General features: G+C 60.6%; 52 protein-coding genes (2 of these 52 only partly in view). 28 read left to right on the top strand and 24 right to left on the bottom strand.

Features of this window, described 5'->3' with window-relative positions:
- Window positions 1-452, bottom strand: partial view of a GlxA family transcriptional regulator gene (locus ACO6TG_RS09695; RefSeq protein ID WP_422377989.1) — the 5' end (the start) only. It extends 517 nt beyond the left edge of the window; only the first 452 of its 969 coding nucleotides appear in the window; it begins with the start codon at window positions 450-452; the stop codon falls past the left edge of the window.
- Window positions 453-583: 131 nt separating this feature from the next.
- On the opposite strand from ACO6TG_RS09695, the gene ACO6TG_RS09700 reads away from it, so the two are divergent.
- Entirely contained in the window at window positions 584-916 is a 333-nt protein-coding gene (locus ACO6TG_RS09700) for a DUF3817 domain-containing protein (RefSeq protein WP_422377990.1), read from the top strand.
- The gene (locus tag ACO6TG_RS09705; RefSeq protein ID WP_422378861.1) at window positions 916-1341 is read left to right on the top strand and encodes a CopD family protein; all 426 of its coding nucleotides are present in this window, start codon (window positions 916-918) and stop codon (window positions 1339-1341) included. The genes ACO6TG_RS09700 and ACO6TG_RS09705 overlap by 1 nt, the downstream gene beginning before the upstream one ends.
- A gap of 20 nt (window positions 1342-1361) precedes the next feature.
- On the opposite strand, the gene ACO6TG_RS09710 is transcribed toward ACO6TG_RS09705, so the two are convergent.
- Both ACO6TG_RS09710 and ACO6TG_RS09715 read right to left on the bottom strand, forming a co-directional pair.
- Complete coding sequence (locus tag ACO6TG_RS09710; protein WP_422377991.1) at window positions 1362-2663, bottom strand: ATP-binding protein; 1302 nt, start codon at window positions 2661-2663, stop codon at window positions 1362-1364.
- Window positions 2656-3336 (bottom strand): response regulator, encoded by a 681-nt coding sequence (locus tag ACO6TG_RS09715; protein WP_422377992.1) that lies wholly within the window; start codon window positions 3334-3336, stop codon window positions 2656-2658. The genes ACO6TG_RS09710 and ACO6TG_RS09715 overlap by 8 nt, the downstream gene beginning before the upstream one ends.
- A gap of 232 nt (window positions 3337-3568) precedes the next feature.
- Between ACO6TG_RS09715 and ACO6TG_RS09720 the strand changes: the two genes are divergently transcribed.
- Together ACO6TG_RS09720 and ACO6TG_RS09725 are read left to right on the top strand one after the other, a co-directional pair.
- On the top strand, window positions 3569-3904 hold the full coding sequence (locus ACO6TG_RS09720) for a hypothetical protein (protein ID WP_422377993.1): 336 nt from the start codon (window positions 3569-3571) through the stop codon (window positions 3902-3904).
- Between the two features lie 30 nt (window positions 3905-3934).
- Window positions 3935-4561 (top strand): hypothetical protein, encoded by a 627-nt coding sequence (locus tag ACO6TG_RS09725; protein ID WP_422377994.1) that lies wholly within the window; start codon window positions 3935-3937, stop codon window positions 4559-4561.
- A 159-nt stretch (window positions 4562-4720) separates the two neighbouring features.
- On the opposite strand, the gene ACO6TG_RS09730 is transcribed toward ACO6TG_RS09725, so the two are convergent.
- The 5 genes from ACO6TG_RS09730 to ACO6TG_RS09750 all read right to left on the bottom strand — a co-directional run bounded on the left by ACO6TG_RS09730 (window position 4721) and on the right by ACO6TG_RS09750 (window position 9152).
- A complete protein-coding gene (locus ACO6TG_RS09730; protein WP_422377995.1) occupies window positions 4721-5638 on the bottom strand; it encodes a helix-turn-helix transcriptional regulator in 918 nt (305 codons plus the stop codon).
- A complete protein-coding gene (locus tag ACO6TG_RS09735) occupies window positions 5639-6208 on the bottom strand; it encodes a class I SAM-dependent methyltransferase (RefSeq protein ID WP_422377996.1) in 570 nt (189 codons plus the stop codon). It lies immediately after the preceding gene.
- Window positions 6205-8313, bottom strand: a complete 2109-nt coding sequence (locus ACO6TG_RS09740; protein WP_422377997.1) for a molybdopterin cofactor-binding domain-containing protein — start codon at window positions 8311-8313, stop codon at window positions 6205-6207. The genes ACO6TG_RS09735 and ACO6TG_RS09740 overlap by 4 nt, the downstream gene beginning before the upstream one ends.
- On the bottom strand, window positions 8310-8765 hold the full coding sequence (locus tag ACO6TG_RS09745; RefSeq protein WP_422377998.1) for a (2Fe-2S)-binding protein: 456 nt from the start codon (window positions 8763-8765) through the stop codon (window positions 8310-8312). The genes ACO6TG_RS09740 and ACO6TG_RS09745 overlap by 4 nt, the downstream gene beginning before the upstream one ends.
- A 129-nt stretch (window positions 8766-8894) precedes the next feature.
- Window positions 8895-9152, bottom strand: a complete 258-nt coding sequence (locus tag ACO6TG_RS09750; protein WP_422377999.1) for a hypothetical protein — start codon at window positions 9150-9152, stop codon at window positions 8895-8897.
- Between the two features lie 555 nt (window positions 9153-9707).
- Between ACO6TG_RS09750 and ACO6TG_RS09755 the strand changes: the two genes are divergently transcribed.
- Entirely contained in the window at window positions 9708-10715 is a 1008-nt protein-coding gene (locus tag ACO6TG_RS09755) for a hypothetical protein (RefSeq protein ID WP_422378000.1), read from the top strand.
- 94 nt (window positions 10716-10809) lie between these two features.
- On the opposite strand, the gene ACO6TG_RS09760 is transcribed toward ACO6TG_RS09755, so the two are convergent.
- Together ACO6TG_RS09760 and ACO6TG_RS09765 are read right to left on the bottom strand one after the other, a co-directional pair.
- Window positions 10810-11511 carry a GntR family transcriptional regulator gene (locus tag ACO6TG_RS09760; RefSeq protein WP_422378001.1) on the bottom strand — a complete coding sequence of 234 codons (702 nt, stop codon included), beginning with the start codon at window positions 11509-11511 and terminating at the stop codon, window positions 10810-10812.
- Between the two features lie 16 nt (window positions 11512-11527).
- Window positions 11528-12910, bottom strand: a complete 1383-nt coding sequence (locus tag ACO6TG_RS09765) for a formimidoylglutamate deiminase (RefSeq protein WP_422378002.1) — start codon at window positions 12908-12910, stop codon at window positions 11528-11530.
- A 74-nt stretch (window positions 12911-12984) separates the two neighbouring features.
- Between ACO6TG_RS09765 and hutI the strand changes: the two genes are divergently transcribed.
- From hutI to ACO6TG_RS09800, 7 genes are all read left to right on the top strand, one after another.
- On the top strand, window positions 12985-14196 hold the full coding sequence (gene hutI, locus ACO6TG_RS09770) for an imidazolonepropionase (protein ID WP_422378003.1): 1212 nt from the start codon (window positions 12985-12987) through the stop codon (window positions 14194-14196).
- Window positions 14193-15749, top strand: coding sequence for a histidine ammonia-lyase (gene hutH, locus ACO6TG_RS09775; protein ID WP_422378004.1), 1557 nt, complete (start codon window positions 14193-14195; stop codon window positions 15747-15749). Before hutI ends, hutH begins: the two co-directional genes overlap by 4 nt.
- Window positions 15736-16536, top strand: a complete 801-nt coding sequence (hutG, locus tag ACO6TG_RS09780; RefSeq protein WP_422378005.1) for an N-formylglutamate deformylase — start codon at window positions 15736-15738, stop codon at window positions 16534-16536. Before hutH ends, hutG begins: the two co-directional genes overlap by 14 nt.
- A gap of 24 nt (window positions 16537-16560) precedes the next feature.
- Complete coding sequence (gene hutU, locus ACO6TG_RS09785) at window positions 16561-18243, top strand: urocanate hydratase (RefSeq protein WP_422378006.1); 1683 nt, start codon at window positions 16561-16563, stop codon at window positions 18241-18243.
- A gap of 143 nt (window positions 18244-18386) precedes the next feature.
- Complete coding sequence (locus ACO6TG_RS09790) at window positions 18387-19484, top strand: TRAP transporter substrate-binding protein (RefSeq protein WP_422378862.1); 1098 nt, start codon at window positions 18387-18389, stop codon at window positions 19482-19484.
- A gap of 535 nt (window positions 19485-20019) precedes the next feature.
- Complete coding sequence (locus ACO6TG_RS09795) at window positions 20020-20523, top strand: TRAP transporter small permease subunit (protein WP_422378007.1); 504 nt, start codon at window positions 20020-20022, stop codon at window positions 20521-20523.
- Complete coding sequence (locus ACO6TG_RS09800) at window positions 20520-22070, top strand: TRAP transporter large permease (RefSeq protein ID WP_422378008.1); 1551 nt, start codon at window positions 20520-20522, stop codon at window positions 22068-22070. The genes ACO6TG_RS09795 and ACO6TG_RS09800 overlap by 4 nt, the downstream gene beginning before the upstream one ends.
- Here the strand turns inward: ACO6TG_RS09800 and ACO6TG_RS09805 are convergent.
- From ACO6TG_RS09805 to ACO6TG_RS09835, 7 genes are all read right to left on the bottom strand, one after another.
- Complete coding sequence (locus tag ACO6TG_RS09805) at window positions 22064-23308, bottom strand: glycoside hydrolase family 3 N-terminal domain-containing protein (protein ID WP_422378009.1); 1245 nt, start codon at window positions 23306-23308, stop codon at window positions 22064-22066. The genes ACO6TG_RS09800 and ACO6TG_RS09805 overlap by 7 nt on opposite strands.
- 105 nt (window positions 23309-23413) lie before the next feature.
- Window positions 23414-24697 (bottom strand): aspartate aminotransferase family protein, encoded by a 1284-nt coding sequence (locus ACO6TG_RS09810; RefSeq protein WP_422378010.1) that lies wholly within the window; start codon window positions 24695-24697, stop codon window positions 23414-23416.
- 13 nt (window positions 24698-24710) lie between these two features.
- Window positions 24711-25835: a mandelate racemase/muconate lactonizing enzyme family protein gene (locus tag ACO6TG_RS09815; protein WP_422378011.1), complete on the bottom strand. Its 1125-nt coding sequence runs from the start codon at window positions 25833-25835 to the stop codon at window positions 24711-24713.
- Window positions 25832-26947, bottom strand: coding sequence for a mandelate racemase/muconate lactonizing enzyme family protein (locus tag ACO6TG_RS09820; protein ID WP_422378012.1), 1116 nt, complete (start codon window positions 26945-26947; stop codon window positions 25832-25834). The genes ACO6TG_RS09815 and ACO6TG_RS09820 overlap by 4 nt, the downstream gene beginning before the upstream one ends.
- A complete protein-coding gene (locus ACO6TG_RS09825) occupies window positions 26944-28056 on the bottom strand; it encodes a mandelate racemase/muconate lactonizing enzyme family protein (protein ID WP_422378013.1) in 1113 nt (370 codons plus the stop codon). Before ACO6TG_RS09825 ends, ACO6TG_RS09820 begins: the two co-directional genes overlap by 4 nt.
- Window positions 28053-29150 (bottom strand): alcohol dehydrogenase family protein, encoded by a 1098-nt coding sequence (locus ACO6TG_RS09830; RefSeq protein ID WP_422378014.1) that lies wholly within the window; start codon window positions 29148-29150, stop codon window positions 28053-28055. The genes ACO6TG_RS09825 and ACO6TG_RS09830 overlap by 4 nt, the downstream gene beginning before the upstream one ends.
- Window positions 29147-31627, bottom strand: a complete 2481-nt coding sequence (locus ACO6TG_RS09835; protein ID WP_422378015.1) for an FAD-dependent oxidoreductase — start codon at window positions 31625-31627, stop codon at window positions 29147-29149. The genes ACO6TG_RS09830 and ACO6TG_RS09835 overlap by 4 nt, the downstream gene beginning before the upstream one ends.
- A 77-nt stretch (window positions 31628-31704) precedes the next feature.
- Here ACO6TG_RS09835 and ACO6TG_RS09840 point away from each other — a divergent pair, with 77 nt between their 5' ends.
- The 10 genes from ACO6TG_RS09840 (at window position 31705) to ACO6TG_RS09885 (ending at window position 41519) form a co-directional block, all read left to right on the top strand.
- Complete coding sequence (locus ACO6TG_RS09840) at window positions 31705-32613, top strand: MurR/RpiR family transcriptional regulator (RefSeq protein ID WP_094074755.1); 909 nt, start codon at window positions 31705-31707, stop codon at window positions 32611-32613.
- Window positions 32610-33692, top strand: a complete 1083-nt coding sequence (locus ACO6TG_RS09845; protein ID WP_422378016.1) for an aromatic ring-hydroxylating oxygenase subunit alpha — start codon at window positions 32610-32612, stop codon at window positions 33690-33692. Before ACO6TG_RS09840 ends, ACO6TG_RS09845 begins: the two co-directional genes overlap by 4 nt.
- Complete coding sequence (locus ACO6TG_RS09850; protein ID WP_422378017.1) at window positions 33692-34570, top strand: hypothetical protein; 879 nt, start codon at window positions 33692-33694, stop codon at window positions 34568-34570. The genes ACO6TG_RS09845 and ACO6TG_RS09850 overlap by 1 nt, the downstream gene beginning before the upstream one ends.
- A complete protein-coding gene (locus tag ACO6TG_RS09855) occupies window positions 34563-35306 on the top strand; it encodes a hypothetical protein (RefSeq protein ID WP_422378018.1) in 744 nt (247 codons plus the stop codon). Before ACO6TG_RS09850 ends, ACO6TG_RS09855 begins: the two co-directional genes overlap by 8 nt.
- Entirely contained in the window at window positions 35303-36754 is a 1452-nt protein-coding gene (locus tag ACO6TG_RS09860; protein WP_422378019.1) for an aldehyde dehydrogenase family protein, read from the top strand. Before ACO6TG_RS09855 ends, ACO6TG_RS09860 begins: the two co-directional genes overlap by 4 nt.
- A gap of 3 nt (window positions 36755-36757) precedes the next feature.
- Entirely contained in the window at window positions 36758-37132 is a 375-nt protein-coding gene (locus ACO6TG_RS09865; RefSeq protein WP_422378020.1) for a carboxymuconolactone decarboxylase family protein, read from the top strand.
- Window positions 37133-37300: 168 nt separating this feature from the next.
- Complete coding sequence (locus ACO6TG_RS09870) at window positions 37301-38902, top strand: BCCT family transporter (RefSeq protein WP_094072238.1); 1602 nt, start codon at window positions 37301-37303, stop codon at window positions 38900-38902.
- Between the two features lie 265 nt (window positions 38903-39167).
- On the top strand, window positions 39168-39875 hold the full coding sequence (locus tag ACO6TG_RS09875) for an ABC transporter permease (protein ID WP_422378021.1): 708 nt from the start codon (window positions 39168-39170) through the stop codon (window positions 39873-39875).
- Window positions 39868-40686 carry an ATP-binding cassette domain-containing protein gene (locus tag ACO6TG_RS09880; RefSeq protein ID WP_422378022.1) on the top strand — a complete coding sequence of 273 codons (819 nt, stop codon included), beginning with the start codon at window positions 39868-39870 and terminating at the stop codon, window positions 40684-40686. The genes ACO6TG_RS09875 and ACO6TG_RS09880 overlap by 8 nt, the downstream gene beginning before the upstream one ends.
- On the top strand, window positions 40683-41519 hold the full coding sequence (locus ACO6TG_RS09885) for a substrate-binding domain-containing protein (protein WP_422378023.1): 837 nt from the start codon (window positions 40683-40685) through the stop codon (window positions 41517-41519). Before ACO6TG_RS09880 ends, ACO6TG_RS09885 begins: the two co-directional genes overlap by 4 nt.
- 101 nt (window positions 41520-41620) lie before the next feature.
- Here ACO6TG_RS09885 and ACO6TG_RS09890 read toward each other — a convergent pair whose 3' ends face one another.
- Window positions 41621-43474, bottom strand: a complete 1854-nt coding sequence (locus tag ACO6TG_RS09890; protein WP_422378024.1) for a dihydroxy-acid dehydratase — start codon at window positions 43472-43474, stop codon at window positions 41621-41623.
- A gap of 247 nt (window positions 43475-43721) precedes the next feature.
- On the opposite strand from ACO6TG_RS09890, the gene ACO6TG_RS09895 reads away from it, so the two are divergent.
- A complete protein-coding gene (locus ACO6TG_RS09895) occupies window positions 43722-45392 on the top strand; it encodes an alpha/beta hydrolase (RefSeq protein ID WP_422378025.1) in 1671 nt (556 codons plus the stop codon).
- Between the two features lie 9 nt (window positions 45393-45401).
- Here the strand turns inward: ACO6TG_RS09895 and ACO6TG_RS09900 are convergent, their stop codons facing one another.
- Window positions 45402-45779 carry a DUF4345 domain-containing protein gene (locus ACO6TG_RS09900; protein WP_422378026.1) on the bottom strand — a complete coding sequence of 126 codons (378 nt, stop codon included), beginning with the start codon at window positions 45777-45779 and terminating at the stop codon, window positions 45402-45404.
- A gap of 263 nt (window positions 45780-46042) precedes the next feature.
- Window positions 46043-47431 carry a DUF3179 domain-containing (seleno)protein gene (locus ACO6TG_RS09905; protein WP_422378027.1) on the bottom strand — a complete coding sequence of 463 codons (1389 nt, stop codon included), beginning with the start codon at window positions 47429-47431 and terminating at the stop codon, window positions 46043-46045.
- Window positions 47432-47714: 283 nt separating this feature from the next.
- Between ACO6TG_RS09905 and ACO6TG_RS09910 the strand changes: the two genes are divergently transcribed.
- Window positions 47715-48098, top strand: coding sequence for a hypothetical protein (locus ACO6TG_RS09910; protein WP_422378028.1), 384 nt, complete (start codon window positions 47715-47717; stop codon window positions 48096-48098).
- Between the two features lie 12 nt (window positions 48099-48110).
- Here ACO6TG_RS09910 and ACO6TG_RS09915 read toward each other — a convergent pair whose 3' ends face one another.
- From ACO6TG_RS09915 to ACO6TG_RS09930, 4 genes are all read right to left on the bottom strand, one after another.
- Window positions 48111-49505, bottom strand: a complete 1395-nt coding sequence (locus ACO6TG_RS09915) for an adenylate/guanylate cyclase domain-containing protein (protein WP_422378029.1) — start codon at window positions 49503-49505, stop codon at window positions 48111-48113.
- 258 nt (window positions 49506-49763) lie between these two features.
- The gene (locus tag ACO6TG_RS09920; RefSeq protein ID WP_422378030.1) at window positions 49764-50162 is read right to left on the bottom strand and encodes a nuclear transport factor 2 family protein; all 399 of its coding nucleotides are present in this window, start codon (window positions 50160-50162) and stop codon (window positions 49764-49766) included.
- Between the two features lie 73 nt (window positions 50163-50235).
- Window positions 50236-50547 (bottom strand): DMT family transporter, encoded by a 312-nt coding sequence (locus ACO6TG_RS09925; RefSeq protein WP_422378031.1) that lies wholly within the window; start codon window positions 50545-50547, stop codon window positions 50236-50238.
- A 212-nt stretch (window positions 50548-50759) separates the two neighbouring features.
- Window positions 50760-51491 carry a substrate-binding periplasmic protein gene (locus ACO6TG_RS09930; RefSeq protein ID WP_422378032.1) on the bottom strand — a complete coding sequence of 244 codons (732 nt, stop codon included), beginning with the start codon at window positions 51489-51491 and terminating at the stop codon, window positions 50760-50762.
- Window positions 51492-51919: 428 nt separating this feature from the next.
- On the opposite strand from ACO6TG_RS09930, the gene ACO6TG_RS09935 reads away from it, so the two are divergent.
- From ACO6TG_RS09935 to ACO6TG_RS09950, 4 genes are all read left to right on the top strand, one after another.
- On the top strand, window positions 51920-52339 hold the full coding sequence (locus tag ACO6TG_RS09935) for a MarR family winged helix-turn-helix transcriptional regulator (protein ID WP_422378033.1): 420 nt from the start codon (window positions 51920-51922) through the stop codon (window positions 52337-52339).
- A 191-nt stretch (window positions 52340-52530) separates the two neighbouring features.
- Window positions 52531-54432, top strand: coding sequence for an MBL fold metallo-hydrolase (locus tag ACO6TG_RS09940; RefSeq protein WP_422378034.1), 1902 nt, complete (start codon window positions 52531-52533; stop codon window positions 54430-54432).
- A gap of 70 nt (window positions 54433-54502) precedes the next feature.
- Window positions 54503-55414, top strand: coding sequence for a DMT family transporter (locus ACO6TG_RS09945; RefSeq protein ID WP_422378035.1), 912 nt, complete (start codon window positions 54503-54505; stop codon window positions 55412-55414).
- A gap of 307 nt (window positions 55415-55721) precedes the next feature.
- Window positions 55722-56761 carry the 5' portion of a GNAT family N-acetyltransferase gene (locus ACO6TG_RS09950; RefSeq protein ID WP_422378036.1) on the top strand. Its footprint extends 19 nt past the window's final position, so the window shows 1040 of its 1059 coding nt (coding positions 1-1040); the start codon lies at window positions 55722-55724; its stop codon lies beyond the right edge, outside the window.

Below are 56761 nucleotides of genomic sequence, written 5' to 3' on the forward strand. Positions count from 1 at the left end.
ATCTGGTCCTCATCGACAAAGAGGACGTCGGGATCAACGTCGATAGTCGGGTACCGGGCTGCAAATGCATCCGCGGCAAGCCAATGGGTTGTTGCTCTGCGGTTTTCCAGCAGCCCGGCCTGGGCCAGGACAAAGGCGCCGGAACAAATGGACGCGATCAGGATCCCGCTATCACGTGCACGTCGCAAGGCCCTCAGGACATCTGGGGGAACGGGCCGGTCAATATCTTCAATCCCGGGCACAATAATCGTGTCTGCCTGTTCGAGCATGGCCAGGCCCTGCTCTACATGAAGGTCGAACAGTCTGGATCTCACCCGCCGCGCAACCCCGCACACCTGGACAACATAGGGGCAGGCTCCGTCTGCAAGACGTGCGTGCGAGAACACGTCACAGGGAATGGCAAGATCGGAGGGCACAAAGCCATGCAATGCAAGGACACCAATCTTATGCACTGAACCCTCCCGAATTAGCTGCCACACCCTCAGCTGCAGCTTGGCACGATCTTACCGTTATTTGTCAAAACTGCCACGGCGCAACGCTCAAGGCAACGCTAACCTGTCCGGCAAACGAGGAGCCGGATTTCATGTCAAAAATGAACAGGTCTGATCATTCCAGGAGCTTGCGGCGTTTGCGCCTCGCAGTTGCCTTGGAAGGCGCCACTCTCATCACGCTGGTGTTGATCGCCTCGCCCTTGAAGCGTTTCGCCGATCTCCCCGTGGCGACACAGATCATGGGACCGGTGCACGGCCTGGCGTTTTTGATCTTTCTCTATGTTCTCGTTGAAGCCGTTACTGCCCGGACAATCGATCGACGGGCCGGACTGCGGCTCTTCATCGGCGCCCTGGTGCCGTTCGGCGGCGTCATCAATGAACGATGGCTGGCGCGCAGGACGCCGGGCAAGGGGGCAACGGCGTGATGTATCTGTGGCTCAAGTCGGCCCATGTCGCCTGTGTTCTGGTCTTTGTCGGAGGCATCGTGTCCCTGTTGCTGGCGAGTGCCGCACTTGGATCCCGCAAAGAGGACGAAACAGATCCGGCAGGGTCTCTCCGGGCTGCCGTCAGATGGTGGGACAGGCGGGTGACCTTGCCGGCAATGATCGGTGCCTGGGGTTTTGGCAGCTGGCTCGCGTTCGCAGGCGGGTGGTTCTCAAGCGGCTGGCTGATGGCAAAACTGGTGTTTGTCGTTCTTCTGTCGGGTCTCCACGGCGTCCTCGCCGGACGCCTGCGCCGGGTTGACCTGGACGCCCTCCCCGCCTCCGCGAAGCCATCGCCCCCTTTGACCGCAGTCGCGCTGTTCAGCGTGCTCGGCATCGTCTGCCTGGCCATCGTAAAGCCCGGTTAGTGCCCAGTGGCTTGCCGGCTTCAGGCTGTTGATCCGGACAGGCGGTCCGCCGGCAGATGGAGCGAGGCACTGAGGCCGATCGGCAGCTTGGCAAACTCGAGCGTGCCGCCATGTGCCTGGGCGGCCTGCTCGACAATGGCAAGACCCAGGCCCGTCCCGTCGTCGCTTCGGGCCGAATTGCCCCGTGCAAACGGACGCGTCAGGGCTCTGGCTTCCTCCTGATCCAGGCCTGGTCCGCAATCGCGCACATCGAGGACGAGATTTTCGTCAACGTAACGCGCTGAGATTAGATATGGAGGGGCACCGTAGCGCATGGCATTGGTCAGAAGATTGCCAAGCCCACGGATCAAAGCACCCTGGCGCACGGAAACAACATGATCTTCGGGAACGCTGACATCGACCTTGTCCGCCAGGTCCACTGAGTTGACCGCGCTCATCAACAGCGCGCTCAGGCGTATGGTCCTCGGTTCCTCCGCTTCGAAACCACGCGCATATTCCAGAAACTGCACCAGCATGGTTTCGATCCGGTCGACCTGACGCTTTGCGCTGTCGATCAGCTCGGTATCGGAATCATGCAGCATGTCGAGTGACAGACGGAGCTTGGTCAGAGGCGTCCTCAGATCGTGACTAACGCCGGCAAGCATCACGGCACGATCGACTTCCGTCAGCCTTAAGCGTTCGGCCATCTGGTTAAACGCCTCTGCGACGGCGGCAAATTCCCGAACACCCACTTTTGGCAGAGGCGTGTGGCCCTTTGGATCATCGAACCGGCGGACATGTTCTTCAAGCGACTTGAGGGGGCGGGTCACCCGGCGCTGCAGAGTAATGCCGGCAAGGAGCGCGGCCGCGAAGGCCAATGCCGCCACAAAAACCAGATTTTGCAAGGGATTCGTGTCCGGAGCCGTTTCCACGGAAAGCCAAAGCGGGCGTTGCGCCACGTTGATCCGGACCCACAGCCGCCCATCCGATCCCGCTGCCACGGAGGCGCCATCAGGAAGCTTGTAGCGAGCCTCCAGCGCCTGCTTGAAATACCGCGACAGGAACGGCCTTGGTTGCTCCCGGATGTCCGGCGGCAGCGTGGACGCCAAGATGTTCAGATCGACGTTGTTGCTCAGGCGGTCGATCAGCTGGCCGCGCTGGCTTTCATCCAGAACTCCGAAACTCAGGTTGATCGCTCTGAGTGTATGCGCGGCAACGTCGGCTGCCTGGTTGATCTGGGGCCGGACAATGAACACCGAGACGGTGATGAAGCTGATCATCAGCGCAGCGAAAATCGCGATCACCAATACCGCAATGGTTTGCTTCAGGAATGTATCAAGCATCGTCTTTGACCAGCACGTAGCCGACGCCCCAGACCGTCTTGATCAGCTGCGGGTCCTCGGCAGTGTCGCCAATCGCCTTTCGCAGCCGCGCAACCTGTACGTCTATGGCCCGGTCGGTCACGTCCGCATCGCGGCCGAGGGCACGTTCGATCAGCTGAACGCGGCTCAGCGGCCGTCCCAGGCTGCGCGCGAGCGCTGCCAGAAGCGCAAATTCACGGCTGGATAGCCTGAGCACTGTTCCATCGCGCGCAACGGTCATCGTTGAAAAATTGATCTCGAGCGGCCCGGTCGAAAGGACCTCGTCGACAAGCGGAACAACCCCGCCGGATTGCGTACGCCGCAGAACCGCCGACAGCCGTGCCACCAGTTCGCGCGGTTCGAACGGTTTGGGCAGGTAATCATCGGCGCCGGTTTCAAGTCCGACGATACGATCGATCGGGTCACCGCGGGCCGTCAACATGACAATCGGCGTCGTGTCGCCGGCGGCCCGAAGCCGGCGGCAGACGGCAAGTCCGTCTTCGCCGGGCATCATCAGATCCAGGACGACGGCATCGGCAGGGCTTCGGGCGAGTTCACGGTCGAGCGCCGCGCCGTTCTCGACCGCCCGTGTCTCAAAGCCATGCTCTGAAAGAAAACGGCGCAAAAGCGCACGCAGTTCCGGGTCGTCATCCACGACGATTATTCGGTTCGGTTTTTGAATCATGGCCACAGGATACTTGCCGGATGCCGGTTCCGAGGAGTCTCTAATTGCACCGAGTTGTTACAAACCATGACAGACGGAAAATCTTGAAACAGATCGTCGTATCTCCCGCTCGATCCGCAACACCCATGAAATATGCATCGCGGAAAAGCCTCTCATGAAGGGCAGAAACCAGTCTGCCGGGACCATCAAGGAATTCCATATCATGACCGAGAAGCCTCTCACCGCCCTCTCTCTGCACCGCAGCCTCAAGGCCCTGACATTCGGCCTGGTTCTGGCGTCTGCGCCCGTCGCCCTGTCTCAAAGTGCGCAGGCGTCCAGCAAGCAGGCGGCAGCCAATTTTGTCACAGCCGACGCCAATGGAGACGGGGCCCTGACCCAGGCCGAATTCAAGTCTTTCATCAATCTCAACGCAGCCCATGGCATCGGCAAGGCGCAAACAGTAAAGGACCGCGGTCTCTACGATCGGGCGTTTGCGAGGCTCGACCTGAATCGCGACGGCAGGATTTCCTCGGCGGAATTGCAAAGCGCGGGTCGCTAACGCCTGGAAAGGCTCAAACAGGAAATGCATATGAAAAGAACGGCATGCCTTCTGGCTCTTCCGCTTGTGGCCCTTCTTGGTTTTTTTGCCTGGCACCTGCCAATGCGCGGTCCATTGACGGATCCTGAAATCGACGCCTTCCTTGCGGGCCAGACGGCAGGTGGAGGACTTGGCTGGACCGACACAGCAGCCTTTGAAGCCTTTCTTCGCGAGGATGACGGACATCCCTTTGTCATGATCAATCTCATGGAGTTGCGTGGCGCCGCCATTTATCCCGAGGGTCTTGCTTCAAAAGCTGCAACCGGGGCCGATGCGGCGGCGGCCTATGGCCAGGCCGTCTTGCCGCTTCTCCTGAAAAGGGGAAGCTATCCTCTGGCCCGCGCGGAGCGCTCCCAAACAATTATCAATTCCCTGGGGCAGAGCGCGGGCGCGTTTGAATCCCTTGTTATGGTCAGGTACCGCAGCCGCAGAGACCTGATTGATATGCTCGCCAGCGACGCCTTTCGCACAGCAAGTGTTCACAAATGGGCGTCGCTTAAAAACACGCTGGTTGCCCCCGCACACGAAATGTCATCCTTCCAGCTCATCGGCTATTTGCCCCTTATTCTTCTGTGCATCGCTGCACTTGCCGGTCTGGGCTTGTTCCGAAGGAGATAGCATTTGGCCGAACTCATCTGATCCAGGCGCTCTCCGATACCCCTCAGCAACAACTTGCCTGCAGCACAGAAACCGTCACATCCTCGATTTCGAGGAAGCTGTTTCTGACCGGGCACCAGCTGCAGCTCGATTAGACGGCACGCGGCTCAGCAGCAGTATTCATCGACCGAACCGCTTTCTGTAATCTTGCGGCGGGATGCCCACATGCTCGTTGAAGCTGCGCGAGAAATGGGCCTGGTCGGCAAAGCCTGTCAGAAAGCCGATGGCGCCAAGGCCGGGACCATCGGCATTACAGAGAAAGGCCGCTGCCGCCTCGAGCCGGACCTCCATAATCAGGCGCGAGACACTCAACCCCCTTTCGTTCAGACGGCGCTGCAAACTGCGTTTAGAGGTTCCGATCGTGTCGGCAAGCGATTGAACGGACCAGCGTCTCACCAGGTCCTGTGAAACAATGGTCTTGAGCGTTTCTGCGACATCGGCGCCCCCCGAACTTGGCACGGGCAGGTCCCGGATCTGCTGCCGGGACTGAAGCAGGTGCACCTTTCCCGACCAGTCGAGCGTGTCGAAAACCCGCCATCTGGAGGCCTCCCGCAAGACCTGCCCCTTATCGGTTTCAAGGCGTAACGCCTGATCGCCGGCAATCTCTGCCAGCACGGTGACAACAGCGATCACCAGGAGACTTTCGACCAACACGGGCGGGGAAGCCGCGTTTTTACTGACATGGTGCAAGCGGAAGCCGGTTTCCCCAAATGGTTCCGCGCGCAACCGGTTGCTGGCGTGGCTGAAGCTTTCAACACGGCGCCAGCGTTCCAGAAAGTCCTCCAGTCCCGCCGCCTTTGTCAGGGCGACGGCCACCGGTTCGGGCGGCATATCATGCACGGCGTCAGCGAGCCGCATGATGGTGAGAAGACCATGTTGTTCGGCCACCTGGTTCAACGCCGACCGTTTCGCCCCGCGAGCCACGCGCGCGCCGCGCACTGCGTCAACGGGAGAGATCAGTCCCTGCTTTTCCATCCCCGTCGCAATCAGGCGCATCATCACCGCCGATGCAAAATCCTCCTCCTGTTTCAAGGGCACTTAAGGTGGTCCTTTCCTGCGCAACGTGTAGACGGTCGCCGGGGGCATATTGAGTGGCACAAAACTCTGCCGGTCGGAGCGCAATCCTAGGCGCTGTTTGATCCTGAACGGAAGGGGACATTTCGGGCCATATGTAAACAGACGAAATTCTCCCCCCTCCCCGAGCAGGTTGAAACTGCCATGCATGATGCGAAAGACCTGCGCCAGCGGCATCGACAAGAGGGGAAGGCCGCATATCACGGTCTCAACGCTTCCGGAGGTAAAGGGCACGAGAGTGCGCACGCGCGCTGCATCGCCATGGGCAAGCGCGATTTCCGGATGCCGCTTCGCCAGCAGGTCGGCAAAACCGGCACCGGCTTCGACGGCCGCTAGTCGGCAGGCGGGCACGCCGCAGGCCAGGATCCTGTCGGTAAAGGACCCGGTGCCCGGGCCCAGTTCAACGACCGGCCCGCTGTCATGGCTCAAGCCGTTGGTGATCGCCCTGGCGAGATCCGCACCCGACGGGGCAATCGCCCCCACGCGTTTCGGATTACGCAACCATTCGGCCGCGAAATGGGTGGCCTTGGTCATGACGGCTCCACTGATGCCGCAGAGGCGGATTCTGCGGCGAAGGTTTCAGGCACAAGCGGAAACCGGACCGGACGGAGGCCGGTCGCCGCCCGTACGGCATTGGCGATCGCGCCCGGCCCGGACACCATGACCGTTTCTCCGGCGCCGGTCGGTGGCGCATCCGTGTGAAGAAGGCGAACAGAGACCTCCGGCATATCGGATATTCGTGGGATCGGCGCCTCTAAGAAGGTTTCGGCTGTGACCCGCCCTTCTTCCACAGGCAGGGCATCAAAGAGCACCATGCCAAGGCTCCAGACGAGGTTGCCCTCGCATTGCGCCTTGACCTGATCCGGATTGATGACAAGGCCGCAGTCATGGCTGCACCAGAGACGGGCCACACGCACGGCCCCGTCCGGCAAGACCTCGACCTCGGCAACCGTCGCCGCATAGGAAACCCCCTTGTAGATGCCGCAGGCCACACCGCGCCCGACACGCCTGTCCCCGCGCGCAAAGGACTGGTCGCTCCTGTCCCATTGCGACTGCGCGCCGACATCCCGGAGCACTCCTGCCAGCCGGGGATCATCAATATGTTCCAGGCGGAAGGCCAGAGGATCGGCGCTCGCCCTGCGGGCGGCTTCATCGATCGCACTTTCCGTTGCAAGCCCGTTGGTGCCTGCGCCCAGACCGCGCCAGGGCCCCGTGTGCACCGGCAGGCGCACCGCCTGATAGGCCGCGCGTGCCCGGCCCAGTTGGTAGGGGACGGCCATGCCCCGTTCGACCCCGCCGTCTCCGACGATGAGGTCCGTGCCGCGCTGCATCCAGGCGGGCAGCGCCGCCGAGGTAAACATGATGTGCGAAGACACCTGATTATGCGACCAGTCGGTGACCCGCTCCCCGGCCAGTCGCACCTGCACCCGGTGAGACGATGGCGGGCGATGGAAGCCGAGGGCAAATTCCTGGGCGCGCGTCCATTGCACCTTGACCGGTTTCTTTGCCGCAAGGGCCAGGGCGGCGGCTTCCGCCTCAACGGTGCAAAGGACCTTGCCGCCGAAAGCACCGCCGACACGGCAGGATTGGACCCGAACCTGTGAGGCCTTCAGCGAAAAGGCATGGGCGAGATAATCACGCACGTAGAAGACGTCCTGATTGCCCGCCCAAAGGGTCAGCGCTTCGCCGTCCCACGCGGCAATGGCGGCGCGAGGTTCAATCGCTGCGTGGGCTGCAAGCGGGATCTCGATGCGCAGATCAACATCGAAGGCGCCGGGTTCAGGCTCTCCCGCCATTGCCAGATGGGGCAGGTCTTTTTTTGCAAGATGTTGGTCGACATCAAGCGCCGCTTGAATGTCAGTCCGGTCATGCGGACCGTCGATTTCCCAGTCCACGTCAAGCGCCTCGGCAATCAGATCAAGCGCTCCGGGCCGGCTTGCCAGAATGCCGAGGCCCTGCGACTGGCCGAGGGGCGGGCCTGCATCTTCGACAATCCGGACAAATCCGGGAACGTCTTCAGCGGCACCGCGGTTCCAGCGAAGCGGCCGGGAGGCGATTTCCAAGGAGGCAGGCGCCCGCAGGACGCGGCCGTAAAGCTGATCGGGCCGGGACATGTCGGCGGCATAAAGCGGCCTGCCGGTGACGATGGCGCGTCCCTGCTCCATTTCCGATCGGGCGCCGATCAGACCCACGATCTGAGCGAAACGAAGCTGATCTCTCGGCCGCGCTTCAACGGCAACTTCTCCAACCCGCCGGCCGTCTTTGATGGCGTCCCGCAAGGCGGCACAGGCCTGGGCCAGCGGTTCGCTGAAGAGCTGCACCGACTCGCTGCCGACAGTGGGCTTCAGGCCGGGACGGGCCGTGTCATGCAGCTCCAGCACGACATCCTCCCAGGACGCGTCCAGTTCCGTGCAGGCAATCTGCTTCATCGCCGTGGCAATATTCTGGCCCATCTCGATCCGGGGAAGCACAAGCCTGTAGAGCCCGTCGTGATAGGAAATCCAGCCTGCGGCATCCTCAAGATCCGGATTCGGCCGTTTGGGGATGACCGGCACCTGAGAATAAAGGGCCCCGCCGCCGCCGATCAGCGCCACAAGCCCTGCAGCGCTCGCTTTCAGGAAGGTTCGACGGTTCATCATGCGCGCACCGCCGCGCTTTCAATCGCCGCGCGGATGCGGGCATAGGTGCCACAACGGCAGAGATTGCCCTCCATCGCCGTATCGATCTCCTCCGGGGACGGCGCCGGGGTCTGCTCCAGCAAGGCCACCGCCGACATGATCTGACCGGCCTGGCAATACCCGCATTGCGGCACCGCCTGGTCGAGCCAGGCCTCCTGCACGGGATGCAGCCGGTCACCGTCCGAGAGGCCCTCAATGGTACGCACTTCCGCGCCTTCAAGTGCGCTAATCGGCGTCACGCAGGATCGCACGGCGTCCCCGTCCACGATGACGGTGCAGGCGCCACAAAGACCGACGCCACACCCGAATTTCGCACCGGCCAGCCCGAAATGTTCGCGCAGCAAAAAAAGCAGCGTGTCGTCGGTCCAGGATGGTGGAATCTCGACCTTCCGGCCATTGAGAATGATGTTCATTGATCGCTCCAGCTACAGATAGCACCGTGTAAATTGGGTCCATCGGGGAGCAATTCTTGAACAATCGCGCCAAACGTCGTTTCAGGGAAGGTTCTGTTGTGCCGCTTGCCAGGACGATGAATGCGGTTCTCAGATCTCCGTCCGCATACGGTAGCCGGGGGCGAAGATCAGGCGCACATGGGTGATTGGCATGTCGCCGGACCAGGTGATGCGCTCCATGGCGAAGAGCGCTGTGTCTTTGATGGTGTCGAGTTTTTTGGAAATAGTCTTGTCAGCTTTGTCGATATCTAGGGCATTTCCAGTTTGTCTTTCGACCTGCTTGCCATGATCGGCTTCGTCGTCATGAGCTAAAGCCGGTCGTCTTCGGCACGCTGCTCTGCATTCCATGGAGAACAACCCGCACCGCGCAATACCCACCGCAACGACAACAGCAGGCCCCTGGTCGACGGCTCGCTCTCGCTCACCCTCATTGACTTCATCCAGTCCATCATCTTCAGACGTGTGCTGAAGGTGCGGACGAAATCATGAAGAAGGACGAGAAAGGCACGGTCATCGTCTGGTCGCTGCGTCGATTCTTGCAACCACGGAGTGCCCATGTCGGGTGGAGCGGGCGATTTTTGAAGGAGAGGCATATCACTGGTTTTGCTTGAAGAGCTCGATATCCGCCGGTTCAGCGATGCATCTCACTTTGCGCCTTCAAGCCGGAAGTTCTCAAAACCATGGCAAATTTCCTCTAAAGGACTTCACCTGCTTCAGGAATTTCCTCTGACACTCGGAGAAATTCACCTCTTTTCCTCGTAAGGCTTCAGCTTCGCTCCAGATGTTGTCAGTAACGCGAAAAACGTACTCTTCAGAACCGCTAACGTCAGACCAGGACTCTATTGACGACATACGGCCAGCCAGTATTCTCGCCATGATTGAAATTGATTTAGGGGCAGGTTCATGATTTTTAAAAAAGCTATCTATTTCTCGCTACTTCTTTCCCTTGCAGGCTGTACAAGCGTCAAAAACAGTTATGACCTACTTTCTTTCCGCCAAGATCCTAATAGTGGTATAACAAATCAGCAACTTGGCTTGAATTTCATTTACGAGAAAAACAGATACTCAGATAGCAATATCGATATTTTTAAGAAAATTGGAGAAACAATTCCAGGAATACAAACTTATCAACAAGATTGCACAAATATTCCACCATCTTCTCGACGAGAATCTTTTGCAGGAGCTTTCGCTGGAGCGACTATTACTGCCGCCATAGGCTTTGTTGCAAACGAAGCCTACGACTACGTCAAGAATTCGATATCTACTTATGCGGAAGATCTGGCAAAAAAATCGGTCGCAGAAAAAATTATCAAGGTTCCTTTCCATGGTTTTGAGGGAAGGGGGAAGAAAAAAAAGAGGAAAGTAGAAGATTGGCAAAAAGTAAACTGCGTCGCACTAACTCGCTACAATGCCAAAACAAACGAAATTGGAATGTTTATTCTCCTGGAAAAGCAAACACTAACTGAAAGTTATATCTTCACACCAAGATTGGTTTACTTAAAAAATTCTCCAGCCATTACGGAAATAGGCACCAAAGAAAAGCCTGCACAAATAAAAATTGACGTCGGCTTTGCTTTGCACGCCATTCTTTATGACAAGAAAACGAGTAGGTATAATAACATCGAGATATCTTCCCTCTCAATTCCATTGGGCAAGATGAAATTTGGCGAAACTAAAACTGTTACTTGCAAGACCAAACATGCAGGTCCGTACTGCAAAGAGGCATCAGGTCTGATCCCAGACATTCCGAAAAATGCCAAAACGATCGAAGTTGCATTTAAAGTTGTAGAAACCGGCTCTGCCACGAACGCCAAGACGCTTGCTGAATCAACCAACAAAGCATTGGATGGCATAGTGAAACCAGGACTCGATCAACTTGTTGGCCAGATCTCTTCAAAGCTAGGACAATAAACATATTCAATTGGACGGCTTCGTCGTGCTGCAACGCTATTCGCAATGGTGTCGCGGCCTTCGGGCCCGGCAGAGGTCTGCCCTTCGGCCCTTTCTAGATCTCCGTCCGCATCCGGTAGCCCGGCGCGAAGATCAGGCGCACATGGGTGATTGGCATGTCGCCGGACCAGGTGATGCGCTCCATGGCGAAGAGCGCCGTGCCCTTGGCGGTGTCCAGCTTCGCGGCCAGCGTCTTGTCGGCGCTCATGGCGAAGAAGGAAATATCGCCGTGGCTGTAAGGGGCATTGTGGACCAGCCACTCGTTGGCGCTGACGGTTTCAAACTGTCTTTCGCGTGCCGCCGGCGCGGCGGCGAGGTTGATATAACGCTCTTCAAAGGCATAGGGCCGGTCGTCGGCGAAGTGCAGCGTTTTCAGAAACAGGACGTCCTCGCCGAGCGACACCTGGAACGCCCCATGCAATACGGGCGGTAGAGGCCGCAGGTCCCGTTCCAGAAGGCTGTGACGATAGCTGCGCCCGAGCGCTTCGACTTCCTCGCGCAGGATCGGAATGGTGAGCGTTGCCTTTTGCGGCGGGTTGAGCGCAACCCGTGTGCCCGCCCGGCGCTTGCGTACCACCAGCCCGCTGTCCGCAAGATCCCGAAGGGCGCGGTTAACCGTGGTTCGGGCGCAGCCGAATTCCTCCGCCAGATCCGCCTCATGCGGGATCTGCTCGCCCGGTTGCCAGATCCGGTCATGGATCCGCCGGAGCAGTTCCTCGCGGATGCCGGTCCAGGAATTTGTGTCGGTCAGCGTCAAGTCGTCGTCGGTCCCGTCAAAGTCGATTGCGCAGCGATGTCATGGTCGCCCTGTATTTCGCGCGGATGGCCCCGCCTTTTACATGGTTTCCGCCAGAAACAACATGCCGGCCCGCGGACCAGACATCCGTGACCATGCGATCGTCACCGGTAAAGATCCAGGCATCGAGGATCTCGTCTCCCTCCCGGCCCTCCAGATCAATAGCGTTGCCGTCCAGCGCCAGAAGATCAGCGTAGTGACCGTCGGCAATCGCCCCGGATGCACGGCCGGCGGCCTGCGCCCCGCCGGCTACGGCACCGTCAAAGAGTACGCGCCCGGTGGACTTCTCCTTCGTTGCAACAGATGCCCGGCAGGTGTCACGCAGACGCTGCGAATATTCCAGGGTTCTCAGTTCTTCCGACAGCGAGATGCGGATATTGGAATCCGAGCCGACCCCGAAGCGCCCGCCATGTGCCAGATAATTGACGCCATCGAAAATGCCGTCGCCCAGACTGGATTCCGTGATCGGGCAGAGACCTGCAACCGCACCGGTCCTGGCCAGGCCCACTGTCTCGGCCGCAGTCATCTGGGTGCAATGGATCAGGCACCAGTTGTCCTGAACGTCGTGGTTTGAGAGCAGCCAGTCCACGGGACGCCTGCCCCAGGCTGCCAGGACTTCGTCCACTTCGGGGATCTGCTCGGCCAGATGCATGTGGAGGGGGGAAGACCCAGCCAGCGCAACGGCGCTCTTGAGACCTTCCCAGTCGACAGCACGCAGCGAGTGCGGTGCCACGCCGATCACCGCATCCTCGGGCAGCGCCTTCATCGCACTGGTCGCCAGCTCATGCAGCTTGCCGAACCGGTCGATGTCATTGCCAAAGCGGATCTGCCCCGCCGCCAGCGGGCGTTTGTCGCAACCGCCAAACTGGTAATGCACCGGCAGATGAGTAAGACCGATGCCGGTTTCCGACGCGGCCGCGATGATCCGCTCCGAAAGCTCGGCCAGATTATCGTAAGGCGTCCCGCCAGGCTGATGATGCAGATAGTGGAACTCGCCGACGGCGGCATAGCCCGCTTCCAGCATCTCCATCTGCACAAAGGCCGCAATCGCCTCAACGTCGTCCGGTGTCAGGGCATCCAGAAAGCGGAACATGATCTGGCGCCAGGTCCAGAAACTGTCGCGCGGCTCGGAGCCGCGCCGTTCGCTCATGCCGGCCATGGCGCGCTGAAACGCATGGCTGTGCAGGTTGCTCGGCGCAGGCAGCAGGATGCCGACTGTTTGTTGCCCCCCCACAGCCGCATCGCGCTCAACGGACAGGATTCTGCCATCGGCACCGAGGGTCACGGCGACATTTTTGGCCCAGCCGCCCGGCAGCAGCGCCTTTTCTGCAAAAACCGTCGCGCCAGAAACTGTCGACATGCCCGCTTTTCCTCCGTTGACACGTTAATATGTGCATGCATATTATCTTATAACGCAATCTAATCAAGCCGGAGATGGACGTGTCCAAACGCATTCTCACCAACGCCAGGCTGGCAACGCTCTCTGACACCGGGGCGCCCTATGGCTTGATCGAGGACGGGACGCTTGTGATCGAAGGCGGCCGTATTGCCTGGATCGGCAGGACCGCCGATCTGCCGTCTCACTATTCCTCGTGTCAGAAGGAAGACCTCGGCGGCCGCGTGGTCACACCCGGACTAATCGACTGCCACACCCATGTGGTTTTCGGTGGTGACCGGGCCCGCGAATTCGAGATGCGGCTGGAAGGCGCGACTTACGAGGAAGTCGCCCGTGCCGGTGGCGGCATCATCTCCACCGTCAAGGCCACCCGAGCCGCCAGCGAGGAGGACCTGCTTGCCGCGGCCCTGACCCGGGTCGATGCGCTGATTGCAGAGGGCGTCACGGCTATCGAGATCAAGTCGGGCTACGGCCTCGACAGGGACACCGAGCTCCGCATGCTGCGCGTTGCCCGCCGGATTGCAAAAGTACGACCGGTCACCATAAAAACCAGCTTTCTCGGGGCCCATGCCATTCCGCCCGAATACAAGGACCGGGCAGATGCCTATCTGGACGAAGTCTGCCTGCCGGCGCTGGAAGTGGCACACGCGGAAGGTCTGGTCGATGCGGTTGACGGGTTCTGCGAAGGCATCGCCTTTTCGCCGGATCAGATCAGGCGGGTTTTCGACAAGGCCAGGGACCTTGGCCTCGCCGTGAAACTGCACGCCGAACAGCTTTCCAATCTCGGCGGCACGGCCCTCGCCGCCTCCTATGCCGCACTGTCCGCCGATCATCTGGAATATCTGGACGAGGCCGGCGTCAGCGCCATGGCTGCGAGCGGTTCCGTTGCCGTGGTGCTCCCCGGTGCGTTCTATACGCTGCGCGAAACCCAGCTGCCCCCGATGGATCTTTTGCGTCAGCACAAGGTCCCGATCGCGCTGGCCACAGACTGCAATCCCGGTTCTTCGCCCCTCGCCTCCTTGCTGCTGACCTTGAACATGGGGTGCACACTCTTCCGGATGACCCCGGAAGAAGCGCTTTCCGGTGTCACCCGCGTTGCCGCCAGGGCGCTCGGGTTCGACGACCGGGGCACGCTGGAACCGGGCAAACGCGCTGATCTGGCTGTCTGGAACATCGCGCATCCGGCGGAGCTTTCCTACCGGATCGGCTTCAACGCACTTGAAAAACGCATTTTTGGAGGCTCTGAATGAGCGCCCTCACCCTGACGCCGGGTATTGTCACGCTGGCCGATCTGGAACGCATCTACCGGGTCGAACTGCCCGTCACCATCGACAGGTCAGCAGAACCAGCCATCAATCTTGCCGCTGAGCGGGTTGCCGAGGCGGCCCGCGGCAGCGAAGCGGTCTATGGCGTCAACACCGGCTTCGGCAAACTGGCCAGCGTCAAGATCGCGGCTGAAGACACCGCAACGCTGCAGCGCAACCTGATCCTCTCCCATTGCTGCGGTGTCGGCGAACCACTCGACCGCACCACCACGCGCCTGATGATGGTGTTGAAGCTGCTGTCGCTCGGCCGCGGCGCCTCGGGTGTACGCATGGACGTGCTGTCGCTGATCGAAGATTGCCTTCAGCACAATGTCACGCCGATTGTGCCGTCCCAGGGATCCGTCGGTGCCTCCGGCGATCTGGCGCCGCTTGCCCATATGACCGCCGTCCTGATCGGCGAAGGCGAAGCTGACTATGGCGGCGAACGCATGCCGGGCGGCGAGGCGCTTGCCAAGGCCGGCCTCACGCCGGTGGTGCTCGGCCCAAAGGAGGGCCTTGGCCTGATCAACGGCACCCAGTTCTCGACCGCCTGCGCCCTGACCGGCCTCTTCGACGCCTGGCGTCTGGCGGAAGCAACCCTGGTGACCGCGAGCCTGTCGACCGACGCCATCATGGGATCGACCGCACCGCTGCTGCCGGAAATCCATGAGCTTCGCGGCCATCGCGGCCAGATCGAGGTCGCTCGCGCGATGCGTAAGATCATGGACGGGTCGGAGATCCGCGAAAGTCACCGCGAGGGCGACACCCGCGTTCAGGATCCTTATTGCATCCGCTGTCAGCCGCAGGTCGCCGGCGCCTGTGTCGACCTGTTGCGCATGGCTGCCCGCACCCTGGAAATCGAAGCAAATGCGGCCACCGACAATCCGCTGGTTTTGATCGAGGCAGACCGCATTGTGTCCGGCGGCAACTTTCACGCTGAACCGGTCGCCTTCGCCGCCGACCAGATCGCGCTCGCGGTTGCCGAACTTGGCGCCATCGCCCAGCGCCGTGTCGCCCTGATGGTCGACCCGACCCTCTCCTTCGACCTGCCGCCTTTCCTGGCCAAGGACCCGGGTCTCAATTCCGGCATGATGATCGCGGAAGTGACCACCGCCGCCCTGATGAGCGAGAACAAGCATCTCGCCAATCCGTGTTCGACCGATTCCACACCGACCAGTGCCAATCAGGAAGACCATGTCTCCATGGCCGCCCATGGCGCCCGCCGCCTGGCGCGCATGAATGTGAACCTCTCCCAGATCCTGGGCGTCGAACTGCTCTGCGCCGCGGAGGGCATCGAGCACCGGGCGCCGCTCACGACCAGCCCGTCTCTGCAATCCGTGCTGGCACGCTTGCGCGACACCGTACCGTCGCTGGAGGCCGACCGCTACATGGCGCCGGACCTCGACAGGGCCGCCGAACTGGTCCGCACCCGCGCATTGGCCTCGGTTGTCTCTCCCGCCCACATGATCGAACTGGGAGACGCCCATGCAACCGGTTGAGGTCATTCAGGGAGACGGCCCGATCGTTCTCGGAGTGCCGCATGCCGGCACGTTCGTGCCTAAGGACATTCGCGCAAGGCTCAACGACACCGGCCTGAAACTGGCCGATACCGACTGGCATGTGGACCGGCTCTATGCCGATCTGCTGCCCGGCGCGACCATGGTGAAAGCAAATTTCCATCGCTATGTCATCGACGCCAACCGGGATCCGGAAGGGGTCTCGCTCTATCCGGGCCAGAACACAACAACCCTTTGCCCGGTCACCGATTTCGACGGACGCCCCATCTACCACACCGGCACAGAACCGGAACCGCACGAAATCGAAGCGCGGCGCCTTGCCTGGCACGCTCCTTACCACGCGGCTCTAGCAGCCGAACTGGAACGGGTCCGTGCCCGGCACGGCGTCGCGATCCTTTACGACTGCCACTCGATCCGTTCGGTGGTGCCATTCCTGTTCGAAGGCGTGCTGCCCGACTTCAACACCGGCACCAACAGCGGCACGACCTGCGCGCCCGCAATCGAGGCCACCGTCGTTGGCCGGACGCAAGCCGCCGAGGGATACACCTCCGTGCTGAACGGCCGTTTCAAGGGTGGCTGGACCACACGGCACTATGGCCGGCCCGCGGAAGGCTTTCATGCCATCCAGATGGAGCTGGCGCAGAAGACACATCTGGCCACCGAGGACACGCCCTTTGCCTATGATGAGGAAAAGGCAAAGCAGCTGCGCGTGCCTCTCAAGGACATCCTGAGCGCGCTGGCAGACCTCGCGCCTTCACTCAGCACATAACGAACAGACACCTGGGAGCCCATCATGACCAATCCGCGTCACAACGCCCGCGACGTCTTCCCGCCCACCGGCACCGAGCTCAACACCAAGTCCTGGCTGACCGAAGCCCCCTTGCGCATGTTGATGAACAACCTGCATCCGGATGTCGCCGAGAACCCGCATGAACTGGTCGTTTACGGCGGCATCGGCCGTGCGGCACGCACGTGGGAGGATTTCGACCGTATCATCTCCAGTCTGAAAAGCCTGGACGAAGACGAGACCCTTCTGGTCCAGTCCGGCAAGCCCGTCGGGGTCTTCCGCACCCACAAGGACGCACCGCGCGTTCTGATCGCCAACTCCAACCTGGTGCCCAACTGGGCCAACTGGGATCATTTCCACGAGCTCGACAAGAAAGGTCTGGCCATGTACGGCCAGATGACCGCCGGCTCCTGGATCTATATCGGTACCCAGGGGATCGTGCAGGGCACCTATGAAACGTTTATGGAGGCCGGTCGCCAGCATTACGAAGGCAATCTCAAGGGCCGCTGGATCCTGACAGGTGGCCTTGGCGGCATGGGTGGTGCCCAACCGCTTGCCGCCGTCATGGCCGGTGCCTGCTGTCTTGCCGTCGAGTGTGACGAGAAAAGCGCCGACTTCCGCCTGCGCACCCGTTACGTCGATGAAAAGACCCACTCCCTCGACGAGGCGCTGGAGCTGATCGAACGCTGGACCAAGGCCGGTGAAGCCAAGTCCGTCGCGTTGATCGCAAATGCCGCAGATGTTTTTGCCGAACTCGTCAAACGCGGCGTCAAGCCGGACATCGTCACCGACCAGACCTCCGCCCACGACCCGGTCAACGGTTACCTGCCCCAGGGCTGGACCGTCGCCGAGTGGCGCGCCATGGCCGAGACGGATCCCAAAGCCGTCGAAAAGGCCGCCCGCGCGTCCATGAAAGTTCATGTGGCAGCCATGGTCGACTTCTGGAACATGGGCGTGCCGACACTCGATTACGGCAACAACATTCGCCAGGTGGCCCTCGAGGAGGGTCTGGAAAACGCATTTGCCTTCCCGGGCTTCGTGCCGGCCTATATCCGGCCGCTGTTCTGCCGCGGCATCGGGCCGTTCCGCTGGTGTGCGCTCTCCGGTGATCCGGAAGACATCTACAAGACCGACGCCAAGGTCAAGGAACTGATCCCGGACGACAAGCACCTGCACAACTGGCTCGATATGGCGCGCGAGCGCATTTCATTCCAGGGCCTTCCGGCGCGCATCTGCTGGGTTGGTCTCGGCCAGCGCCATCGCCTTGGCCTTGCCTTCAACGAAATGGTCCGCAACGGCGAGCTCAAGGCACCGATCGTGATCGGCCGCGACCACCTGGATTCAGGCTCGGTTGCCTCTCCGAACCGTGAGACCGAGGCCATGCAGGACGGTTCCGACGCCGTCTCCGACTGGCCTCTCCTGAACGCCCTTCTCAACACCGCTTCGGGCGCCACCTGGGTGTCGCTCCATCATGGCGGCGGTGTCGGCATGGGCTTTTCGCAGCATTCCGGTATGGTGATCTGCTGCGACGGCACCGAAGATGCGGACAAGCGCATCGGACGGGTGCTCTGGAACGATCCGGCAACCGGCGTGATGCGTCACGCCGATGCCGGCTACGACATCGCGCTCGATTGCGCGAAAGAACAGGGGCTCAACCTGCCGGCTATTCTGGGTCATCCTGCGTCCTAATGGACGCAGACAAGATGACCCAGCATCTTAAATGCGTTCAACTTTCTGCTTTCATATCAAGATATGAAAGCAGGTTGATCTGAGCAGATAAAAAAGCACGACGGGACGCTCCCAACCTGAACCTGTGACTGAGGGGTAATATGATGAAAAGACGTGATTTTCTGAAAGCAGGTGCCACCGGCACCGCTGCCGTCGCGGCCTCCACGCTGGCGGCTCCGGCCATCGCCCAGGATGTGCGCCAGTGGCGCATGGTTACGGCCTGGCCAAAGAACCTCCCGGGTCCGGGCGTCGCCGCCCAGATGCTGGCCGACCGCATCACCGCGCTCTCCGGCGGCCGCATTGAGGTCAAGCTCTTTGCCGCTGGCGAAATCGTGCCGGGCAACGGGGTCTTTGACGCCGTCGGTCAGGGCACGGCCGAGCTTTACCACGCCGTTCCTGCCTATTGGGGCTCCAAGTCCAAGGGTATCCTGTTGTTCGGATCTCAGCCCTTTGGCCTGACGGCTCCCGAACAGGCTGGCTGGATGATCCATGGCGGCGGTCAGGCGCTTTATGACGAGATCTATGCCCGCTTCAACCTGAAGCCGTTCCTGTGCGGCAACTCCGGACCGCAATGGGCCGGCTGGTTCCGGACCGAGATCAACAGCGTTGATGACCTGAAGGGTCTGAAATTCCGCTCCACAGGTCTCGCCTCCGAAATGTGCACCAAGCTCGGCATGGCGGTGCAGGCCATGAGCGGCCCGGCCATGTTCCAGGCCCTCCAGTCCGGAGCGCTCGACGCCGGCGAGTTCATCGGCCCCTGGACCGACAGCGCCCTCGGCTACTACCAGATCGCCAAGAACTACTACTGGCCGGGTGTCGGTGAGCCGTCCTCCGCAGAAGAGTGTGCGGTCAATCTGGAAGCCTATAACGACCTGCCGGACGATCTGAAGGAAGCTGTCTCGCGTGCCTGCGCCAGCCTCTATAACGATGTCCTGACCGAGTACAACACCAAGCACGCCCAGGCACTGACACAGCTGGTCAACGACCATGGCGTCATGGTGCGCAAACTCCCGGACGACGTCATTGTCGCCATGGGCAATGCCGCCGGTGAGGTCATCGCGGATCTCAAGGCCAGCGACGACGAACTGGTCGTGCGCATCACGGAGAGCTTCCTCGCCTATCGCAAGCTGATGCGTGACTACATGCCCTATGCCGACAACGGCCAGATGAACGCCCGCGTCATGGACTACGCCTACGACTAAGGTGTTCTAGCCCCTCGCAAACCTCATCCTGAGGAAGGCGTTAAGGCCCGCCTCGAAGAATCGGCTCCTTGTTTGATGCAAGCGGCCGATCCTTCGAAACAGCGCTCCGCGCTTCCTCAGGATGAGGCTGTGGGTAAAGCGGGAGACTGGATGAGGACACTGGAAATGCACCTCCTTCGTCATCCCATGGCTTCACCATAGGATCATTCCGTTTCCTCACGAAACCAGTGGGACTTTCGAGGGAACGGCATGGTTTGCAGGGTCAAGCCCTGCAAGGACGAAGAACGTGAGTTTTGATTATGCGGATAGGCCAGAAAATCTGAAGCTACCGTTCAAGGGGCAATACCTTTCCCTTGTCATCCCCGCGAAGGCGGGGACCCAGTAACCACCTGCGCTTGAGACCTGGGTCCAAGTGCTGCGGCATACTGGATCCCGGATCGGCGCTTCGCTCTGTCCGGGATGACAAATCGTCGGTTTTTGGATCATGCGGCAGACATCAATCCGCCAGAGGCAGACAGGAAGCAGGACACCACGCATGGACAAAGTGGCGGGCGCGCTGGAGCGCGTGAACTTGGTGATAGGCAACACGCTGTGCTGGGCGGCGCTGGGCATGCTGCTGCTGCAATTCGTGATCGTGCTGCTGCGCTATGTGTTCGGCTACAGTTTCATCTTCCTGGATGAGGGCGTTCTCTACTTTCATGCGGCGATCTTCATGCTAGGCGCCGGCTACACGTTTCTGGTCAACGCCCATGTCCGCGTCGACATCTTCTACGCGAAGGCGGACGAACGTATTCAGTCCCGGATCGATCTCTTCGGACACCTCTTTTTGCTGGCGCCGGCCCTGATCGTGCTGCTCTGGTTTTCCTGGCCCATGGTACGCGGCAGCTGGGCGATCCTGGAAGGCCCGATCTCGGTGGGCGGCATTCCGGCCTCCTTTCTCCTGAAAACCCTGATCCCCGCCTATTGCATTCTGCTGCTGATCCAGGGTGTCGCCGCCTTCATTCGCGATCTTCAGAAACTGAAAGGCGCCGACGCATGAGCCTGCCGCTCGATCTCATCATGTTCGGCGCGCTGATCGCCTTCATTCTGCTCGGCTATCCGGTCGCCTTCACCATCGCAGGTGTGGCCACCGCCTTTGCCCTTCTCGGCTGGCTCATCGGGGACTTCAACATCCAGCTCATGGGCGCCATGGGCCAGCGTTTTTTCGGCGTTTTGACCAATCCGGTCCTGACGGCCATCCCGCTGTTTGTCCTGATGGGTGTCATCCTTGAAAAAAGCCGTATCGCGGAAGATCTCCTGGAAACGATGGGGCGGCTCTTCGGCAAGATGAACGGCGGCCTTGGGGTTTCCGTGGTGCTGGTCGGCGCACTGCTCGCCGCCTCCACCGGCATTGTCGGCGCAACGGTCGTTGCCATGGGCCTGATTGCCCTGCCGACCATGCTGCGCAATGGTTACGATCCGAAGCTCGCCTCCGGCATGGTCTGCACCGCCGGCACGCTCGGCCAGATCATTCCGCCCTCGACGCTGCTGATCATTCTCGCCGATGTCATGTCCAATGCCTTCCAGCAGGCGCAATATGCGCAGGGCAAGTTCACCATCGAAACGATTTCCGTCGGCCAGACCTTCGCCGCCGCGATGGTGCCCGGCCTCTTACTGGTCGCCGTCTACTGTGTCTATATCCTGGCCCGCGCCACGCTCTTCCCGAGCGATGCACCGGCCATGAAGGAGCATGTCGACAAGCCCTCGGCCACGGAGATCGCCAGCGCGATCGTGCCGCCGATCCTGCTGATCATAGCAGTCCTCGGATCGATCCTCGGCGGCATCGCCTCGCCCAACGAGGCGGCCTCCGTCGGCGCGGTCGGCGCAATCCTGCTGGCAGGCCGTCGTCTCGGTGTCTCCACAAAGCTGATTGTGCTGGCCACCGCCGCCCTGCTCATCCTGGCCGTCGCCGCTTCCCTTTTGCCCGTTCGGCTGCAGCGCTCGGATGTGACTTTTGGCGGCTATGTGCTGGCTGCGCTTTATGCCGGCCTTGCACTCTTTGCGCTCGGTGTCGTGTTGCGCATCCTGAAAGCCGCCTTTGGCGACGGGTTGCTCAAGGCATCGCTGATGTCGACGCTGACCGTCACCTCCATGATTTTCGCCACCATCTTGATGGCAAGCTTCTTTTCGCTGGTCTTTGTCGGGCTTGGCGGCGAGGACCGCGTTCACGCGATCCTGAATGAAATGCCGGGCGGGCCGACCGGCGCGCTGATCTTCGCAATGCTGTTTGTCTTCGTGCTCGGCTTCTTCCTCGACTTCGTCGAGATCTCGGTAATCCTGCTGCCGGTGCTGATCCCGCCGCTCATCCTGATGGGTATCGATCCGATCTGGCTGACAGTGCTGATCGCCATCAACCTGCAGACATCCTTTCTGACCCCGCCTTTTGGTTTTTCGCTCTTCTACCTGCGCGGTGCGGCGCCCAAGGAAATCACGACGGGACAGATCTATCGCGGTGTTGTGCCTTTCATTGCGCTGCAGATCTTAGCAGTCGCAATTCTTTGGCTGTTCCCGATCATCGCCACCTGGCTGCCGCGCTGGCTTTACTGAATGACGGGAAGCGTGCAGCGCTCGGGGTCAGGTCTGGTCTCCAGAAGCCAGGCCTCAAGCGCGTTCGGGGCGATTGGTTGTTGTGCCGGCGGCGCCGTTAATCTGCCCTTCAACGTCAGAATACGGTCATAGGCGGAGTCGATTTTTTCAACCAGCCGGGGATCGTCCTTTGCCGCCGTCAGCAGGATCTTGGCTACTTTCACCGGGATCTCCGGGTCGGGCCGCTTGTCATTGGCAAAGAGCAGAATATCCGTTCCGGCCCACAGAGCGCTTAGGACGGCGGTCTCCAGCGAGTAGGTTCGACGGATTGCGTCCATCTGCAGATCATCCGTGATGATCACGCCGGTGAAATCAAGCTCCCCGCGCAGGTTGCCGGTCAGGGCCGTTTCAGACAGGGAAACCGGCACTCTTTTTTCGCCCTTGCCTTGAAGTGCGCGATTGATGACATGGGCCGTCATGATCAGATCGACCTTGCCGTCATCGATCAGCTGCTGAAACGGAATGAGTTCCTTGTCTGACCAGGTCCTGGACACGTCGACCGCCCCCTTGTGGCTGTCGCGCCGGCTGGAGCCATGACCTGGGAAATGCTTTAGCGCCGTCAGGACCCCATGGCGTCGATGCGCTTCGACAAAGGCAGCGCCATAGTCGGCGACCTTGGACGGATCGCGCGAGTAAGACCGCCCTAACCGTCCGATGATCGGATTGCGCGGATTGATGTCGACATCCACCACCGGACCGAGATTGAGCGTAAACCCCCAGTCCGTAAGCCCCTCCGCAAGCACCCCATAGGCCTCTTGTGCTTCGGCCGGGCTGGACCGCCGGGCCATGCGTTTTGCCGAAACAGTCTGCGGAAAGCCGTGATGCCGTTTCAAGCGCTGGACAATCCCGCCCTCCTGATCGATCGCGATCAAGGCAGGTGAATGATCCGCGGCGGCCTCACTCAGGGCCGCATTCATTTGCCGCACCGTCTTGCGGTCCCTCAGGTTCCGCCCGAGATAGAGCACGCCGCCGATTTGACCGGCTTCCATCTGGGCCAGAACACGCTTGAAGCCGGAATGGCTGGGGCGGTTTCCCAGAAACCCGACCAGGATCATCTGGCCGATCTTGGTTTCCAGCGCGATCTCCTCTTTCGCGGCAAGCCCTGTTCCCGGATCTGTCGCCTCCGCGCGCGCCATTCCGTGACCACCAAGGGCAGTCATCACAGTCAGGAACACCGCGAGCAGAGGCGGGAACGTCATCTCACTCTCCGAGCCATCGACAAAAGGTCTCGGAATTCAAGATAAGGCGCCCCGGTTGTCAGGCAAACAACCGGAACCGCTTTGCCGGGTCAAAGAACGGTCCGGTCAGCCAGCCGCCGCCACCGCTTTTGCCGCCGTTTCCAGCGCCGCCTCGGTCTGCTGAAGATCCGCCTCCGTCAGGGCCAGATGGGTGTAGAGCTTGCTGTCGGGTTTCAGGATGCCGCTGGCCCTGAGGCTCTGGTTGAAGACCTTCGCTTTGGCGGCGTCGCCCTTCAGCACATCCCGGTAATCTTTCACCGGAGCGTCGGTAAAGACGACGTCGAACAGCACGGGATCACCAACAAGCTGGTGCGCAATCCCCTGATCACCGAGCGATTTGGCAAAAGCTGCCATCAGACGCGCGCCATGTCCCTTGATCGTGTCGTAAACACCCGGGCGCTTCAGGATTTCCAGCGTCTTCAATCCGGCGACACTCGCCACCGGATTGCCGCTCAGCGTGCCGATCTGGAAGGTGAAGCCCTTCTCGCCGACCACCGCCTTGTCGAAATGGTCCATGATCTCCTTCTTGCCGGCAATCGCCGCCAGCGGGAAACCGCCGCCGATCACCTTGCCGAGAGTGCAGAGATCGGGCACCACGCCATACGCTTCCTGCGCGCCGCCATAGGCAAGACGGAATCCGGTGACCACTTCGTCGAAGACCAGAACAATTCCGTGTTTTGCCGTCTCTTCGCGCAGCGCCTCCAGAAAGCCGGGCTCCGGCGGGATCAGACGTTGCAGCGGCTCGACGATCACGCAGGCGATCTCTTCCGCATGTTCGTTGATCAGCTGCCGCGCAAAGTCAGCATCGTTGAACGGTACAATCAGCATGTTGTCGCGCACGCTTTCCGGCGTGCCGGCCGTGTCGGGAACGGCCTGCGGATAGTTCACCAGGGTTTTCGGGGCAAGGCTCATCAGCGCCTCGGCTGACATGCCGTGATAGCCGCCTTCAAACTTCAGGATCTTGTCCCGGCCGGTATGCGCGCGCGCAAGACGCATGGCATACATGTCGGCCTCACCGCCGGTGGAGACGTAGCGGACCTGGTCGGCGCAGGGCACCGCTTCGACCAGCGCTTCGGCTAGCTCAATACCGCGGGCATTGTTGGTGAAGAAGGTCATGCCCTTGCCAAGCTGCTCCTGAACAGCCTCAAGAACCTCTTCATGACCGTGGCCAACAAGCATCGGACCGGAACCGATCAGATAGTCGATGAACTCGTTGCCGTCTTCGTCCCAGACGCGTGAGCCCTTGCCCTCGCGAATGATCAGTCCCGGATCGAAATTCCCGAATCCGGCCGCAGGCAGCACCCGGGCTGCCCGGTCTTTCCAGTCCTGTTGCGAGATGGTGGTTTTCATGAAAGCGCCCTCCTCAGGCGGCAATGGACAGAACGGGAGCTCCAAGCGCATCGGCATCGGGCCAGACACCGAGCCCAGGCCCGACCGGCGGTGTGATGCGCCCCCTGGAGCGAACAGGTGCGTCCGCATCAATACGCGGGCTGACATAACCGGACAAATCACAAACGTTCATGATGGACTTTGGCGGTGTGGCCGCGGCCACATGAAGCGCGGCTGCCGTGGCAACATCCGAGCCCCAGGTGTCCTCGACACACATCTTGGCACCGAAGTAAAGACAAAGGTCCCGCGCCCGGCGCAGCTCCGAAATGCCGCCGAACTTGCTGAGTTTCAGAGCGACGGCATCCATGCAGCCGAGTTCGTAGGCCTTCAGGAGCGTTGCCGTGTCATGGGCGTTTTCATCAAGCTTCATCGGCAGATTGGTGGCGCTGCGCACGGCGGCGCATTCCTCAAGCGTCGCGCAGGGCTGCTCCAGCATGATGTCGAGATCGGCGACCGCCCGGCCAACCCTGGTGGCATCCAGTCGGGTCGCACCACAATTCCAGTCGCCATAGACCAGCGGGCCGACCCCAACGGCTTCGCGCACCAGGCGCAAACGGGCGACATCCGCCTCCCAATTGTCGTCGGCGCCGAGCTTCACCTGGATCTGGCGCATGCCGGTGGCCATGGCTTCCTTTGCGATGCGGGCCATTTCCTCCGGCGCAATGCAGGTAATGGAGTGATAGAGCGGCAGGTCCTCGCATTGGCGTCCACCCAGCAGCGTATAGACCGGCACCCCGCAGGCCTTGCCCGTCAGGTCCCAGAGCGCAATGTCGATGGCTGACTGGGCATAGGCATGCCCGAGCAGATGCGACCGGCAGGCCACCATCAGGGCTTCAACGCCGACCGGGTTCGCACCGATCAGGACAGGTGCCAGTTCTTCCAGTGCAGGCGCCACCCCGCTCGCATAGGCCGGCAGATAGTGCGGGATCGGGCAGACTTCGCCCCACCCGGAGATGCCCTGATCCGTTTCAATCCGAAGCACCATGCTATCGACCGTCGCACAGGTCTTGCCCGACGCCATATAGTAGGTCTCGTGGCTGGTCAGCGGCACGCGCCAGAGCGTCAGGCCCGAAATGCGGAAATCCGGAAAATTGGTCACTGCTTCCCTCCATAAACAGCAACAGGGTCTCCAAGGAGCACCGGATCGGGATCGATCCCGACACCCGGCTGTTCGTTCAGATGCACCAGGCCTGCCTGGTTCCGGCCACCCTGTCCGGGCACCGGGTCCCTTGCCAGATGCGCGTGGCAGAGCCAGCTCGCCAGACGGTTGGCCTCCGGGGTCGACGCGGCCAGGTGCAGCGTTGCCGTATCGGCAAAGGCGCTGCCACCGGTGTCCTCGATATGCATCTGCCAGCCGACCGACAGGCCAAAGTCCCGGATCTGCCGGGCCTTTGTCAGGCCGCCGACCCGGTTCGGTTTGACCTTCACCCCCTGGCACGCACCAAGCCGCCAGGCGTCCAGGTGGTCCTGAAAGGAATGCAGGCATTCGTCCAGCATGATCGGCTGCGGCACCCTGGCCGCAACGGCAGCGCTCTGGTCCAGCGTCTCGCAGGGTTGCTCGATCCAGTCCCGCGCCTTGACCGCGTTCAGAACCTGCAGCGCGCCCCCCGGTGTCCAGGCCCGGTTGACGTCGAATGTCACCTGTTCGCCCTTGGGAAGCGCCGCGGAAATCGCCTCGATCCGTTCGATATCGGCGGCAAAATCGCTGCCTCCGATCTTGGCGGAATGGGTCCGATACCCTTTCCCGCTAGCGGTTCTGATATCGGCAATCATCTCGTCCGGTGTACCGGTCGAGATCGATGAATTGACGGCAACCGGCGCAGGTTCACCCGCTCCGAATAGTCGCCAGAGCGGCTGAGAGCTCGCCTTGCCGAGCAGATCCCAGCAGGCAACATCAAGCGGGGATTTGGCGTAAGGATGCCCGGGCAGCGTCACATCCATGAGCCTGTTGATGGCATCGAGCGCACGGGGATCCTTGCCAATCAGGGCAGGCGCCAAGAGTCCCAACGCAGCCCTGAGGCCAGGGCCGTGCGCTGGCAGGTAGGTATGCCCCCAGGGACAGCCTTCCCCCCAACCCGACAGGCCTTCATCTGTGTCGATGCGCACAAAGGTGCTGTCGATAGCCTCGAATTTTAGCCGTCCGCCGGAGAGCCAATAGGGTTTTGACAAAGGCAGAGGCACAGCCCAGACGGAGATGCGCGTGATCTTCATGCCGCTTCTCCGTATGTGGCAACCGGTTCACCCAGGCTGTCGAAGTCGGGCTCAACACCGAGCCCGGGCAAATCGGACGCGTAAAGCCTGCCGCTGCGTGTTGCGGGAGCCGGTGTGCCGGTTGACCGCGTGTTGTAATTGCAAAGATCCGTCGTGTTCTGCAGAAACTCTTCCGGTGTTGAGGCGGCGAAATGCGCCAGGGTCGCGGTCGCGATCTCGCCGCCCCAGGTGTCTTCGGCGACGACCGGCATGCGATTGTCGACAAGGAAATCCCGCACCCGTCGCGCTTTTGACAGGCCACCGAGATTGGAAATCTTCAGGCAGACCAGATCTGCTCCCCGGTCGGCAACGATCTGCTGGGCAGCCGGCATGCCGGTGACACATTCATCCAGCTTCATCGGCAGATCGATCCGCCGGCGCACCTGCTGGCATTCCTCATAGGTTCGGCACGGCTGCTCGAAGACGAAATCAAGATCGCGTGTCGCTCGCGCAACCCGCAATGCATTGTCGACCCGCCAGCCCTGATTGGCGTCGGCCATTGCTTTCTCGCCGGGCTGCAACAGGGGCACGACCGCCCGGATACGCTCAATGTCCTCGGCCCAGTCCGCCCCGACCTTGATCTGGAACTGGCGGTAGCCGGCGGCCCTGTGCCGTTCCAGTTCGGCAACGGTCTCGTCCCGGCTCCGGTGCGGCGCGACGCGGTACATGGGCGCACCGTCTGTCAGCTTGCCCCCGAGCAACATCCACACGGGTGCATTGAGCGCCTTGCCGGCAATGTCCCAGCAGGCAGCATCGAACGGCGCTTTTGCATAGCCATGGCCCTGCACCAGATGATCCAGAAGCTGCTCGATCCGGGCGACCTGGCGCGGATCTTCTCCGATCAGGGTGGGCGCCACCAATCGGGCCAAAGCCTCCACACCTTCGGAATGGGCGACCATGTAGTTTTCACCGCAGGGCGTGAATTCACCGCAGCCGGAAAGCCCTGCATCGGTATCGATCACGACAACCGAGGCTCTCGCGGTGGTGATCGCGTTGCCGGCGCCCCAGCCATAAGCGCCATCCACATAGGGCAAATCCGTCTTGAAGATGCGGATGCGGGTGATCTTCATGGAACCACCACGATGTTGCCCGTGTGTTTTTTTTCGATAAAGGCAGTCTGCGCGGCGTGGAAATCCTTCAGGGGATAGGTCGCCGCCAGGACGGGCCGGATTTCGCTGCGTTCGATATAGCCGACCAGGTCACCAAACACATTGGGCGTGATCACGGTCGAGCCGGTGAAAGTCAGATCCCGCAAATAGAAGGTGCGAAGATCGAACTCGACGATCGGACCGGCGATGGCTCCGGAACAGGTGTAGCGCCCTCCCCGCTCCAAGGCATCGATCAGCATTCCCCAATAGGCGCCGCCGACAATGTCTGCGACGACCGAAACAGTGTCCTTGCCCGTGGCTCTCTTGAGCTCCGCTTTCAGGTTCTGCGGAGCCCTATCCAGAACGACATCCGCGCCAAGCGCTGTCACATCGGCATGTTTGGCAGGCGATGCCAAAGCGACGACCGTCGCGCCACGCCGCTTTGCCAGCTGGATGAGAGCCGAGCCGACACCGCCGGAGGCGCCCGTGACAAGCACCGTGTCTCCCGAACCGACTTCAGCGCGGCCGAGCATGCCCTCCGCCGTGGTGTAGGAACAGGAAAAGGTGGCCAGTTCCGCATCGCTGAATGAGGAGGTGATGACGGCGACGTTGCGCGCGTCGACCTTCGTGTATTCGGCATATCCGCCATCGCATTCCGAGCCGAAATAGCCGGTCTTGTCGCGATTGTAGGGCTCGGACCAGTCGCGCAGCCAGCAATCGACCATGACACGCTGTCCCAGAAGCTCGACCGGCGCCCCGTCGCCCAGCGCGACCACGGTGCCGACCGTATCGGCACCCTGAATACGCGGAAAGGTGATCGGCCGCCCGCCCCATGTCGGATCGCTCTCGTCGACCTCGTCATAAGCGCCCCCGGTGGTCGCATCCGAGACGGTCTTGGAATACCAGCCGGACCGGGTGTTCACGTCGGTGTTGTTGAGCCCGCAAGCCCCGACCTTGATCAACACCTCGCCAGGACCCGGCTTCGGCACCGGCCAGTTCTCGTGCCAGACGAGTTGATCGAGACCACCATGCCCTTCCAGCACGATCGCTTTCATGGTTTTGGGCACGCTTGTCATTCGGCGGCAGCCTCCACCCGGGCGTCCGTGCGCGGCAGGATGCTGTCCGGATCATAGGCCGGATCGGCCAGAACACGGGCCCTGCGCGGCGTGTTCATGATCACGACCTCCAGCTCTTGTCCGGGCGCCGCGGCCTCCGGTTTGACATAGGCAAAGGCAAGGATCTTGCCGACCGTATGGCCATAGGCGACCGAGCTGGTCGCCCCGACGGCTTCTCCGTTCAAGAGGACCGCTTCACCGCCATGCCCGTCTTCCGATCCGTCCGGCTCGATTTCCAGGTAGACGCAGACCCAGGGCAGACGGTCAGCCTCCGCACTTTCCATCGTCGCGTCCCTGCCAAGGAAGGCCGGCTTGTCCAGCTTGACGAAGCGCATCACGTCGGCTTCCGGCAACGTGACTTCATTGGTCAGTTCGCCTGCTCCCTTGAAACCCTTTTCAAGGCGAAGCGCATTCATGGCAAAGGAACCGTAGTCCGTCAGGCCGAGCGGCTCGCCGGTTGCCCAGAGCGCATCGTAGACGGCGAGCATGTCCGCGCGCGGGACGTGAAACTCCCAGCCGAGCTCTCCTGCGTAAGACATGCGGAACGCCCAGAGCTTCTTACCGGCCACCTCGATCTCCTGCGCCGTCAGCCAGCGGAAGGACTGGTTGTCGAGCGGCGCCGGCGTGTTGGGCTGCAGAATGTCGCGGGCAAGCGGTCCGTTCAGGGCCATGGCGCCCCATTCGGTCGACAGGTTTCGAACCGAGACATCCTCGCCCTCAAGCTGCTGGGCCAGGTGATCCAGCAGACGTTGTTCGAAGAAGGCGGCGCAGACCAGATAGAACCTGTCTTCGGCCAGCCGCACCACCGTCAGTTCCAGTTCGATCCGTCCGTGGCGGTTCAGCATATGGGTCAGCGCAATTCCGCCGACTTTCTTCGGCAGGCGATTGGCCACCAGCCGGTCCAGGTAGGTTTCCGCGTCCGGACCGGACAGCTCCACCTTGGTGAAGGCGGAAATGTCCATGATGCCGGCCGTCTCGCGCACCGCCTTCATTTCGGCCCCGACGACATCGTGCCAAGCAGCCCGTTTAAAGGAGTAATAGTCGCGCTGCTCCAGACCGTTCCGCGCGAACCAGCGCGGCCGTTCATGGCCATAGACTTCCTCGTAGACCGCGCCCTTTTCCTTCAGCCGCTCATAGAGCGGGCTCGGTTTGATCGGACGGCCTTCGAGGCGATTGAAATGTGGGAACGGGATTTCATGGCGGAGGCAATAGTCCTCCTTGGCCTTGACCACCTGCCAGTCCTGATCTGCGTAGGAGCCGAACCGTCGCGGATCGAACTCACGCATCGAGATATCGGCGGCTCCATGCACCATCCACCGCGCCAGTTCGCGCGTGAGGCCCGGCCCCCAGCCGATACCGATCTGGGTGCCGCAGCAACACCAGTAATTCTTGACGCCAGGTGCAGGGCCGATCAGCGGATTGCCGTCCGGCGGGTGCGAAATGGCGCCATGAACCTCGCGCTTGATGCCAAGCTCGGAAAAGATCGGCATCCGGTCCATGGCATTTTCCAGCCAGGGCATGATCCGGTCATAGTCGGCCTCGAACAGCTCGTTCTCGGCTTCCCAGGGACAGAAGTCCTCCCAGACCGTGTTCGGGTTCTCCTTCTCGTAAATGCCGATCAGACCGCATTTCTGCTCCATGCGGATGTAGCCGGACACCAGCTTGTCGTCCCGGATGACGGGCAGCTCCTTGTCGAGCTCCAGAAATTCCGGAACCGTGTCCGTGACGATGTAGTGGTGCGTCATGGACGTCATCGGCAGCTGCAATCCGCTCCACTCGCCCATCTGACGGGCATAGGTGCCGCCGGCATTGACCACATGCTCGCAGGTGATGTCTCCGAGCTCGGTGGACACTTTCCACTCGCCATTTGCCTGCTGCTTGATGTCGGTCGCCCGGCAGCGGCGGATGATCTTCACACCCAATTTGCGCGCACCGATGGCCAGCGCCTGAGTAACGCCGGAGGGATCGGCGTGACCGTCCTCCGGCGTATGCAGCGCGCCAAGAACACCGTCGAGATTGTAATAGGGGTGAAGCTCGCGGATGCGCTCCGGCCCGACCAGTTCCATCGGGAATTTCAGCGCCCGGCCGACACTCATCGTGTGGCGCAGCCAGTCCATTTCGTCTTCCGTGTATGCAAGACGGAATGAGCCGCAGCCGTGCCATGTCACCGACTGACCGGTCTCTTCTTCCAGAGCACCGGCATAGAGATCGATGTTGTAGCCAACACATTTGCCGAGCCCGAAGCTGGACGTGGAATGGGTGATTTGTCCTGCCGCGTGCCAGGTCGATCCGGAGGTCAGCTCCGCCTTTTCCAGTAGCACCACATCGGACCAGCCTTCATGGGCCAGATGATAGGCAAGACCACAGCCCATGATACCGCCGCCGACAATGACGACACGCGCCTGGGACGGCAATTTCGAAGATCCAGCATCCGACACGTCTTGTCTCCTTGGCCGGTGAATTTTTCGATGGACAGCGTAATTGTACAAATGTACTCTCGTCAATCATGAATGATATGAATGTACCAAAATCAGATTTGAAGGCCCCGCAAGCGGTGCTGGAAGAGCTGGCCTCGGAGCTGGAGGAGCTCACCCCCGAACTGCGCAAGGCGGCGAGCTATGTGCTTGAAAATCCGAATGATGTCGGCGTCAGCTCGATCCGCGAGATCGCCGATGCGGCGGGCGTCAAACCGAACACCTTCGTGCGCATGGCACGGTCGGTCGGTTTCGAGGGCTACGAGGATTTCCGCCATCCGTTCCGCGAAGCGATCCGCAGCCGCGGCACGGATTTTCCGGACCGTGCCCGCTGGCTGCAGTCGCTGGCCAAGGGCGGTCAGCTCGGCGAACTCTTCGCGGAAATGGCGGCCTGCGCCATTGCCAATATCGAGAACACCTTTGCCGCCACCAACTCAGATGCCATGAAGGCGGCGGCCGATGCCATCGTCAATGCGCGGCACACCTATGTGCTTGGCGTCGGCGTCAACAATTCCAACGCGCGGATCTTCTCCTACCTGGCCGACATGGCGGTCGACACGATCTGGACCATCCCGAGGATGGGGTCTGTCGCAACGGACGATCTGGCGCGTGCGGACAAACGCGACGTCCTTGTGGCCATGACGTGCAAGCCCTACCGCACCGATGTGATCGAGGCGGTAGAGGTCGCCCGCGAACAGGGCATGACCATCATCGCGCTGTCCGACAGCCCTGCCTCGCCCATTGTCGTTGGCAGCGATCACAGCTTTGTCGTGGACGCGGAGACGCCGCAGTTTTTTCCGTCCTCGGTCTCGACCGTTGCCCTGCTTGAAACCCTGCTGGCCTTTGTCATTGCGGACGCGCCCGAAGACGTGATCGCCAGCATCGAACGCTTTCACACCCGCCGCCATGCCATGGGGCTTTATCAGGAAGAGTGGAAGGACCGCTCATGAACGTTCACAGCCAGCTGATCCATTCTCTCGAAGCGCGGTACTACACCGACCCGGCTCATTTCGAGCGGGAGAAAGATGGTCTGCTGGCGCGAACGTGGCAATTTGCCGGCCATGTCTCGCAGCTTGAAAGGCCGGGCGACTATTTCACCGTCGAAATTGCCGGTGAAAGCCTGATCTGCCTGCGCGACAGGGAGAACGTGCTCAGGGCCTATTACAATGTCTGCCAGCACCGGGCGCACCAGCTTGTCCAGGGCGAAGGCAATACCAAACTGCTGGTCTGCCCCTATCACAGCTGGACCTATGAACTGACAGGCGGTCTCCGCTCCGGCCCCAATGTCCGTTCCGTGCCCGGCTTCGATCGCAGCCAGATCTGCCTGACCTCCGTCCGCATCGAGGACTTCTGCGGCTTTCTTTTCGTAAACCTCGATCCGGATGCCAAGCCGATGGACGACTGGTTCCCGAATGTGCGGGAGGAAGTCAGATCCTTCGTGCCGCAAATCGATCGGCTCAAGCCGCTTGAATGGGTGGAAATAGAAGAAAACTGCAATTGGAAAGTCTCCGTGGAGAACTATTCCGAATGTTACCACTGCCCCATCAACCACCCCACTTTCGCAACCGGCGTGGTCAAGCCGGAAACCTATGACATCCAGCCCCAGGGCTATTGTCTGCGGCATACCACGGAGTGCCAGAATCTCGACCGGATGACCTATGACATCGACCTCAGCTCCAACGAGCATGCGGGCGATTATTCGTCCTGGTTCCTGTGGCCCCTGTTCTCCTTCCAGGTCTATCCCGGCAACATCCTGAACACCTATCACTGGCGCGCGGTCGACGTGGATCACGTCGTTGTCTGGCGTGGCTGGTACACGATCGACGGTGTCGACAGCGAGACAATCCGCCGCCTTGCCGTCCAGGACCGGTCCACCACGGTGGAAGAAGACATTTATCTGGTGGAATCCGTCCACAAAGGCCTGAAAAGCCGCGGCTACACACCCGGCCCACTGGTTCTGGACCCGGCTTGCGGCGTTCATTCGGAGCATTCCATCAAGGCGCTGCAAACCTGGATGCGAGAGGCCTGATGGCCAGGGAACAGACATCTGACCAGGCTTCGGGCCAGGCTTCCGGCTTGAGCGGGGCGATGCCCGCTGACTGGACGCCCGAGCAGAAACTGTTTCCTCACCAGGTCGGTTTCACCTGCCCGCCCCATGACTGGGACGCCGCCCCGAGCGACTTCCTGCGCATTGCCCCTGGAACAGTCGGCGTGCATGGCTGGATGCTGCATGTCCCAGAGTATGGCCACCGGCTCGACCAGCGCAGCCGGAATTTCCGGCTGCTGGAAGAGTTCGCGGCCGTCATGGCCAACAATGGCGCCGATGTCTGCGCCCAGGTCGGCTCCAACTGGGTACATGCCTCCGGGCTTGGTGTCGACGGCATCCGGGACTTCTGCCGGCGGCTGAGCGACACGCATGGACTGGCCTTCCACATGGCCGGCTACGCGCTGGTCGAGGCCCTTCGGGCCATGAATGTCGAGAAGGTTGCACTCAACGCTGTCTATCACTGGCCCGACTGGTGGCAGGGCACGGTCGGTTTCCTGAAAGATTCCGGGTTCGATGTTGTCTGGGCCGGAAACTTCGTCGATCAGGGCTGGCTCGACAGCCAGGAAGCGGTCAACGCAAAACGCTGGATCTTCGATGGATCTCTCGCCCGCAAAAGCTTTGAATATGTTGCTGAAAAAGCCCCGGATGCGGATGCCTATCTTGCCAATGGCATGGTCAATTTCCGGACCGGAACGGACGGTCAGCCGGAACGCATCCTGCATTTGACGCCGGACCTGGAACAGATGCTCGGCAAGCCGGTCATTGCGCATGATACGGCGCTCTACTGGCGGGTGTTCAAGTCGCTGGGCCTGGCGCCGGAAGGACATCACGGGCGCTTGCTGGAGACACTTCATGCATAAGATCGTCGCTCTTTGGGCGGTGCCGCGCTCCACCTCAACCGCCTTTGAATGGATGATGCGCCAACGCGGCGACCTTGATTGCCTGCACGAACCGTTCGGCGAAGCCTGGTATCAGGGCGAAGACCCGTTCTGGCCGCGTTTTCAACCGGGTGACAAGACAACCCCGGGCCTGACACTGGACAGCGTCTGGGACGATATTCGTGCGCGCGCCGACAGAGGCCCGGTCTTCATCAAGGACTTTCCGCACTATATCAACCACATGTGGGACGCAGACTTCCTGTCCCGTTTCACCCATGCGTTCCTGATCCGCGACCCGGCGCTCACCATCACCTCCATGCATGCCAAATGGCCCGACTTTGACGCGGCCGAAGTCGGCTTTCCGGAGCAGCGTGCCCTGTTCGATCTCTTGACCGCGCTGAACGGCACACCGCCACCCGTCATCGACAGCGGCGATCTGTTGGAAAATCCGCAGCAAGTTGTAAAGGCCTTTTGCGAAGCCGTGGACCTGCCGTTCCTGGAAAAGGCCCTCAGCTGGGAGCCGGGCGCGGACACCGCCCAATACAGCTGGTGGGACGGCGGTTCCTTCCATGCAAACCTGAAGAACTCGACCGGTCTGACACCTCAAAAGCGCAAATATGTCGACATCACCGAAGCGCCCGCCCGCGTCCAGCATGTCTACCGGCGCATGAAACCCCATTACGACCATTTGCACCGACACAGGATTATGCCGCAGTGACAGACCTTCCGGATCATTGGCAGAATTTCATCGACGGCAGCTTTGTCGATGGCGGCGCAGGCTGGCTCGACGTGCTTGATCCGGCCACCGGAGACGCATTCGCCAGGCAGGCACTTGCTGATGCAAGAGATGTCGACCGGGCGGTTGCCGCTGCCAAGGCCCTGCATGACAGCGGCGCCTGGTCCGGCCTGCGCCCCTTGGAACGCGGCCGGATCGTACGCCGGATGGGCGATTTTCTGCTCGATCGCATCGATGAAATCGCCCCTGTTCTGACGCGCGAAGCCGGCAAACCGCTCTGGGAGGCACGTCTCGAGATCGAAGGGGCTGCTCGGTACTTTGAATATTACGGCAACCAGGCCGAGACCATGGAAGGCCGGTCGATCCCGCTCGGCAGCGGCTATTTCGATTTCACCACACACGAACCTTGCGGTGTCTCCGCACAGATCATTCCCTGGAACTATCCCATGGAGATGACCGCGCGCTCCCTGTCGGCAGCCCTTGCGGTCGGCTGCACCGCCGTGGTCAAGACACCGGAGCTCGATCCGCTCACCAACCGCTATTTCGCGGATGCCGCGGTGGCCTGCGGCCTGCCGAAGGGCGCTCTCAACATCCTCTGCGGCATCGGCAAGGAGGCTGGTGCGGCGCTCGCCGGCCATCCGGATGTCAATCAGATCGTCTTTACAGGTTCCGTGCCAACTGGCGTCGCCATTGCCACGGCCGCCGCCAGAAATGTCGTCCCGTGCGTTCTGGAGCTCGGCGGGAAATCGGCGGCCATCGTCCATGACGATGCGGATCTCGACGCGTTTCTGTCTGACGTTCGCTGGGGCATCTATTTCAATGCCGGACAGGTCTGTTCGGCCATGTCCCGCGTGATTGTGCAGGAGAAGGTCCACGACAAGCTGGTCGACGGCCTAATTGCCATGGCCGAGGGACTTGAGGTCGGCAGTGGTCTCGAATTTCCCGAATTTGGCGCCAATATGGGCGCCATGATTTCCGAAGCGCAGGCGCAGCGCGCTTCAGGCATGGTCTCGGCGGCCGAACGGGAAGGCGCCAGGGTGGCGACTGGCGGGCGCCGCATGAACCGGCCCGGCTTTTTCCTGGAGCCGACAATCATGACCGGGGTCACCCCGGAGATGACCATCGCCAGTGACGAAGTCTTCGGGCCGGTCCTGTCCGTGCTTCCGTTCGGCGACGAAGACGAGGCCATCCGCATTGCCAACGGCACGCCTTACGGGCTTGTCGGCGGTGTTTTTACCGCCGATGTCGACCGGGCCATGCGTGCCGCCAACCGCCTGCGCGCCGGACAGGTCTTCGTCAATGAATGGTATGCCGGCGGTGTCGAGACCCCCTTTGGCGGTTTCGGCAAATCCGGCTACGGTCGGGAGAAGGGCCGCGAAGCCCTGCTCAACTACGTTCAGACCAAAAACGTTGCCATCAAGCTGAGGTAAATCATGGACCAGGACCTGTTTGAAAAGGGCCTTGAACAACGCAAAGCCACGCTCGGCGCCGAGTATGTTGAAAAGAACCTGGCTGCTGCCGACGACTTCACCCGTCCGTTCCAGGAAGCCATGACCGCCTGGTGCTGGGGCTTCGGCTGGGGCGACGAGGTTATCGACGCCAAGACACGTTCGATGATGAACCTTTCCATGATCGGCGCACTCGGCAAGATGACCGAGTGGGAGATCCACTGCCGGGGCGCCATCAACAACGGCGTGACCCAGGAGGAAATCCGCGCGATCATTCATGTCGTCGGCATTTACTGCGGTGTTCCACAGGCGCTGGAATGCTTCCGCGTGGCGCGGAAGGTGCTCGAGGAACAAGGCTGACCAGCGTCAATCAGATAGACGCGACACTCGAAATAGCCTTACACTCGCAAAAGAAAAAACGCCGAAATACGAAAGAGAACAGACAACAAACAAAGAAAAAGACGCATCGGAATTCGACAAAACTTCACTGTGCACCTTGATTAGCAAGACAGGAAGATGGGAGGGAATATGTCGGAAACAAAGAAGATGCTCGATCCGGATCCCCGTGTATGGGATTTCGAGACCGAATATGAACTCGGACAGGACAATATCAGGCCGTTCGGCCTTGATCTGCACAATCCCGTCTTCCTGATCTCAAGCATACTGATCGGTGCCTTCGTGCTTATCGCACTTGCCAATCAGGAAGCCGCCGCCGAATTTTTCGGCTGGCTGCGGCCCTGGCTGACCAGCACCTTTGACTGGTTCCTGGTGCTGTCGGTCAACGCGATCACGCTGTTCTGCCTGGCCCTGATCGTGCTGCCGGTCGGCTCCGTCAGGATCGGCGGCAAGGACGCCAAGCCCGATTATTCCTATGCAGGCTGGATCGCCATGATGTTTGCAGCCGGCATCGGCATTGGCCTGCTGTTCTTCGGCGTGCTGGAACCGGTCTACTACAATTTTGCCGAAAGTGGTGGCGCCAGCCCGCTTGGCGTGGATATCAGCCAGGCCGGCAATGAATATGCCGGCGTGGTCGGCACCATCCACCACTGGGGCCTCGAAGCCTGGGCTGTCTATGCGGCGGTCGGATTGTCGCTCGCAATCTTCTGCTACAATCTCGGCCTGCCACTGACCCTGCGCTCCGCCTTCTATCCGCTGCTCGGCGAACGGGTCTGGGGCTGGTGGGGCCACATGATCGACACGCTTGCCGTCTTTGCCACCCTGTTCGGCCTGACGACCTCGCTCGGTCTCGGGGCGCAGCAGGTGGCCGCAGGTCTGAACGAGGTCTTCGGCATTGAACCGACATCCACGGTCGTGGTTCTGCTGATTATCGGCATAACCGCAATCGCCCTAGGGTCTGTCCTGATGGGAATGGATGCCGGGGTCAAGAGACTGTCTGAGATCAACATGATCATGGCCGTCGCCCTGTTCCTGTTCGTGATCCTGACTACCGGTTTGGTCACTGCCGTCACCCGGTACTTCTCGGTCCTGACCGACTACGTGCTGATGCTGCCGGCGCTCTCCAATCCGTTCGGGCGCGAGGACACCAGCTTCTTCCACGGCTGGACGACCTTCTACTGGGCCTGGTGGATTGCCTGGTCGCCGTTTGTCGGCATGTTCATTGCCCGGATTTCCCGTGGCCGCACGGTGCGCGAATTCGTGCTCTGTGCCCTGATCGCGCCGACACTGGTCTGCGCCCTCTGGATGTCGACCTTTGGCGGGGCTGCCATCGACATGCTCAACGCGGGCGGTGCAGAAGGTGTGCGAGCAACGGTGATCGACGCCTATAAACCGGAAGGGGCTCTGTTCGGCTTCCTCAGGGAACTGCCCTTCTATTCGATCGTGGCCCCGATATCGCTGCTGTTGATCGTGATCTTCTTCGTGACGTCGTCTGACTCAGGTTCCCTGGTGATCGACACGATCACCGCGGGCGGCAAGATGGATGCACCAGTTGTCCAGCGTGTCTTCTGGTGCACCCTGGAAGGTCTGGTTGCGATCGCATTGCTGCTGGGTGGCGGCCTCGCTGCCCTGCAAGGGGCCGCCGTTTCGACCGGCATCCCCTTCACCATCGTTGTCCTGGTGATGTGCTACTGCCTGTGGCTGGCCCTCAGGTCCGAGCGCGCCAAGATGTAACGGTTCCCGGCCGCGGGAGGGTCCTCCTTCCGCGGCCCGGAAAGCGAAGCTCTGCCGGAAAATACGGCATGCTTGCCGATTTCGAAAAGACTGCGCCTGGTCTTTTCCATCCGATCGCGACCAGCCCGGATTGCACCTCCCTTCTAACTCGCTGAAATCAGTCAGGATTTGCGTCAGGTAGCGCGTCTGGCCAGTAGAAATACGCCGACTTGGATTTTTGTGCATTTTACGTTATTTTTTCCCGTAAACGGGAGGAAATGCAGGAATGGACAGTTTCTGGGGTGCATTTGCCGGGGCATTCGGCCTGGTCTTTGCACTGGATCCGGATCTCATGGAAATCATTGGCCTGTCCATGCAGGTCACCCTCACCGCTGTGTTCCTGTCCTGCCTGATCGGCCTGCCTCTCGGGGCGGCGGTTGCCTGCTTCCGCTTTCCCGGCCGCACGCTCATTTCCATTGTGCTCAACGCACTGATGGGCCTGCCGCCGGTGGTGGTCGGGCTGCTCGTCTACATGATGCTGTCGGCCTCCGGACCGCTCGGCGTGTTGCGTCTCCTCTACACGCCGGCGGCCATGATCATTGCCCAGATGGTACTGGTCATCCCGATTGTCGCCGCGCTTACCCGGCAGGTGATTGAGGATCTGAACCGCGAATATGCCGACCAGTTCGCGTCCATGGGCGTCGGTCCGCTCGATCGATTGGGAGCCATGCTCTGGGATGCCCGCCACAGCCTGTTGACCGTCGCCCTGGCCGGGTTCGGCCGGGCGGTCGCCGAAGTCGGCGCGGTCATCATTGTCGGCGGCAACATCAACCACGTCACCCGGGTGATGACCACGACAATTGCCCTTGAAACCTCCAAGGGTAATCTGCAACTGGCGCTCGCACTTGGTGTCATCCTGCTTCTGATTGCCTTTGCCGTGAACGCCGCCGTGATGGCGCTGCGCGCCTCCGCCGAAAGGTCTGCTTATGCGTGATCTCTCCTTCAACACAGCCCCCAGCGCGTCCGTGCTGCAGTCGCCAGTCGAGACCACTCCCTTGCTGGAAACCCGCGGGCTCAGTTTTTCTGCAGGCGGCGCCCGTCTTCTGAATGAGGTGGACCTGACAATCCGGCCTGGATCGCGCACGCTGATCATGGGACCGAACGGTGCCGGCAAAAGTCTGCTCCTGCGTTTGCTGCACGGCCTGCTGGAACCCGACACCGGCACGGTTCTTTGGCAGGGCAACAAACTGGACAGCATCGCCCGCAAGGCTCAGGCCATGGTGTTTCAGCGCCCCGTTCTTCTGCGCCGGTCCGTTTTCGCAAACCTGAAATTTGCCCTCGCCGTGCGCGGATTGCGCGGCAAGGACCAGGCCGAAAGGATCGGTTCCGCCCTCGCCTCCGCCGGCCTCAGTCATCTGGCAAAACGACCTGCCCGCGTGCTTTCCGGTGGTGAACAGCAGCGCTTGTCCCTGGTGCGTGCCCTTGCCTGCGACCCGGAGCTGCTCTTCCTGGATGAACCGACCGCCAATCTCGACCCGGCCTCCACAGCTTCTATTGAACAACTGGTGCTGGAGGCCAACCGGCGCGGTGTCACCATTGTCATGGTCACCCATGATACCGGCCAGGCGAAACGGCTGGGCCAGGACGTGATTTTCCTGCAGGACGGGACCGTGGCCGAAACCGGTCCGGTGGATACCGTCCTGAATGCGCCGCAGAGCGAACCGGTCCGCGCCTGGCGGGACGGCCGCCTTTATCTCGGTCCCAACACACATTCCCTTCATGCCCCTTCCGGGAGACCCAATTGATCAAGCGGATGTTTCAGGCGTTTGCCGCCACACTTCTTTTTGCCGCCCTCGCCAGCCAGCCGACATTGGCCGATGACCGGTTCATCATCGTTCAGTCGACGACCTCGACGCAGAACTCGGGCCTCTTCGATCACCTGCTGCCCACCTTCAAGGAAAAGACCGGCATCGAGGTGCGTGTCGTTGCGGTTGGCACGGGCCAGGCGATCCGCAACGCGGCCAATGGCGACGGTGATGTCCTGTTCGTGCATTCCCGGCCCGCCGAAGAAAAATTCGTTGCAGATGGGCTCGGGGTCTCGCGGGCCGACGTGATGTATAACGACTTTGTCCTGATCGGCCCGCCGGACGATCCGGCCGGCATCGCCGGCATGAGCGACATCACTGCGGCCCTTGCCAGGATTTCGGAAAGCCAGTCCCTGTTCGCCTCGCGCGGTGACGACAGCGGCACCCACAAGGCGGAGCTGCGTCTCTGGAAAGCTGCCGGCATCGATCCGGCGGAAGCCTCCGGCACCTGGTACCGTGAAACCGGGTCGGGCATGGGCGCGACCTTGAACACCGGCACCGGCATGGGCGCTTATGTGCTGACTGATCGGGCCACCTGGATTGCCTTCGGCAACAAGGCAGACTTCGGGATCGCCGTAGAAGGCGACGATCGGCTTTTCAACCAGTATGGCGTGATCCTCGTCAATCCGAAGGCCCACCCCCACGTCAAAGCCGAAATGGGTCAGACCTTTATCGACTGGCTGCTGTCCAGACAGGGCCAGCAGGCCATTGCAGACTACACCGTCGATGGCAAGCAGTTGTTCTTTCCCAACGCCAATGACGGCTCGAGCTAAATCAAAAAGGCCCTCAACCCAAAACGGTTGAAGGCCTTTGTCAGCTCCCATCTAGCTGCAGGAAACGCCGCGCGCTTTTAGAACGCGAGGCCCTTGCGCGCTTAACCTTCGCGGTGGCGGTTCCGCGGTTCGAAACCGGACTTCACGGGCTCACGCAGGTCGCGCACCCAGACCTCCCGATTGGGATGCATGCCACCGCCCCGCACGGCCGGAACCGCGGTGTGACGCGCCCGGTGCAGGAGACGGGTATCAGCAACACCGCAATTCGGATGCTGGCCACCATTGTCGGCCACGATTTTCTCCCAGGCGGCTTTGCGGGCGGCAAGCGTTGCCGCGTCATCAAGCGCCGGGCAGTTCAGCGTGTTGTTGTTGAGATCCACGATGATGGCATCACCATTCTCGACGAAGGCAATCGGACCGCCAAGCGCGGCTTCCGGCCCGACATGGCCGATTACCAGACCAACAGACCCACCGGAGAACCGGGCGTCCGTCATCAACGCGACCACAATGCCACGTTCGCGGCAAAGCGTTGTAATGCGTGAGGTCGGGTCCAGCATTTCCGGCATGCCCGGCGCACCGCTCGGCCCCTCATAGCGGACAATGATCATGTCCTTGTCCTGGAAACTGTCAGGCGCTTCATCAAGTGCCTTGATCAGGCCGACTTCGCCTTCAAAGACCCGCGCCCGCCCCTTGAAGAGATTGTCTTCCAGACCACCTTCAACGCCAGCCAGTTTCAGAATGGCTGAAAAGTCCGGAGACAGGTTACCGCCCAGCATGCGCAGGCCGCCGGTCGGCTTGAAAGGCGTTGCGACCGAATGGATGACATCGCCATCCGGTGCCGGTGTTTCCAGGTCGGCGACCTGTTCGGCGAGCGTGCGCCCGGTGCAGGTCATCATGTCGCCGTTCAAGAGCCCGGCATCGAGCAATTCCTTGACGATCACCTGAACACCGCCGACCCGGTCGATGTCGATCATCGAATACTTGCCATATGGCCGGGCATTGGTCAGCACCGGCACGACGTTCTTGGAGAGGTGATTGAACTCTTCCGGTGTCATGACGTCGCGCCAGAAGTGTTCGAAACCGGCAGCCCGTGCGATTTCCGGAACATGCAGGACCACGTTGGTCGAGCCGCCGATTGCCATGGCGACGATGACCGCATTGCGGATCGAATCCCGTTGCACGATGTCGCGCGGCTTCAGACCTTTTGCCATCATATTGGCCAGATGCGCCACCAGTTCCTTCGGGAACTCTTCCAGACGACGGCGGTCATCGGAGGCCGGGGCAACCATGTGCAACGGCTGCAGGCCAACGACACCGATGAAGGTCTGCATGGTGTTATAGGTGAACATGCCGCCACAGCTGCCGATGCCCGGGCAGGCATTGCAGGCGATCCTGTCCCGAACCGCCTGGTCCGGATGACCGGCAACCTGATAGGCGCTGACGATATCGAGGGCTTCACCCGTTTCCGGGTCACGGCCCGGGCGAATGGTGCCGTCGGACATGATGATGGCCGGCTCGTTGTGTTCCAGCACCGCCGCGAGCGTGCCAACCGGCGGCTTGTCGCAGGCAACGACGGCAATGGTGCCGGCCAGTCCGGTCGCTTCCAGATGCTCGCACAGGGAATCGTTGGTGACCTCCCGGCCCAGCAGCGAATAGCGCATTTCCCGCGTGCCGTTGCGGATACCGTCGGAGGTCGCGATGGTGAATTCCGGCTGCACCAGACGATACTTCAGATCGTCGGCACCGCTACCGATGCGGGATTTCAGATGCTCGTGGATCGCGTCGACTTTCGAAGCAACGCCGAGATAACACTGGCTGTCTCCCTTGGTGCCGACCACCCCGACCGAAGGTTCATGGATGAGTGCCGGGTCCGTGCCCAGTTCCCGGGCGACCCCGATGGTCTGCGCGGACCGGCCGGGATGTCGGTCAATCAGGACAATCTTCGAATCGGACATCTTTTTCTCTCTCACTCAAGCGCGTCGCCCCGCGCTGCCTCACTTCTGTCTCTCTCTTCTGGATACCCTCGGGGCACGCAGCTTGCAATCGCAGACGCGTGCGCCTCCCGATGAAGTCACCCTTAAAACGTCATGGACCTGCAATCCGGAGCCAGGCGCCCACTTACATTCTCATTGACCTCAGCTAGACTTGACCCTTGATTGCAACCATTTTGACTTTCACTCCGAACATTCAAGAGGCAATTCCGTGGCCTGGTTACGCGCTCTGATTTCCGCATTTTCCGTTCCCTGCCTGACGCTCGGACTGCTCTTTTTCGCCGCTTCGCTCACCCCGTCCCTGATCCCGCGCGACGCTCTGGTACAGGGTATTCTCGGCGGGCTCCTGATTGCGCTCGGCTATCTTCTCGGAAAGATCATCGGACTGCTCTGGCTGGCCGCGGACATGCCGCGCCTGAAAGGCCGGGCTGCGTTCTATCGCAGTCTTGTGCTGGCAATTGCGGCGCTCGGCTTCACGATATGGATGCTGGCCTATAGCCTCGACTGGCAAAACGCGCTCAGGATCAAGATGGGACTGGAACCGGCCGAAGCCCAGCATGTGTTGACGATACTGTCGGCGGCCGTAGCCACCTTTCTTGTCGCCTATCTGATCGGTTTTCTTGTCAGCGTCCTCTTCCGCTGGATCCGAGGACGCTTCTACCGGTTCATGCCCCCGCGGCGCGCCAACGTGCTCGGTGTCGTCGCCGTTGTCCTGATCCTCTTCTTTGTGACCCGCGACGGGATTCTCGACAATGTCGTGACCGGTCTCGACAACAGTTATGAAGCGGCCCAGGACCTCTTTGAAAATGCCCCGCCACCACCTGACAATCCCGACCAGTCCGGCTCTTCCGCGTCGCTGATCGACTGGGCCGCCATGGGCCGGCCAGGCCGGGATTTTGTGACCTCAGGGCCGGATGCGAAGGCGATCTCCGCCTTCACCGGCAAACCTGCCCTGGACCCGATCCGGGTCTATGTCGGTCGGGCCGACGGCGAAACACCCGAAGAACGCGCCCAGCTGGCTCTTGGAGAACTGAAGCGGCTCAAGGCCTTCGATCGAAAGGTGTTGGTTGTTGTCAGCCCGACCGGAACCGGCTGGATGGATCCGGGCTCCCATGATCCGCTGGAATATATGCACGGCGGCGACATCGCGACTGTCAGCGCGCAGTATTCCTATCTTCAGTCGCCCCTCGCGCTGATCCTGGAAACCCGCACTGGCCTTGATCAGGCGACCGAACTGCTGCGTGTGGTCCATGAGCATTGGAAGACCTTGCCGGAAGACAGCCGGCCGAGGCTCTACGCCCACGGATTGAGCCTCGGGGCCTGGTCGTCCATGTATGCGACCAATCTGTTTCGCCTGGTCGACGACCCGATCAACGGTGCCTTCTGGGCCGGTCCCCCCTTCCCATCCGAGCTCTGGAACTACGTCCAGAACGCGCGCAATCCCGGCACCCCCTGGATGCTGCCGACCATTGGTGACGGCTCGCTGGTGCGCTATGCGTCCCACTACGCGGATGCGTCCGAAGCCAAGGCGGACTGGGGCCGGATGCGGATCGCCTTCCTGCAATATTCCAGCGATCCGATCGTTTTCTACGATCCGCTGTCCGTCTGGCGTGCACCGCCCTGGATGAACGACCCACCAGCGCCGGATGTCTCGGACCATCTGACCTTCATTCCGATTGTCACCCAGTTCCAGTTGGCCCTCGACATGGCACTCGCCTTCGGAGCGCCTCCGGGCCATGGTCACGCCTACTACGCCCAGGACTACATCGTCCCCTGGGTTCAGGTCACCGCCCCCAAGGACTGGACCGAAGAGGACACGGCCCGCCTGAAAGCCCATTGCGATTTCGGCTTCCAGAAGGGCTGCGACAATAGCAGCGAATAGTGCGTGCGGTTAGTCTGGTCGCCCGTGGAGCCACCATGCGACTGGGACGATGGCAAACTCCAGCGCAGCGTAAAATACCAGGATCGGCGACGGCCAACCGTCTATGGCCAAGCTTAGCACCCGCCCGATGACCAGACCGCCCGCAAACACGATGGTTGTCAGAATCGCAACGTTCTTGTGTTGGTCGGTAATTGCGCAGAACAACCAAAAGACGCCAAGTGCGAGATAGAGACACATGACAGCCCTGAGGATGTGGGCAAAATCAACAGGCAGTTCAGAAATACCCAGGAAGCTTTGGGCGAACCAGGAAGGACTTATCCCGTAAAGCAGGGCAATCGCCGACACCATGCCGAATGCGGCGAACAAATAGGCATTCTTCAGGTTCATTTTCACACCCCGGTTGGAGACAAGTTCTCTTTGGGGCAGCCTAGAACGAAATGGTTTGCGTCAAAACCTGCGGAACGCCTGTTTCTGAACGACTTGCAGGAAAAGCGTCATGCTGAAGGTGCTGGAGGCCTCAGATACGCAGTTGAATTTGATCGTATGGCGTATCTACGAAAAGGGTGATCACACACCGCAGACGCAAGCTGGCTGCCCTCGAAGGGGCAATTGTTGAAGTCATCTCATTCGACCACTCTCGCCAACAACGCTTATTCCGGCCAGAGCGCTGTTCCGGGATGGAACTGCGACCAGGCGAACCAGAACGCCTGGTGGCTGCCAAGGTCGGCGCCATCGCTGCCGACCGCCTTTATGCCACCGGCATCGAGCTCCAGACGCACATTTTCAAAGGCGATTTCCTCGCCTTTCTGCAGAGCGGCCATGGCCTTGCTGCGCTGAAAGGCGACCGGCTTTCCGGAGGCGGCAATCGCCCCGATGATATCTTCATGCACCGGCAGGCGCGGATCGACATCCCCGACCGGAAAGATCGGGCCGTTGGCATCCCGCGTGTTGCGGAAGTCCGGGTCCCGGCCGAGCGCGTAGCGTTCCTTCAGCACCGTTGTGTCCGGGTGTTCCTTCTTCCACCTGCCCCAGTCGGTCGTGACCACGCTCGTCTGCTCGAGCTGCAGTCCTTTTTCGGCAAGCGGCCCTGTCACCGCGTGCCCCAGAAATGTATCGAACACGGAATAGGTGTTGAGGTCGTACATCACCTTGTTGGACCGGATCAGAAGACCAGACGTGCGCAGGATCGGCCGTTCGATGCCGTCTGGCAGGTTGTCTGTAAAATAGGCCTGCGCCGCGCCGCACAAGGTGCAGTAGGGAATGCCGAGATCTCGTCCACCCAGCGTGTCGTTGACCATCTCGCGCACTTCCATGATCTGCCTCGGATAGGCCCGGGACTCGCCATTGATCGTAATGCCGAAGACGATGTCGTCATCATCGAGCCAGGTCGCTTCCGCCGCGCTGATCACCTCCGGATTGTCGGCAGCAGGAATGCAGTTGCAAAGATCGTCGGTGCGGTCATGCGGGCGGTTGTCGATCAGGACACCACCCCAGGACACCATGCGCCAGTCGATGTCGCCCTCGATGAAGATCCTGTCCCAGCCGGGGATGACGCCGGTGAAGATCGCCCGTTTGGAAGCAAGATAGTCTGGCGGCGCCGGAATATCCCAGGCGATCAGGTGATCTGTCAGCATGCCCCAGGCGTTCTGCGTTCTGATCTCCGCGCCGAGAAGCTCGCTGGAAGCCGACGCAAGGACAGCCGTCAATTGAGGGGACGTGGCAAACCGCATGAGATCGCTGATGATCCAACCGATGCGCGGATCCTTCGAGGCCGTGATCTCGTTCAGGGCATCCATCTGGTCGCGCCCCCAGGTGCCGTTCTTGACCGGATCGACAAAAGCCACCCGGATCGCATTCTGAAGATCTTCTGACAAGGGGCCTTCAGGAATGGCCGGTCTCGTCCCGAAGGTCTCGATCACATAGTCGGGCAAGGCCTTTTCAGCCTCCGCCCTGACCGTCTGGATCCCGAACGACAGGAACACCGCAAGGGCAAGCCCCGCCAGGAAAAGATGAAACCGGACACCGATAGCCACTGCCATTTTGCAGCCTTTCAAAAAGCCGGTCAGCCTGGGAAGACGCGGGTGGCAGACCGTGTTTGCTCCTGCATGGTCCGCCGATGGAAGGGGCTGTCCCGACATTCCGGCAAGCGCATGCAACTCGGCAGATATCCTAGGGCGCGGCCAATTCGGGTCGCCAATCACAAACAGATTAGAGGTCTGTGAAATCGACCTTTAACCCCCTGACAGCGCTTGGGATTGCACCGCTGACCGTCCTGCGTTCAAGACGACGTGATTGGTAGCGCCGGGCCCGCAGCGTTATCCAGTGGCAATGCGCCTGCTGATCCTGATTGCCCTGCTGATCCTGCCGATTGACGTCGCTGCCGCGGAAGATCGCAGAGTATTCTTCGGCACCTGGGGCACGGCGCACCAATGCGCGCGCAAACCGGTCAAGCCGGGTGGAACCTTCCTGGCAGAGCCTTATGAAATCAGTGACGAGTGGCTGCGTCAGGGCCGGCTCTGGTGTCTGTTGAGCTGGGGCCCGATCGAAAAACGCCCCGATGGATATTTCTCCGGCGCCCATGCGCGCTGCGGCGAGGACACCGTCCGGCAGTATTTTCTGGGCATGGTCCTGTCAGACGGTGAATTGACACTCCGCTGGGGCTTTCCTACCTCCAGCGGACCCTTGAAACAATGCCCGAGGTCTTGAGCAATCACCGCCTCACATCGTCCAGACATTTACGGCCGTCTGACGCCCGCGCAGCTTGATCGGGTCCCTGAGGGAAAATCTGGTCTGAGGCGCCTCCGGGCTGTCGGACTGGGCAGCCTGTTTCATCAGGTCCTCGCTCACCACACAGCGGCAGCCAAGTTCCCGTGTCGAGGCCTCCAGCCGGCTGGCGACGTTGACGGTGTCGCCGACAACGGCAAACTCGAGGCGCCTGGACGGTCCGATATCCCCCAGGATGACCGGACCGAAATGCACGCCGATCGACACCTTGATCGGTGAAATGCCCCTGGCCTCCAGATCCTTGTTGAAAGTTTCTGTTTCCTCGATCAGCTGCGTTGCGGCTTTCAGCGCGTTGGCCGCGTCGCCGGGCCTGGTTTCCGGCGTACCGAACGTTGCCATGACACCGTCCCCCAGATACTTGTCCAGCGTACCGCCGTTCTGGAAGATCGAGCGCTCAACGAAGGCGTGGTAATGGCGCAGAAGGTCCATGACCTCGTCCGGAGAATGCTGTTCTGCAAACTCGGTAAAGCCGACAATGTCGGTAAAGAGCACGGCGACATTCTGGGTGCGCACCGCGCCGATATCGCGGTCGGTGGAGGCCAGGACATCGACCAGGCTGGACGGGAAATAGCGGGACAGATTGGCACGCTCGGCGGCAAGGTCTGCCTGCCGCATCAGGAGTTGGTTCGAGCGCCATCCCTTGACCGTGAGAATGGCGGCAACGATCAGAATGATCAGCACTTCCTGGACCCGGATTGTCGGGCGAATGCTGTTCGGGTCGAATTCTTCCTGCAGGATCGGGTATCCCTGAAACGCGTTATCCGCAGCACCGGTCAACTCCGGTATGGTGTGTCCGAACCAGCCGACACCGACAAAGCCGATCACCCAGAGAGCCGCCACCCAGATGCCGATGCCCCAGATGGTTCGCCACGAATAGGCGAGCGTGCTCAAGGCCAGGAAGATGAAGAAATAGATGAAGCCCTCGAACCGATAGACAAAGGCTGTGGGAATATCCTGTCCAAGAAAAGGGTTCGGAATGATGATGACCGCCGTCAGCAGAACAAGATCGAGGAGGATGAGTCCGAGTTCGCTCTTTGAGTAGCCGACCTTTGCCATGCGCAGCTGCAGCCAGCCAAGCGCAATGAAGAGCAGAATGAAAGCTTCGTAGTAAAGAACGTTGAGGTTCGGGTTGAGGAACGGTAGCAGGAGCCCGACGGCACCAAAGGCTATCGTGCGGGCTATGATCGCGATCCGGTGGCCGGCCATTTTTTCGTCCGCGATCGCCTGGGCCAGAAACGGATTGGTCTTTGCCTGCCGTTTTTCCTCTTCCCGCAAGCGCCGCATCCAGCTTGGGAAATTGAGCAGCGAGAGTGTGTTTTTCCGAGACATGCGTCGGGTTCCCCGGTGAAGCTTGCAGGAGGGCGCGGTCAGCACGTGGACCAGATCAGGGTCCAACCGCTGTCAACGAGTCACAACCTACCGGATAGCACTGCCGACCGCCATGCCGAGACGACACGGGAGCACAGGCTGCGCCCGCCGCAAAACCACAGATTGAGGGTGGAAGAAATCGTCGTGCGAACCCCGGTCTGGAAAAATCAGGGAGGCAAGCGCGAATTTGACAACTGATTGCAAAGGGTTCTGCTGACCTTATTCGTTTTCTTCAATCAACCGGGCAACAAGGGCCGAATCCAGATAGGCACGGACCTTGGCAATCCTGCCGTCCCTGTCAAAGGTGCAGACCCAGCAATAGGTATTGTCGAAAGGTTTGCCGTTGTTGGCGGTCGAGAGGGCCCGCAATTCAACAATAGCGACATCGCCATCCACGTGGAGATCAACGACCTTCAGGATCACGCCGTCCTTCAGGACCTTTCCGAGCCGTGCAAATGTGGCGTCGAGGAAGGCACGTTTGGACCTGTAGTGCCCCGCAAGCGGATGCGTGCCCATGACGGTCCAGTCGACATCGTCCCGAACCCTCTCGAAAAACTGGTCACTGTGCCCCGTCTCCAGATTTGAAAACAGGGCTTTTACAGTGTCTTTGCTCAACATTGACATATCTCCGTTCCGGCCATCGCTGTTCAGGCCGCGGGTTGGAATTGCCAGCGAAACAGCGTTTGCCGTTTCAGGCAAGTTTCATCGTGACGATCCCGGCAATGATCAGAAGCGCTGCGACCGCGCGCTGCAAGCTGACCGTTTCACCAAGAAACATGACCCCGACCACGAAGGCGCCGACGGCGCCGATGCCAGTCCAGATCATGTAGCTTGTGCCAAGGGGCAGGCTGCGCATCGAGAGTGACAAAAGACCGAACGAAGCAATCATCGCCCCAAGCGTGATGAGTGTTGGTGTCAGGCGCGTGAAGCCATGCGACTCCTTCATGAAAAACGCCCAGACGATCTCCAGCAGACCGGCGACAAAAAGAAAGACCCATGCCATGGTGGTGTCCCTGGCGGGTCGTCCCGTTCGTGTTGAGGAAAATGGAGGTCGTCCTCCGACGCTTGAGGTGGGGACGGGTTTCAGCAAAGCAAATGAAATTTCGGTAATGTCGAGAATGCCCGGGCGCGGTGAATAACAGGAAACCGGTTCCTGCCGAGCAGTCTTGTACGCACTAGAAGGCCCCGCCAACGAAGACTTCCAAGTCAGACTGACTAGGTGCCGTTGGCAAGTGCTCTCCTTACGATCTCCTCCGCCTCACCACTGTCACGCATTTCGGCCAGAACGGCTTCGATCCGTGGAAGCAATGCACGATGCCGGATGTGAAGATAGTGATAAAGCGGTTCGATTTGAAAAGGGGGGCCGAAGGGGACGATTCCGGACAGTTTCAGCTTGGCGATCATCAGGCCACCGTCGATCCGGTCGCTTATCACTGCGTCCAGCTTGCCGGAGGCCAGCAACCGGAACAGCTCGCCTTCATCCGGCGCCGTCCAGACATTTGAAAAACCTTCCGTAAAGATCTCCGCATGCACCGCCCCCACAAGGTAGCCGACATGTTTCTGAGGCAGGTTTTCAAGGGTCACGGTTTTTAACTTGCGCTCCTGAACGAAGACCATTCCCTCCAGCAAGACCGTGGGCGTCGGGACGCGAAGCAAACTCGGGAACCGGTCTTCCACGTCACGGATCCGGATAACCTCGCCATCAACGTGCCCGGTCGAGGCCAACACAAGAGATCTGGAGCCAGAGGTTTCATATATCTCCACCTCTATTCCCAGTTTGGAATAAGCTCGTTTCAGAACCAGACCACCAACCGTCGACAAGGACGACCCTTCAAACGTCGAGAAGACAAGACGTTCTGCGGCTTTCACCGGCGAAACCGCCAATACGCACACAACAAGAATCAGCGAGATTCTTCTCTGCAGTGCCCAGGCAAATGCGGCGTTCAAGAGACTCTCCATTCCTCTTTCCCGACATCCTCATCGCATGGAAACAAAGTAAAACAGACACTCCAATGAACAGTTAATTACACACCTGACCTTGCTTTCGGAGACTACCATTAGCTGTCTGAAGAAAATTTCAGCACACCGATAGTTGAAATTAGATTTATATTTACAACCATCCCCGTCACGATAAGCGAAAAAACTGCTTTCCAGCTCTGTGCTGAGCCCGGGTCCTCCGAGATAAGCCGACCACCTAGTCGTCTGACAAAAACGGTCGCACAATTGTGCAGGCCCAATACCCGACAACACGATCGCGTCATCTTCCAGGCAACTTTATTCGGTCGGGCCATTTTGCTTACGGCAACGTTCAGATCTTGACTTTTATGTGTATCTACACATTTATAAGTGCAGATACACTTTTATGAGATCCCGTCATGAGCGACTTCGATGCCTGTGCCTGCATGAACCTGCGCAAGACCACGCGCCTGATCGCCCAGTTCTATGATCAGCGCCTGCAGCAGGGCGGGCTTAAGAATACGCAGTTCACGCTGCTCGTGGTGCTGCGCCAGCACGCTCCGGTTTCCATCACCCGGCTCGCCGAGCTGCTCGGCATGGACCGGACGACCCTCACCCGCAACGTGCGGGTGCTGAAAAAGAACGGTTTGATCGGCGAGCGTCCCGGGGAGGATGCGCGCGTACGCTTGCTGGCGTTGACTGAAAGAGGAGAAACCGCAATCGCCGAGGCCACGCCATTCTGGCGCCAGGCACAGGCGGATTTCCTGGAGAAATTCGGCGAAGACCGCTGGCAGATCCTGAAACAGGAATTGGCCGATATCAACTACGTCATGAGCTGAGCCCTCATGCGCATGGCCACAGGTTCAACTTTCCAGCTCCAATAGGTGTAGATACACTTAAAATGAGGTAAAACATGCAAGGCCCATCTGATGTTATCGCGGCGCCCGTCGCACGTGACCTTCCGAACCAAGAGCAATCTGTAGCGCGTGAACGGTTGCGCGCCCCGTCCCCATCTGCGCCCGATGTTCGCATGGCGACCGAACATCGGGGCCTTGTCGAGAGCCTCGTGCCAGCCGAGGGGTTTGCAGACCACCTCACGTCACCCAATCCGGATCGCAGTTTCCATGCCCCGCTGCATTTTTTCGAAACGGTGATGTCTTACGGACGGAACACAGATCCCCGCGCCACGCTCCTGATGCTCAATGGCTATCTCAACGCCAATCAGCAGGCCGTGGGCATCCCTTTCTTCGAACGCCTATTGAGCACACATGGCGCCAACATGACCGACGATGTACGGGCCGTCTATATTGCTGCGCTCGCGATCCTACGCGCCACCCACGCCGAGCGAGTACCCTTGCACAGGCGCATTCCCTGGGTTCTGAAAAGCTTCCGGATCCTGGAGGAGGCCCGGCACCTAACGGCGGGTGAAGACCCGGTGGTTCGGTGGGCCGCCGGACAGATCTATGCACAGGTGCCGTTTTTCTTCGGCAAGAAGAAGCAGGCCTATGAGGATCTCAACTGGCTGGCGGAGCGCCCGGAAACAGAACCCGTTTTCGGCTTTTACCGCGAGGTCTATCGCCAGCTTGCCCGCTTGCACGAAAATGACGGACGCAAGGATCTGGCGAATGATTTCTGGCGCCGCAGCGGCTTTGACAGCTACCAGCCGAACGCCATGCTGATGGGCTGGTTCACCGCGACCGTGGACGCCGGCGCCACCATGGCACCCGAGCCGGTGCTGGACGAAATCATTCCTGGCCGTGTCTTTGCCCTTTATGGCTTCGGCTATTCCGACATCTATTTCGTGGTGTCGGACGATGGTAGGGAACTTCTTGCCGTGGACGCCGGCACCCAGCCGCACTCGCTGCAGGCCGCACATGACTACCTGCTGTCACATCACCCGGATCTGCCACCGGTCAGCAAGGTGTTCATCACCCATTCCCACTGGGACCACATCGGCGGGCACAGCTATATTCGCAAGGTCTTTCCGGAGGCAGTTTTCTACGGTCGAGACAATTACCAGGCCGTTGTCGACCGCGTCGACCGGCATCACAGCTACAGTCTCTTTCGCGGACAGGACTTCGACCATCGATGGGTGGCGGCTTACGCACCCGATGTGCCGGTCGGCGACCGCCTGGAGCTGACGGCCGGCGGCACGACAATCGAACTTGTCCCGGTCACCGGAGGCGAGACGGAAGACGCGCTTCTGGTTCATTTCCCAGGCCTTGCCACGATCTTTGTCGGCGACATCGTCATGCCCTGGTACGGCGAACCCTGGGTCAACGAAGGCTTCATGGATGGCGCCGTCGACAGCATAGACGCGGTCCTGACCAGACAGCCGAAGCACATACTGCATGGCCACCACCCGCTGACGGCCCTTTATGGACCGGAGCAACTGGCGGCCTTCCGGGAGCATTATGTCTGGCTGGTTGATGCCGTGCGCAAGCACATCAACCACGGCTATTCGGCCAAAGACATCATCCGGCTCAATCTTGTGCCACCCGGTCTGCAAGACCAGCCAGAGGCCTATCTTTCCTTCCTGGCAGCGCGGGACAATGTCATTGCCCGCACGGCAGACCACATGGTGGGCATCTGGCAGGAGGACCGCACGGGCCAGGACCCGCAGGGTCTCGACGCTTTGGTCAGCGCCGATTTTGGCCGTCTGCTGGAGCATTATCTCGGCCTGTCGGCAGACCAGGCCGCTCGGGCTATCCGCAAGATGATCCGAGACGGCGACAATGAACTGGCGCTCAAATTCGCGATCGCGGCCGAACAGCGTTTTGGCCGGAGCGTGGCACTGACAGCTCTCAAACGCGAGGCTGCGGACAGGCTGCGCAGCGCCATCCAGTTTTTCGATCCGTTCCGTTTTGTCACCTACACCGAAATGATCGGTCAGGAACACAAGCCGATGCCGGACCCTTCAACGGCCAATTGAGCGTCGGCAAACAGGCTTGCGAGATCCATGGTCCCGCCACCTCCCCTCATTCCCCCGCGGAGTACTTCCCATGACCCGTTCAATGACCCTGCCCCTGTGGGGTGTTCTGATCGTGACGGCGACCCTGTTCGGATCGTCCTTCCTGTTCATCAAGATTTCCCTAGCCGACATACCGCCCTTCACGCTTGCGGCAGGCCGCGCTGCCCTTGCAGCCATTGCCGTGATCCTGTTCCTTTATCTCTCCGGTGGACGATTGCCCAGACCTGGCAAAATCTGGGTTCCCATGACCGTGCTCGGCCTGCTCACAGCCGTCTTGCCCTATGTCGCTATTGCCTTCGGGCAGCTTCACATCGACAGCAGTCTCGGCGGCATCCTTTTTGCGACCATCCCGGTGTTCAGTGTCCTGATCGCACCGTTGGTCCTCAAAGAGGAGCAGCTGACGCCTTCTCGGATAACCGGTGTGCTGACCGGTTTTGCCGGCGTTATTTTGGCGATTGGACCCGATGCTTTGTCTGGCCTTGGCACTCAGCTTCTGGGGGCGGGTGGCACAATACTCGCGGCCCTGAGCTATGCCAGCGGCACTATATTCGCGCGGACCCTGGGCGGTACAAGCCCCATCGTTCTCGCTGCCGGGCAATTGTTCGTCGCTGCACTGGTACTCATTCCGGTCAGCCTGCTCGTCGATACGCCCTGGACGTTGTCGCCTGCTCCCGGCCCTTTGGCAAGTCTGGTCCTCGTCGCGCTTTTGAACACGGCCATACCGGTACTGCTGATGTTCTGGCTGGTGAGGAATGCAGGCGCATCGAACACATCGCTGCTGGCCTTTTTCATGCCCGTCGCATCGGTCCTACTGGGGGTTCTGGTCATGGGAGAAAGCCTGGGCTGGTTCGTGGTCCTGGGCTTCGGTTTCATCATTTCCGGTGCCGGTCTCGTCACCGGCACCTTCCGGCTCCACCGACGTGCTGTGCCCAGACGAAGCTGACGGCATTAAAGAAAGTTGAGCTGGCGCTGGCATCAGGTCCTTGGGTCTTTCAGACAAGCCGGCCCCGAGCGTCGGCACATGGAACAAAATACTGGTCATTCGACTTGTGTTGCTTTCTACACCCGAATAATTCTGGTTCTGCGATTTAATCGTGGTGATTGAACAACGCAGTGAGGTGTCAGCATGACCGAATACACCGCGCCGACAGTCGGCAGGCGATAGCCGGCACCCACGGAACGCAGCGCGTTCCAACTGTCATCACCAATGGCGCTTGCACGACGCGTGATCGCCACAGGATCGTATTTCCATGTTTAAAATCGAACCGCATGCCTATCCGGCAGCGCGACCAGTGCTGGCTCATTTGTCCCTGAGCCATGTAGCCGTCAGTTCTCTTCTTGACGGATTGATCAGCGGCGAAATCTGGATGGACAGTCCTCAAGAGCCCAATGTTGCAGTCGCAATCGTCGGAGACGCATATTTTCTTGCTGGTGATCCCAGCATCTCTCCACAGACACGTGAGGCCCTCACAGGCCTGCTCCCAGACTGGATCTATCTCCAGACAGAGCCTCGCTGGATCCCCCACCTGGCCACCATATGGCGCAACAAATTCGCTTTGGAACACCCTCGCATCCGCCTTGCGCCCTGCCCCGGCCGCAGACTGCCCGAACGCTCTGTACCACCGCCCGAATACGAGATCGTCCCGATCAACCGCGCCTTGTTTGAGAGTCAACCGGCCAATCTTCAGGATCTGAAGGATGCCATGGAAGAATGGTCTTCGCCGAAAGATTTCTTCAACTCCGCCGTCGGCTTTTGTGCAGTAAGTGAAAACAGGGTCGTCAGTTACAGCCTGACGGATTGTGTCAGCGGCCATCGTTGCGAACTGGGGGTGAGGACCCATCCTGATTTCAGGCGGCAAGGACTTGGCCTGGCCGTCGCCTCGGCGACAGTACAAGAATGCGTCCGGCGCGGGCTTACGGACATTGAGTGGCACACGCACGCGTCCAACAAGGGATCCCTGGCCATCGGAACCGCGATCGGACTTGTCGAGCAGCAAGACTACAGTGCTTTCGCCTGCCGACTGCCTGCTGAAAACGCAGGGGATCTGGAGCCCGACACCTGCCGGACGCTGGCCTTGCACTTCGAACGCGCCAGCGCGCATATGCTTTGGTGCAGATTCCCCGCAGCTGGCGCCTGGGTTCTATCGGGCGACCACGAAAAGGCGATAGAGAACATCCGTTTGCTGTTCCAGAACGACTGGCAGGGTGACAGCCGGTGGCTTGAAAACTTCTGGGCGCTAAGGCCACTTCAGAACGATCCGGCCTTTCGGGCCTTGCTCACGTCCCGGCA

The organism is Roseibium sp., assembly GCF_965233565.1.
Classification (GTDB): Bacteria; Pseudomonadota; Alphaproteobacteria; order Rhizobiales; family Stappiaceae; genus Roseibium.

Bases quoted from the DNA above. Each gene is read 5' to 3' on its own strand.
- hutU (WP_422378006.1), top strand. From the start codon at position 16,561: ATGACCAATCCGCGTCACAACGCCCGCGACGTCTTCCCGCCCACCGGC.
- ACO6TG_RS09755 (WP_422378000.1), top strand. From the start codon at position 9,708: ATGATTTTTAAAAAAGCTATCTATTTCTCGCTACTTCTTTCCCTTGCA.
- ACO6TG_RS09710 (WP_422377991.1), bottom strand. From the start codon at position 2,663: ATGCTTGATACATTCCTGAAGCAAACCATTGCGGTATTGGTGATCGCG.
- ACO6TG_RS09720 (WP_422377993.1), top strand. From the start codon at position 3,569: ATGACCGAGAAGCCTCTCACCGCCCTCTCTCTGCACCGCAGCCTCAAG.
- ACO6TG_RS09915 (WP_422378029.1), bottom strand. From the start codon at position 49,505: ATGTCTCGGAAAAACACACTCTCGCTGCTCAATTTCCCAAGCTGGATG.
- ACO6TG_RS09750 (WP_422377999.1), bottom strand. From the start codon at position 9,152: ATGGAATGCAGAGCAGCGTGCCGAAGACGACCGGCTTTAGCTCATGAC.
- ACO6TG_RS09920 (WP_422378030.1), bottom strand. From the start codon at position 50,162: ATGTTGAGCAAAGACACTGTAAAAGCCCTGTTTTCAAATCTGGAGACG.
- ACO6TG_RS09795 (WP_422378007.1), top strand. From the start codon at position 20,020: ATGGACAAAGTGGCGGGCGCGCTGGAGCGCGTGAACTTGGTGATAGGC.
- ACO6TG_RS09905 (WP_422378027.1), bottom strand. From the start codon at position 47,431: ATGGCAGTGGCTATCGGTGTCCGGTTTCATCTTTTCCTGGCGGGGCTT.
- ACO6TG_RS09820 (WP_422378012.1), bottom strand. From the start codon at position 26,947: ATGAAGATCACGCGCATCTCCGTCTGGGCTGTGCCTCTGCCTTTGTCA.
- ACO6TG_RS09840 (WP_094074755.1), top strand. From the start codon at position 31,705: ATGAATGTACCAAAATCAGATTTGAAGGCCCCGCAAGCGGTGCTGGAA.
- ACO6TG_RS09845 (WP_422378016.1), top strand. From the start codon at position 32,610: ATGAACGTTCACAGCCAGCTGATCCATTCTCTCGAAGCGCGGTACTAC.
- ACO6TG_RS09830 (WP_422378014.1), bottom strand. From the start codon at position 29,150: ATGACAAGCGTGCCCAAAACCATGAAAGCGATCGTGCTGGAAGGGCAT.
- ACO6TG_RS09925 (WP_422378031.1), bottom strand. From the start codon at position 50,547: ATGGCATGGGTCTTTCTTTTTGTCGCCGGTCTGCTGGAGATCGTCTGG.
- ACO6TG_RS09940 (WP_422378034.1), top strand. From the start codon at position 52,531: ATGGCGACCGAACATCGGGGCCTTGTCGAGAGCCTCGTGCCAGCCGAG.
- ACO6TG_RS09870 (WP_094072238.1), top strand. From the start codon at position 37,301: ATGTCGGAAACAAAGAAGATGCTCGATCCGGATCCCCGTGTATGGGAT.
- ACO6TG_RS09725 (WP_422377994.1), top strand. From the start codon at position 3,935: ATGAAAAGAACGGCATGCCTTCTGGCTCTTCCGCTTGTGGCCCTTCTT.
- ACO6TG_RS09790 (WP_422378862.1), top strand. From the start codon at position 18,387: ATGAAAAGACGTGATTTTCTGAAAGCAGGTGCCACCGGCACCGCTGCC.
- ACO6TG_RS09800 (WP_422378008.1), top strand. From the start codon at position 20,520: ATGAGCCTGCCGCTCGATCTCATCATGTTCGGCGCGCTGATCGCCTTC.
- ACO6TG_RS09880 (WP_422378022.1), top strand. From the start codon at position 39,868: ATGCGTGATCTCTCCTTCAACACAGCCCCCAGCGCGTCCGTGCTGCAG.
- hutG (WP_422378005.1), top strand. From the start codon at position 15,736: ATGCAACCGGTTGAGGTCATTCAGGGAGACGGCCCGATCGTTCTCGGA.
- ACO6TG_RS09765 (WP_422378002.1), bottom strand. From the start codon at position 12,910: ATGTCGACAGTTTCTGGCGCGACGGTTTTTGCAGAAAAGGCGCTGCTG.
- ACO6TG_RS09810 (WP_422378010.1), bottom strand. From the start codon at position 24,697: ATGAAAACCACCATCTCGCAACAGGACTGGAAAGACCGGGCAGCCCGG.
- ACO6TG_RS09935 (WP_422378033.1), top strand. From the start codon at position 51,920: ATGAGCGACTTCGATGCCTGTGCCTGCATGAACCTGCGCAAGACCACG.
- ACO6TG_RS09825 (WP_422378013.1), bottom strand. From the start codon at position 28,056: ATGAAGATCACCCGCATCCGCATCTTCAAGACGGATTTGCCCTATGTG.
- ACO6TG_RS09855 (WP_422378018.1), top strand. From the start codon at position 34,563: ATGCATAAGATCGTCGCTCTTTGGGCGGTGCCGCGCTCCACCTCAACC.
- ACO6TG_RS09875 (WP_422378021.1), top strand. From the start codon at position 39,168: ATGGACAGTTTCTGGGGTGCATTTGCCGGGGCATTCGGCCTGGTCTTT.
- ACO6TG_RS09805 (WP_422378009.1), bottom strand. From the start codon at position 23,308: ATGACGTTCCCGCCTCTGCTCGCGGTGTTCCTGACTGTGATGACTGCC.
- ACO6TG_RS09890 (WP_422378024.1), bottom strand. From the start codon at position 43,474: ATGTCCGATTCGAAGATTGTCCTGATTGACCGACATCCCGGCCGGTCC.
- ACO6TG_RS09735 (WP_422377996.1), bottom strand. From the start codon at position 6,208: ATGACCAAGGCCACCCATTTCGCGGCCGAATGGTTGCGTAATCCGAAA.
- ACO6TG_RS09850 (WP_422378017.1), top strand. From the start codon at position 33,692: ATGGCCAGGGAACAGACATCTGACCAGGCTTCGGGCCAGGCTTCCGGC.
- ACO6TG_RS09945 (WP_422378035.1), top strand. From the start codon at position 54,503: ATGACCCGTTCAATGACCCTGCCCCTGTGGGGTGTTCTGATCGTGACG.
- hutI (WP_422378003.1), top strand. From the start codon at position 12,985: ATGGACGTGTCCAAACGCATTCTCACCAACGCCAGGCTGGCAACGCTC.
- ACO6TG_RS09700 (WP_422377990.1), top strand. From the start codon at position 584: ATGTCAAAAATGAACAGGTCTGATCATTCCAGGAGCTTGCGGCGTTTG.
- hutH (WP_422378004.1), top strand. From the start codon at position 14,193: ATGAGCGCCCTCACCCTGACGCCGGGTATTGTCACGCTGGCCGATCTG.
- ACO6TG_RS09900 (WP_422378026.1), bottom strand. From the start codon at position 45,779: ATGAACCTGAAGAATGCCTATTTGTTCGCCGCATTCGGCATGGTGTCG.
- ACO6TG_RS09865 (WP_422378020.1), top strand. From the start codon at position 36,758: ATGGACCAGGACCTGTTTGAAAAGGGCCTTGAACAACGCAAAGCCACG.
- ACO6TG_RS09745 (WP_422377998.1), bottom strand. From the start codon at position 8,765: ATGAACATCATTCTCAATGGCCGGAAGGTCGAGATTCCACCATCCTGG.
- ACO6TG_RS09740 (WP_422377997.1), bottom strand. From the start codon at position 8,313: ATGATGAACCGTCGAACCTTCCTGAAAGCGAGCGCTGCAGGGCTTGTG.
- ACO6TG_RS09705 (WP_422378861.1), top strand. From the start codon at position 916: ATGTATCTGTGGCTCAAGTCGGCCCATGTCGCCTGTGTTCTGGTCTTT.